Origin of the sequence: Lactococcus formosensis (genome assembly GCF_018403745.1) — a bacterium.
GTDB lineage: Bacteria > Bacillota > Bacilli > Lactobacillales > Streptococcaceae > Lactococcus > Lactococcus formosensis.
Genome location: NZ_BOVP01000003.1, coordinates 230,687 through 288,357 on the forward strand (window position 1 = coordinate 230,687; position 57,671 = coordinate 288,357).

Below are 57,671 nucleotides of genomic sequence, written 5' to 3' on the forward strand. Positions count from 1 at the left end.
ATTATTTTAAGAAAAAACACAGAATTTTTCTGTGTGTAGGTTAAAATATTTGAAAAGCATTTAGTGACGACGATAGTCGACAATCTCAATATGTGGGGCAATCTTTTCACCATCGCCCATAATCTCAATCAAGTGATTAGCTGTAACACGGACACGCATATTTTCATCAAAATACATCATACCCCAAGCTTTACAGTAGAAATCACCTAAGGGTGAGCTGATTTTACCATCAAAAACTTTAGGGACTGCTCCTTTATTAACCGCAACAATACGGTAACGTGTAATGCCACAACAGCTACTTAGGAGTGTCTCACTACTTAAAGTATGATCAAAGTCTAAGACAAAGTCAGCAGGTTCATCTTCAATAAGCGCTAATAGACGCTGTGTAATAGTATCGTCAAATGTAATATTCATAAAATTATTGTACTACATAGTTATGAGGACATGCCTTAATTCAGCTTGAAAAAGAGGATATATATAGCGCCCAAATAATCAAACCATGACTAAAAAACACAAAAGACCATGAAGAAATTCGTCAACAGGCTTTTGTTTGTCCGCTTACTTACTCAGAACTACATTTTCAGGCTTTACAAAGCAGCATGAAAGCGATATAATGTTAGATGGAAATTTTTTTCATTATTATATTACTAGTAGGAGACCGATTTTAAATGACTAAGAAAAAAATCGTAGTCATCGGTGGTGGTGTTGCTGGGGTTCATGCAACACGTGAGCTTTCGAAAAAGCTTAAAGCGAATGCTGACATCACTTTGATTGACAAACACAGTTATCATACATCTATGACGCAACTTCATGAAGTTGCAGCAGGACGTGTGCCATTCACAACAGTTCAATATGACTTCCAAAAACTTTTGGGAAAACGTAAAAATGTGAGCCTTGTAACTGATGCTGTTGTCAGTCTTGATAAAGATAACAAGAAGGTTATCACTGAACAAGGAAGCTACGACTATGACTATGTTGTAGTTGCTCTTGGTGGTGAACCTAATGACTTTGGAGTACCTGGTGTTAAAGAACATGGTTTCACTCTTTGGTCACTCGAAGATGCTATGCGTATCAAACGTCAACTTGAAACTGTTGTTCAATATGGTTCAACAGAAGTTGATGATGAAAAACGCCGTGCACTTTTGACTATTTCTGTTGCAGGTTCAGGATTCACAGGTATTGAAATGGCTGGTGAATTGATTGACTGGCGTAAGAAAGTTTCAACAGATTGGAAAATTCCTGAGGAAGAAATCACAATCAACGTTGTTGAAATGATGCCAACAATCTTGAATACGTTAGATCGCAAACAAGCAGACCGTGCACATGCATATCTTGAAAAGAAAAATGTTAATGTGTTGACAAACCACGGTATCGTTGAAGTTGCAGAAGATCACATCAAAGTAAATGTTGGTGGACGAGACGAAGAAAAAGTTTCAAAAGAAATACCAACACACACATTGATTTGGACTACAGGTGTTCAAGGTAACACAGCAGCACAAACTAATCTTAACGAAACAGAACGTGGACACCGCCTCCAAGCTAACGAGTTTATGGAAGCTGTTGGCTTTGAAGATAAAGGTATTTATGTAGCTGGGGATGTATCCGGCTATATCGAACCAGATACAGGCCGTCCAACACCACAAATCGTTGAAGCAGCAGAGCAAACAGCTCACACAGCAGCTTCAAATATCATCGCTGATATTAACGGTGGCAGCAAACATAAACATGAAAGCAAATACCAAGGAACAATGGTTTCTATCGGATCAACTTGGGGTGTTGCTAAGGTCGGAAGCATGCGTTTGACAGGCTTCTGGGCAATGTTGATGAAAAACATCGTTTACTTTATCTACACATTGCAAATTCGTTCAGCACATTATTTCTGGCGTTATGCTTTGGATGAAGTATTCCGTACAAAAGATGACCGTAACTTTATGCGTGGTCACACTTCACGTTTAGGTAACGTACTCTGGGCTGTGCCACTTCGTATCTTCTATGGTCTCGTTTGGTTGACAGAAGCAATGAAGAAAATTGTTGGTGAAGGTCAACTCTTTAACCCTACAACTTGGTTTGGTAAAGGTTCTTGGTTTACAGATGATCTTAAATTCCCATTTGCTTGGTTGCAAGAAGTACCTAAACATGCAGATGCTGCTGCTGGCGCAACAGGTGAAGCTGCAACAAAAGCAGCAGATGCTGCTGCTGGTGCAACAGGCGCTGCTGCCAATGGTGGTGCAGAAGCTGCTCACAAAGCTACAGAATGGGGCCTCTCATACGCTTATGGTACAGATCCAATGCCAGTACTTGAAAAAGTACCACACTGGATGGAACCTATCTTTAAGTTCATGATTCCAAATCGTGATGTTGCATTGTTCATGCAAAAATTCATGTCTATCGTTGAAGTTTTACTTGCTCTTGCTATTATCTTTGGTCTCTTTACATGGATTGCATCAGCTGTAACTGCTGCATTGACAGTAATGTTCGCTCTTTCCGGTATGTTCTTCTGGGTAAACATTTGGTTTATTCCAGTAGCAATTGCCTTAATGAACGGTTCAGGACGTGCATTTGGATTAGATAAATGGGTTCAACCTTGGATTCAAAAAATACTTACTCAAGTATGGTATGGTAAATCTCGTTCAATTTATAAAGGACGTTAATTTTAAAAATAGCTCGTTAGAGCTATTTTTTATTCCTGAAATTGATTCTTGAGCACTTATCCGCTATAATATAGATTGTTCATGCTGTCTGAAAAGATAGACAGCTTATGGAGGATTAAACGTCAAGCAAGTTTAATTACTCTAAAATCAAAGAAACACTAGTGAAGGATATACCAACTACTTTATGACATTAAAAATTTTTTTAGAACTTGTTGAAATTAAAACCAAAATTGCCAGTATATTTCCTTATATTATTGGCTTACTTTTCAGTCTGAGTTATTTTAAAACATTTAACGCTGGCCTATCGTTTCTTTTTTTACTGGCTATGCTTATCTTCGATATGACAGTAACAGCGATTAACAATTACCAAGATTTTCAGAAAGCTAAAGATGAAATTTATCAAAAACAAGAAAATATTATCGGGAAAGCCAATCTACAGCCCCAGTTTGTCAGAAATTTGATAGTTTTCATGGTTGTTGTCAGCCTGGTTTTGGGTTTCCTTTTGGCTTATTTTACGGGCTGGCTCTTTTTGGTGTTGGGAGGCATCGTCTTCTTTATCGGCATTTTTTATACTTATGGTCCGATTCCTCTGTCTCGTATGCCATTGGGTGAAATCTTTTCCGGTGGAACGATGGGCTTTGGGATTTTTGCAATGGTGATTCTCATCAATAGTCCAGAAAATCCTATTTTTAAACTTGATCTCAACTTTGCGGCAAATTCTTTTACACTTTCGGGAGATATAATGGGAGCGGTAGCAATGGTTGTTGCAAGTTTACCGTTAGTCTTTACGATTGCAAATATTATGCTGGCTAACAACTTGCGTGATTTGGATACAGATATTAAAAACCATCGTTATACTTTAGTTTACTATATTGGACGTAAACAAGGTATTCAGCTTTTTCAACTGCTTATGTACAGTGCATATTTCTTCATTATTTTAGGTTTTTTTATTGGAATTTTTGAATGGCCAACATTATTGACTTTTCTTTCTTTTCCAATAATTCAGAAAAACTTAAAACAACATGCAGCAGAAGTTCCTGCGCCTCATAGCTTTGTTTATTCTCTAAAAAATATGGTTTTATTTAATAGCTCTTATGCTTTTTCTCTCCTTTTATCGCTTCTGTGGCAAGCAGTGGCAAAATAATTTAAAAAAGGTAGTTTCCTCTTGGGAACTACCTTTTAAACTGAATGCGAAAGGATATCTTTATTTAATCAACAACGTTATAATCGTATTTGTCTTCCTTAATTTCTTGCACTATACCTAGACCAGAAACCCAAACCAAGTGAACACCGATGAAAACGATGGCGAGTCCGACAGCAAAGTTCAAAAGCCAAGGCTGAATTATCCTCAGTGAGGTCAGTTTCATCCCAGCATAAGCAATGATATTGCCGAGCAAAAGAAACAAATTATATTTATTTTTAAACCAATTACATTTATTTTTCATATATTCCTCCTTCAGACCGTTTATATCCATAAAAAAGTATATCAAGAAAGAGTCCCCAAGCAAGAGCAATTAGATTTTTGTGGATAATATTTTTTGCTTCTTTGTTTATTTTTGTTATCTTTTTTTCACCTTGACTCATGATATACTTTCCTCATAAAAGAAAATGAATATACTTGAAATTCTTAAGTTAAAGCATCATATTCATCTCTTTTCTTTACTTTTGCCCTTCTCCTTCATTACCTTCCAAAGCCTATCTGTGATTACTTTGGCAGAAATAAAACTGCCAATACCACAAAAAGATACCCCTATGGCAATATTTAAAAATAAGCTTTCAAACATAAAAATGCACATTATCATTATGCCTAGAGAAGTAATGATGCTACCAATATAAAATAATATTTTTTGTTTTATCTCGTTATTCATCAGGCTAAAATATATCCATCCAATCGTCCATCGGCACGGTCAAGCCCCCAAGCGATGGCACCACCAATTGACGTTCCTGCAAGTGTAGCAGCAAATCTGATGCTAGCCATAAGTATACCTGTAACTCCTATGCCAACTCTTTTTAAAATTTGACCATTAACGACACGAGTAATTAAAGTACGGTGATTTCGGAGAATAGAATCTAAGGCAGCACGACTTCGAGCAGCAGCACCAATTCCAACAGCAATGAGCCCTACATCGATAACAGTAGCGATAAATCGACGCGAGTTCCACCAATTTCTTCCAAATCTCCGAAGAAGAGGATTATACCCTGTCATACTCAAATACTCATCCACGGCATTTGAAATTCTTTCTTCAGCCTCAGAAGTGAGTGTAGATGGTACATTTTCATCAACTTTCATATCATTAGCCTGTACGACTCCAACAACAGGCGGGCCAATAGCTGCAAAAAAAACTAAGCTTGCTACAAATACCATGATAAATTTTTTCCTTTCAATTCTATACTAGAGTTTTTCTAGCAGATTTTAGTTGTAACTGTCTTTAAAAAATTAAACTTATTTACCTCCATAAAAAAGGTATAGCAAGAAACAGCTCCCATAAAAAATCAATTAGATTTTTACGTATAATTGTTTTTCTCTCTTCTTTACTTAATTTTTTCTCTTTTTTCATATTCATTCTTTCTCATCAATAGAACAAACGGAAATTTCCCATTGTATAAATGGCTACTCCTGCTGTAACTCCAATTACTGCACCAAGCCAAAGGTTCCAAGTAGCAACTGTCGCAATTTTAGCTCCTAGAACAGAGTATGAATACACCCAGCTTCCTCGGGCTAAGGCTGCAATTTGTGCTGGTCCAAGTCCTACTTTTCTAAGAGCATCAGACATTCCTCTAGAACGAATTGCAAGACCTTGTAAATTACGAGCGAGTGTTCGTATATTGAACGCTCGAGGTTCTAGAAGAGGATTTTTTTCAACTTGTGCTAACATTTCTTTTTCCATACTTGATAAAAATTGTATGTCTTCTTTGCTTAATTCCGTTGGAATTTCTGATAAATTATTCAAATTTTTTTGAATGTTCTTTGTGTCATTAGCCTGCACCACCCCAACGACAGGTGACCCAACAGCTGTAAACAAAAGCAAACTTGCAATAAATGCCATGATAATTTTTTTCACTTTTTTGTTCATAAAGTTTTCCTTTCAATTCGATTCTAGAATTTTTCTAGTGGCTTATAGTTGCAACTGCCCTTAAAAACTTACTCTCCTTTCTAGAAAAGGCTTTCATATGTTTATAAAAAAGGGTATCAGTAAAAACTTAAATGAAACTTGTGGAGTTGCAATATTCGGTCTATTTAATGTGCCGAATTTGGCACACTTGACTAGAAAAACAAAAATTGCTTTGAAATCTTTTTGTGAAGATACTAAATCAGTAAAAAAACCAAAAGTCATCCTAACTTTCGGTTATACTAGGTCTTTGAATTAAGACAATGCGAATTTATTTTTTAGCTGCTGCAAGTTCACGCTCAAGAGCTAATCTTTGAACTTTCATTGTGGCTGTACGAGGTATCGCATCATAGTCCATAAGGAGCGGTTCATTTAGGAAAGGCATATCAATGATGGAAGACCACCAAGCTGTCCAGTCCATCTCCTTACCTTCAGCAAGCGCCAAAATAGGTTGGGGATGACCAGCAGCATCACGGATAATAATTACTTCGTCAAGGAAGTCATGTTGGTCGAGGAGGAGATCCTCAATGGCTAAGTTTGACTCCACCTTATCGATGAGGTCAACTTGACGATCATAGAGGAAGAGTATACCGTCTTCATCCATAATTCCCCAGTCACCTGTATCCCACCAGTCGCCATAAACTTCTTCAGCAAAACGATCGTCTTCTTTATAATAAGTGAGTGCACGTCCTTTAGAGAGAAAATGAATATGACCAGGTGTACCTGCAGGGACAACATTTCCGTCAGCATCAGTTACACGCGCTTGGGAGAGACCGGGCATACCGATTCCCATTTCGCGTGCATTTGTAGCAGGTAAAGTGCTCAGACGATGTTTTTTCCAGATCATTGGTCCACATTCGGACTGACCGTAGATTTGTAAGAAAACAGGGTTTTCCTCTTTAGAAGCAGCAAGGAAAGTATGCATCGTATCTTTGTTAATCGCATCAAAAGTTGAGTGGAGATAACGAATAGAAGCAAAGGCAGCGGGTGTTTCTTTCACGACATTTGCCAAACGGACAAAATGGTTTGGATGTGTTTCAAAAGCTGTAGGACGGTATTTCTCAAACATGCTGAGAACTGTATCTTTTTCTAAATTGGAAAGTGGCATAAGGTTGAAACCAAAAGTCATGGCTGATGATATACCAATGTTAAAGCGGGAATGAACAGGTGAAATATGGAAGGCTAGCAGAGAAGATTTGTCTGGCATCCAATCCATAACGGTACGTTGTAAGACCCAACGCCATCCCATAGAATTAGCAGAGTGCGCAATCAGTTTCGGAACCCCAGTAGTACCTGATGTATGTGTGAGATAAGCAATCTCATCAGTATCTAATTGTTGATTGATAACCTCAGGACTATTGCTAATTAAAGCAAAGTCAGAAACGAAAAGTTTACGGTCTTCTTTAACGTTTGTCAACTCATGAACGACAGGAGCTGTGTCTTCATCAAAAATTAGCCAAGGATTTTCAAGACGTGCGGCTAAGGTATCGATTACCGGTGTAGAAAAGTGATGGGAAATCATTGCAGGCACAGCACCCAGATAGGACACAGCAACGGCAAGAAGATAAGTGTCAAAAGCACTTGATTTAAAAATAATGACCTTGTCTTCTTTTTTTATTCCCAAGGCTGACAAATTATAAGCTTTTTGCAAGACTGCTTCGTGAACGCTTTGATAATTTGTTTCAAGCTCTAATTCCGGGAAAGCGTTTAACTTTTTATCGAAAATAAAACGACTTTTGGGGAACTTTTCAGCAGATTCTTTGAAATTTACATAAAGATTCAGAGGTTTGTGATTGAATTTCATTGAAATCTCTCTTTCTATTTTTCTAAAGTTTATTATATCACAAACTATCGGCGAGAATTGAGAAAAAAATGTCCTTTTTGCATTTTTAATCATTAAAGAATAGTCTGAAAAGTCCACGTAAAATGGGAAAATTAGCAAACTTATCTTTTTGCTACAGCCCCAGTTTTATATAGATATGAAAGCGTATTAGTGTTATAATGATTTTAAGAATAAATTGTTTCGTTGGAATATAAAAAATTCGAACGAAAAGCTTTGCTGAGCAAAGTTGCGGAGGAAATATGGAAAATTTACGTTACAAAAGTGTATTTGACATTATTGGTCCTGTAATGGTTGGTCCCAGTAGTTCTCACACTGCCGGTGCTGCCCGTATAGGTAAGATTATTCGTTCAATTTTTGGAGAATTACCCGAGAAGGTGGAGATTCATTTGTACGAAAGCTTTGCTAAAACTTACCGTGGACATGGAACAGATGTCGCTTTGGTTGCTGGTGTTTTAGGAATGGATCCAGATGATCCTCGCTTACGTGATGCACCACGTATTGCTCACGAAGAAGGTATGGAAGTGACCTATGTTCCACATCCAGAAGATAAGGCAGATCACCCTAATACAGCACGTTTGATTTTGAAAAAGGGCGACCGTGACATGAGCGTCACAGGGATTTCTATTGGCGGCGGATTGATTCAAGTGACCGAACTCAATGGTTTCGACATTTCTATCTCAGCAGGGATGCCAACCTTTGTAATTGTCCATCAAGATGCACCAGGTATCTTGGCGCGTCTTGGAGCTATTTTTGAAAAGCATGATATTAACGTGGCACAAATGAATTTGACGCGTGAAGCTAAAGGTGAAAAAGCAATCATGATTATGGAAGTAGACAGTTTCGATGTCGAAGAAGCTTTTGAGGAAATGAAACACATTCCGAAACTTTCTGCTGTAAATTTCTTTAAATAAGGGGTAATTATGTTTTCAAATGTACAAGAACTGCTTGAAGATGCAAAAGCATATCCATCAATTGCTGAATTGATGATTGCAGAAGAAATAGAACAAACAGGAGCAAGTCGTGAACAAATCATTGAGATGATGGAGCACAACTTAGCAACGATGATGTCATCGATTGAGGAAGGACTACTTGGCAATAAGTCAACAACAGGTCTTACAGGTGGTGATGCCAAGAAAATGGATGAATACATTAAATCAGGAAAAGCGATATCAGGTGATGTTATTTTAGGTGCAGCGCGTGATGGCGTAGCTGTAAACGAAGTGAATGCTCAGATGGGACTCATCTGTGCGACACCGACAGCTGGGTCAGCTGGATGTCTACCTGGTGTGCTCTCTGCAGCAACGAAAAAGCTAGGTCTTACGCACGAGCAACAAGTAGAATTTATCTTTACAGCTGGTGCTTTTGGTTTAGCAATTGCTAACAATGCAACAATTGCTGGTGCCGAAGGAGGATGTCAAGCAGAGGTGGGTTCGGCATCGGCCATGTCCGCAGCAGCTTTGGTCATCATGGCCGGAGGTACAGGAGAGCAAGCTGGAATGGCTTTAGCCTTGACGCTCCAAAATATGTTGGGCTTGATTTGCGATCCAGTTGCAGGATTAGTAGAAATCCCTTGTGTTCACCGTAACGCTATGGGGGCTTCTCAAGCGATGATTTCTGCCGATATGGCTTTAGCTGGTGTAAAAACAGTTATACCAGTAGATGAAGTTATTACATGTATGTACAATGTAGGGCGCTCCTTACCTTCTGCTCATCGTGAAACTGGCGAAGGTGGACTTGCTGCTACACCAACAGGACGTGAAATTATGGAACGTATCTTTGGTGATGAAAAATAATAATATTGAAAATAAAAGACCCTTTTTGAAAGTCTATACTTGCCTTAAAGGGTTTTTTTATTTATAATACAGAGTTGTGACTTGACATTTATAGTTTACAGTTGTAAACTATAGTTGTAGTAAAAATAAAGTAAGGAGCGCCAATGAACGAAACAGAATTTAATATATCAAATGCAGAATTGATTGTTATGCGTGTTATATGGTCGCTCGGCGAAGCACGAGTTGATGAGATTTCTTGTCAAATTTCGCCCGATTTGGATTGGTCTCTAGCAACAGTTAAAACTTTGCTGGGGCGCCTCGTGAAAAAGGGAATGCTAAGTACTGAAAAAGAAGGTCGTAAGTTTGTTTATCGCCCTTTAATGGCAGAATGTACAGCTATTCAAATGATGGGACAGTCTTTACTTGAAAAAGTTTGTGAAACAAAACAAGTGAAGCTCTTAGCCGATATGATCGCCTTGTCAAACTTGACTTCAGAAGATGTAGCAAGTTTGCAAGAAGCGTTAAAAAATAAAGAAACAATTCAAGAAACAACTTGTACTTGTTTAGAAAATTTTAATTCTTGCAGCTGCCAACACGTCAGCTAATAGGGAGGAGAAAGAATGGAAAAAGAAAAATTCGTAATCAAAGGTATGACTTGTGATCACTGTGCAATGCATGTGACTTCAGCTCTTGAAGGTCTTGCTGGAGTAAAATCAGCAAAAGTCTCTTTAAAAAAGAATGAAGCACTTGTGAAATTCGATGCAGAGACAACGGCAGTAGAAGATTTAGCAATGGCTGTTAAAGAAGCCGGCTACGAATTAGTAAAATAAGTATGCTGTCCTTAGGGGCAGTTTTCTATGGGATGTATTGTTTACATTTGTAAATTTAATGAAGGAGTAGAAAATGAGAAGTCAAAACTTTGTCATCACGGGTATGACCTGTGCAAACTGTGTGAATACCGTATCCAAAGCATTGAATAACTCGAATAAAATCCAAGAAGCAACAGTCAACTTGGCAACCGAAAAAGCAAAAGTCATTTTTGATGATAACATTAGTGATCAAGACGTGATCAATATAGTAGAAAAGGCAGGCTATGGTGCTATTGTAAATGATAAAGCACATCAAGAAAAAATTGCAGCCCAAGCACAAAGAAGGAACCGTAATTTACGTTTGTCATTGATCGTGTCAGTAATTTTGACACTACCTTTAGTGCTTGCCATGTTTGAGAGTTTGTTGGGTACACATTATTTGATGTTTCTACACAATCCTGTTTTACAACTTATTCTCGCAACGCCTGTTCAGTTTATTATCGGTTGGCGCTTTTATGTTGGCGCTTATCATGCATTGAAAAATGGAAATGCAAATATGGATGTTCTAGTAGCACTGGGAACTAGCGTTGCTTATTTTTCAAGTTTAATTTTAGCGGTATTTTTAGGTCAAGTGAATGCTTTGAATTTTGAATCAGCTATGGTAATTATTACCTTGGTTGTTTTAGGAAAAGTACTAGAGCACAATGCCAAGGAAAAAACAACTCAAGCAATCACAAGTTTGATGAGCAGCAGAGTTAAAGTGGTGCATACAGAAAAAGGTGATCGCCCGCTTGAAGAAGTCCAAATCGGAGATGTTATTCAAATATACCCTGGCGAGAAAGTACCTTTGGATGCGATGATTCTTAAGGGCAAAGCCTCTTTTGACGAAAGTCATTTGACTGGCGAATCTCTACCTGTAGTTAAGGGGGATGATGATACGCTATTTGAAGGGGCTGTAAATTTAGACGGATCGATTAGAGCTGTTGTTGTTCGAGATGTTAATGATTCAACCATATCTAGGATGGTTGAAATGATGGAAGAAGCGCAAGCTTCAAAACCTGATATTCAAAAATTCGCGGATAAAATATCAAATGTCTTTGTTCCGATTGTTTTGATCATTTCACTTGTAACTTTTGTTGCAACGTGGGTCTTTACAGGGACATTATTGACTGCCATTATGCATGCTGTGGCAACATTAGTTATTGCTTGCCCATGTGCGCTTGGTTTAGCGACACCAACCGCAATTATTTCAGGAACAGGGCTTGCTGCTAAGAATGGCTTGCTGTTGAAAAATGCCAATGCTTTAGAGTTGACGAATAGCGTAAAAACTGTGTTCTTTGATAAGACTGGTACGATTACGACAGGAGAATTTGAGTTGTCTCAGTTTGATGGGAGTGATGAAGCATTTAAAATTTTGGCAAGTTTAGAAAGTCACTCGCACCATCCGTTAGCTCAAGCTGTAAAAACTGAGGGAATCTACAGCGTAGAAAATCTTAAAGAAATTGCTGGTCGTGGACTTGCGGGAGAAATAAATGGCCGTCAGTATTATGCAGGAAATGCAAAACTTATGGAAGAGCACGGGTACAGTGTCACATCAAGCACAGATACTGTTATTTATCTTGCAGATGATGTAAGCCATATAGCTACAGCAACTTTTAAATCTTCTATTAAGCAAGAAAGTGTGGAGACCGTAGCTGAATTGAAAAAAGCTGGCATTAAAACCGTTATGTTAACAGGAGACAATGAAGACTCTGCTAAAAAAATCCAAGAAATTGTCAATTTGGATGAAGTTAAGAGTAATCTTTCGCCAGAAGATAAGGCTAACATCGTTCAAGAAACACCCTATTCCATTATGGTAGGCGATGGAATCAACGATGCTATTGCATTAGCAAGTAGTACTGTTGGTGTTGCCATGGCTACAGGATCAGATATTGCGATGGAAGCAGGTGATGTGACGATTATGGGTGGAAAAATCCATAAATTACTCGACTTGTTTAAAATCTCACAGAAAACCTTAAGAAAAATCAAGCAAAATTATTTTTGGGCTTTCATCTACAACATTATTGGTATTCCATTGGCTGCATTTGGTTTCTTGAATCCGATGATTGCCGCTGCCGCAATGAGTTTGTCTAGTGTTTCTGTAATTTTGAATTCCTTACTTTTGACGAAGACAAAAATTTGAAGTAGACTAAAAATAAAAGAAAAAAATTCACTTTTATTCGTGAATTTTTTTAGTATTAAACGTATAATAGGAAAAGATGAATTTAGAAGCAAAACTCAAGGAAATATTTGGCTATGAAAGTTTCCGTCAAGGTCAAAAACAAATCATAGAGCAAGTTCTACAGGGAAAAGATACTCTGGGGATATTGCCGACTGGTGCAGGAAAATCCATTTGCTATCAATTACCTGCCCTTTTACAAGAAGGGGTCACTCTTGTGGTCTCACCTTTAATTTCCCTGATGAAGGATCAGGTGGATCAGCTAAATATTGCAAATATACCAGCTACTTTTATTAATTCGACAGTAGATGAGCAAGAAGCTTATTTCCGAATGCAACAGATCGAAAATGGCGAGGTGAAAATCTTATTTGTCGCACCTGAGCGTTTTGAACTAGAATTTTTTAACTATTTTTTGCAACACCTTCCTATTGATTTAGTTGCAATTGATGAAGCACACTGTATCTCCCAATGGGGACATGATTTTAGACCTTCCTATGTTACTTTTGCCAAGCGTTTGGCTGATTTGCCTACTACGCCAACGCTCTTAGCACTAACAGCTACAGCTACACCCCGAGTATCTGCAGATATTCAAGATTTATTGCACATAGCTACAGATAATACTGTTAAAACAGGTTTTTTACGCGAAAACTTAAGGTTTGAAGTAGTTAAAGGAAAAGATAAACGTGACTTTTTAAAGTCCTACTTAAAAGAACATACTGACGAATCAGGCATTATCTATGCTAACACACGTAAAGAAGTAGAAGAAGTTACGGAATGGTTAAACCGAAATAATTTTCCTGCTAAACGTTATCATGCCGGTTTATCTGAGGGAGAGCGCCAAAAAAACCAAGAAGATTTTCTTTATGATGAAGTTCCTATTATGGTGGCAACCAATGCTTTTGGAATGGGAATAAATAAGAGCAATGTTCGCTTTGTGATTCATTATGGGATGCCCGCCACTATTGAAGCCTACTATCAAGAAGCAGGTCGTGCAGGACGAGATGGACTTGATTCGGATGCTATCTTATTATTTTCGCCCAATGATGTTCGTCTCAGAAACTTCTTGATCGAGCAAGGCGAAGGGAGTGAGCAACATAAGGAGCAAGAATACGAAAAACTAAGGCAGATGCAAGCTTATACAAGCTCCGAAACTTGTCTGCAAGGCTATATTTTGCAGTACTTTGGAGATGCTGGGGAAGACTGCCGTAAATGCTCGAACTGTTTAGATGACCGGGAACGTACAGATGTTACGCTTGATGCTCAAAAAGTTATGTCCTGTGTTATTCGGATGGAACAACGTTTCGGGAAAACAGCAGTCGCACAAGTTTTAGTAGGCTCTAAAAATAAAAATTTAGCACGTTGGAATTTTGAAAAACTCTCAACTTTTGGCATAATGAAGGGATATTCGCAAAAAGCAGTTGGAGAACTGATTGACTTTTTAGCGGGTGAAGGTTATCTAACTGTTTCTGCGGGTAAGTTTCCCTTGCTTGGAGTTTCTGAGCGTGGGATAGCTGTTCTACAAGGAAGAGAAAAGGTTTGGCGACGTGCACCTTTAAGTGCTGATAAACAAAACATTTCACATAGTGTGGCGTTTAATTTGGAGTTATTTGAAGAATTACGGACATTACGACTTGATATTGCCAAGTCAGAAGGTGTTCCTCCTTTCATGATATTTTCCGATGCTTCATTGAAAGATATGACAAGAGTTATGCCTTTAGACGAAGAGAGATTTTTAGAAGTTTCTGGTGTAGGTCAAGTCAAGTTGAAAAAGTATGGACAGGTGTTCCTAAAGGCTCTCAATGCCTATAATAAAGAATGAAATAAAAGTAGAGAAGCATTGGATATTCTCTATTTTTATTTATGCCTTGACAAATGTAAGCGTTTAATTTAAAATATAAACAACTAGTATATACTAGATTGTATATAAAATAAAAAGGAGTATTTATGTGGGGAATCATTGCAACGTGGCGAATGGCTCATGATGGAGTCTGCAAAGCTGAAGAGCTTTTGAAAAAAGGAGGGGACGCCGGAGAAGCATTAGAACAAGCGATAAAAGCGGTTGAAGATTATCCTTATTATAAATCCGTCGGGTATGGGGGACTACCAAATGAAGCAGGAATTTTAGAGATGGACGCTGCTTATATGGATGGAGACAGCTTTAAAATTGGTGCAGTCGCAGGCATAACTGATATTGCTAATCCCATAGCAGTAGCAAAAGCCTTATCTGAGGAAAAATTCAATAGTATGCGCGTTGGTCCAGGCGCAAGACAATATGCTATTGAAGCAGGCTTTGAGGAGAAAAAAATGTTAACAGAACGCGCCAAAAAAATATGGGAGAGACGTTTAGAAGATATGAAACGGACAGGTCTTTCGGCTTATGATGGACATGATACGGTGGGAATGGTTGCGTTAGACAGTAGTAGGAAAATGGTTGCAGGAACTTCAAGTTCTGGTCTCTTCATGAAAAAATCTGGCAGGGTTGGTGATTCTCCACTCTCAGGTTCCGGCTTTTATGTGGATAGTCAGGTTGGAGGAGCCACAGCAACAGGACTTGGTGAAGATTTGATGAAAGGAATTTTATCCTATGAAATCGTTCGGCTCATGTCTGAGGGCTATACACCACAAGAAGCTTGTGATCAGGCGGTATATTCTTTTGAAGATAAATTGAAAGAAAGATACGGTAAAGCAGGAGCTTTTTCACTTGTTGCACTGGATAAAGAAGGCAACTGGGGCGTTGCGACTAATGTAGAATTTACTTTTAGCGTAGCTACTCACAAACAGGATCCAAAAATCTTTATCGCATATCCAGAAGTAAATCATAAAACAAAAATCGAACCCATTAGCCAAGAATGGTTAGATGCTTATGAAGCAAGAATTAAAGCACCTATTGAATAGATAGAAGGAGAAATTGATGTTTTCAAAGCTTGAAAAAATTATGTTGCCCCTGGCTGAAAAAATAGGACGTAACAAGTATCTTATTGCAATAAGAAATGGTTTTCTCGTTTCAACACCACTATTGATTGCGGGATCTTTCTTTTTACTTTTAGCAAATTTCCCTATTCCTCAATGGATTAATTTTTTGGAAACGACGGTCATTAACAGTAAAACAGGGACGACCTTAGCTGAAATGATTACCAAACCTGCTGATGCGACCTTTACGATTATGGCTGTATTTGCAGTTGTGGGGATAGGATATTCTTTTGCAAAAGAAATTAAGGCCAATCCTATTTTTGGAGCGGCAGTTACCTTAATGTCGTGGTTTCTTTTGATGCCATACTCTGTCACCGGAGAAGTGACAGTTGAGGGAATGGCAAATCCTGTATCAGCTACCTTAACAGCTCTCCCGCTTTCTTGGGTTGGTGCAAAAGGGATTTTTATCGGGATTATCTGCGCATTTGTTTCTGTCAATCTTTATCAATTTGCTGTCAACAAAAAATGGGTAATCAAAATGCCAGAAGGTGTACCACCAATGGTTGAAGATTCCTTCGCTGCTTTGATTCCAGGTGCTTTTGTCATGCTAATATTTTTTGCACTGAACTTGGTATTGAATGTTTTTGGTACAAATGCTTTTGACCTAGTCTTTAACTTTTTACAAATCCCACTGCTTCATCTCGGAGATACAGTATGGGCAATGATTATTGCTTATATCTTTCTTCATGTTTTCTGGTTTTTCGGCGTCAACGGAAGTTCAGTCGTGGGTGCGGTATTTAATCCAATCCTTTTGACCCTCTCTCTCGAAAATGTAGAGTACTTTAAAAATGGTACCGGAGCACCTCATATTGTAAATGCTCAATTTCAAGACTTATTTGCAACCTTTGGAGGTGCTGGATCAACACTTTCTTTATTAATTGCAATGTTAATTGTTTGCCGTTCAAAACGAATTAAGGAGTTAGGTAAGCTTGCTTTGGTTCCAGGCATATTTGGGATAAATGAGCCGATTATTTTTGGTCTTCCTATTGTACTTAATCCTCTCATTTTTATTCCTTTTGTCTTAGTACCAACCTTTAATATTATTGTTTCTTATATTATGATGAACCTTCATCTTGTGCCTATCACCAACGGTGTTTTGATTCCGTGGACTACGCCCATTATTATTTCAGGTTTCTTAGCAACAAACTGGGCCGGTGCGCTTTTACAGCTCGTTTTGCTTATTATAGGTGTATTCATCTACATTCCGTTTATCAAAATTATGGATGTACAATACATGAATGAAGAGCGCCAAGCTGCTGACGCAGAATTAGAAGCTATTACAGAAGAAATGTTGAGTTTTGATAACCTATAGGAGGAAAAAATGAGACTTGTAATGATTTTGAATCAAATTCAAGCAGGAATGGGAACAAAGGATGATGTACACGTTCCGCTAACTGCTACAAAAGAAGTGATTGGACCAGGAGTGACTTTGAAGCCATTGCTTGCTGAGCATGAACAAAATTTGTTAGTTACGATTTACATGGGAGAACAAACCTACAGAGAAGCACCAGATGTTGTTCAAAGAAAGATAAAAGGAATGTTACAACGGCTTAATATTGAGGGGGTGGTTTGTGGCCCTTCCTTTAATTACCCTGAGTTTTCTAAAATGTCATTGGAGCTTGCACAAGATATACAAGAAAATACATCTCTCAAAGTAGTCTGTGCCATGTCAGAAGAGAATGGGGCTTTAATTTCGGATTACAAAGAAGCGATTGATATTGTAAAAATGCCTAAAAAGGGTGGCGTCGGGCTTAATGAATCTTATAAGGCAATTTGTAAAGTGCTACAGGCAAAAGAAAACAATAAGTCACGTGAAGCATATAAACAGTTCGTTTTTTAAACAGGAAAGCATCCTAGAGAGGTAAAAAATGTATAGGACAGAAATTGAACAAAATTGGGGGAAGTATGTTGCTCTTTTAAAAGAAGCAATCGCAATTCCCAGTGTCAAAGGGAAAGCGGAAACTGGAGCTCCGTTTGGAGTTGAAGCACGTCAAGTTTTAGATTATGTAACGGGAAGAGCCAAAGACTATGGTTTAAAAACTCGAATTATTAATGATGCAATGGGCTATGCTCAATTAGGGGAAGGTGAGGATTATATTGGAATAGTTGGACATCTTGATGTGGTCGCTGCGGATGGCCCAGGCTGGTTATCGTCTCCCTTTAAGCTAGATAAGCGTGAAGGCTATTTCTATGGGCGGGGTGTTTTAGACAATAAGGGACCAATTCTGTCCTGTCTATTTGCTTTGAAGTTATTAAAGGAAAGAAATTTTAATCCTCGTATCCCGGTTCGCATTATTTTTGGGACTGATGAAGAAAGCGGATCAGCGGATGTGCCTCTTTATTTGTCAGAAGAAAAGGCACCAATTTTTGGTTTTACACCGGATTGCAAATTTCCGGTAGTTTATGGGGAGCGAGGTGTTGTTGTCCTTGAGTTGACGACAAGATTTGCTCACGGTGTTTTGGATTCATTGGGGGATTTTCATGGTGCAATGGCTAAAGACTTTGTTCCTGATGATATCCAGCTTTCTGGTGGAAATCAAAACTACAGTGCTAAGGGATTGCGGACACCAAGCAACGCGCCAGAATTAGGGAAAAATGCAATTACAGCATTGGCAGGCTTACTTCAAAATAATTTAGAAAATAAGGAGCTGAGGCAATATTTCTCATGGCTCACTCATAGTTTTCACGAAAAACATTTTGGTCAAGGAGTAGGTATTGACTTTTCAGATCAAGAGAGTGGCCGTTTAATACTTACGCCATACAAAATCAAAAGAGAAAACAATCTTATTCATCTGTCACTTAGCATTCGTTATCCGGTAACTGTGACAGAGGAGCAGGTTATGAATGGCCTAAGCGAGAATCTTTACGAAGGTACAAGCATTAAAATTACTCGCAGTCTGCCAGGAACCTATGTTGATAAGACGAAGCAAGAAATACAAGATTTATCGAGTATTTATGAAGAAGTGACAGGATTAAACGGTCAACCTGTCACAACTACAGGAGCAACTTATGCGCGGTCAATGCCTAATATTGTAGCTTTTGGCCCGTCTTTTCCGGGGGAAAAAGGCATTGCCCATAAGGAAAATGAATATATAAAGATTGAACATTTAAAACAAATGATAGAAATTTACATGAAAAGTATTGAAAGGCTCTGCCAATAAGAAACTTTTAAAAAGAAGATAAGCGTGATAAAATAAAGGTAATGAATACTGAACGAAAAGAAAGCAAAGCAAAGTTTTTAGTTGTTTCTCAAGAAATAGAAAAAAGAATTGAGCAGGGCACTTATGTGTCTGCTCAAAAACTTCCTTCTGAATATGATTTGGCGTTGGAATTTGGCGTGAGTCGCTTAACCGTACGTAAAGCCATGGAAGATTTGATGACTAAGCAAATTGTAATTAAGAAAAAAGGAAAAGGCGCCTATGTGATTGAGCAACCCAAGATCCAAAGTGGAGGCATGGGTTTAAAGTCCTTTACCGAAGCAGCAGAAGCTATGGGTAAAGTTGGGCAAACACGTTTACTAAATTTTAAAAAATTAAAGGAAGTGCCAGAAGAAGTTGTAAAAGCACTGAATAACACAGCAGATCTGGTGGAATTACAACGACTGCGTTTACTTGATAATGAGCCCATGACTTTAGAAAAACTCTATTTTGCAGAACAATTAATCACAGGAGCAACGGAGAAAGAATTGACTGGATCCTTGTTTTCCATGATTGAGGAAAGAATAGAAATTGGCTATTCACACCAAGAAATTGAAGCGATTCTGGCTACAGAGGAACTTGCTCAGTTACTGGAAGTGAAAGTGAACAGTCCAGTTTTCCGCGTACACTCCACGGCTTTTGCTTTAGACGCTCGACCTATCTTATACGATATTTCTTATTATCGTGCGGATAAATATTCTTTCAAGAATACTTTGATTCGCCAGCATTAAAGTTAAATAGAAAAAAACAGCATTTAAAGCTGTTTTTTTCTATTTAAGAAATCATAGAGAGCAAAGAGAGCGATTCCACCTATAAAACATGCTATCCCTGCTTTTAAGCCTTGAGGGAAGAAAGTAAGTTCGATAACATGTTCACCTTTAGGGGCAGTAACTTTCATGAAACCTTCTTGTGCTTTGTCTAAGGTTACGGAATGTCCATCCAATTTGGCTGACCAACCTTTATCATAAGGTAATGTGAGGAAAAGATCACCAGAGGTATTGGTATTATAAGTCAAACGAAGTCCGTTTTTTACTTGTTCGGTTTTCACCTGTGTTTGCTTTAGGGTATCCATAGCCGCTTGGTATTTGGTGTTGTCCAAAGCCCAAAATCTTGTTATGCCAAAGGAAACTTGTGAGTTTTCTGGGAAGGAAACACTCACTGTTAGTTTTGTTTCCTTTTCAGAAGTTCCCAAATTATAAAAATTACCAACATCTTTACTATTGACATTATAAGAATGAAGAACTTTTTTTCCTGAATGAATCGTAATCGTAGTCATTTTTGAATTATCATTAATGTAGCTTACATTAGGTAGCTCAAGATAGGCTTGACTATGTGCGGGTATGGTAAGCTCATAGGTTACTGAAACACCGCCGTCTTCTTCGGCTTTACGTATCAGTGTAACTTGTTCTTTCCCACCGGTTATTGTGCTGTTACTGTTTTCTGAGTTTGGGTAAATCTGTGTGAAATATTTTTCTTTACTGTGCGTCAATTGACGGAGAAAGGCTTCTTGATTACTGATTGTTGCTCTTTCTGAACTGCTCAGAGCTGCATCTTGGAATCGATCTTTTACAAATATTCCAACCGCTTGTGCATTTTGATTCTCAAATAAAGAAGGTTTTATTTGCTTAAAGCCATATTTTTCAGGTTGAAATTGATTAATATTATAATTTATGGAAAGAAGTGAATCCATGAGTAATGTGTTTTCAGGGTAGCGGAGATTAAGGAAGGTGCTGTCTGTATGAAAGCCTAAAAGTCCCAAGACCCGGCTTGAATTACTATTACGGACAGAGGAAAACTGCGCTATGGCATTATAATTGTATTTCATACCATCATTTGCCGTATCAGGCATCGTGTTTTCTGTACGCACAAAAGTATCTCCAGAACGCTCGACTACATTTTGGACGAGAGGTTGAATGAATTTTGTTTGGGTATTGTAGTAAGTTCGGCTTGCAAAATTCCATTCTTTCTTAACTCCTGCAAGCTGGTAGTATCCATTTAAACCTGCTTCAGCACACATGAACAAAGCAAGGATGGCAACTAAACCTTTCCAAGGAAGCCATTTTTTAAAGAAGGTAAGAAGAACCAAGAAATAAGCCAAAGCAAAGAGTAGAGTCAGAGCAAACTGTAGCGTATCGAGATAAGGATAATCTCCGAGTAAAGCAGCAGCAATAAAACCAAGGGAAAGCAGCACAAAGGGTACTATAGCCATCCAGAGTTTTAAAGACTTGAAGCGCGTGAGAACTTCACAGGCCATAAGTAAAATGAGAAGAGAGAAAAGGAAAGCGTAACGATGTAAAAACATGTTTGGAGAATGCATCCCTTGCCACGCCAAATCTAAAACTTGCAGATAAAAAGAGGCAGTCAAGAATGCAAGCAGGACACTGAAAGCTATTTTGGTCCGCCATTTCACTTGAGGAAGGAAGAAGAAAGTAAGAGCAAGAAGGAAGGGAATGAGGCCTAAATAAATCATTGGGACAGCATTATACTGTGTTGTATCATAGGCCCCCACAAAGTTTTTAGAAAAAAGATCAAAAACGGCAGAATTTTGTGTCCAAAAATCATTGATCTGGGAAACAGCTTGAGTATTATTTGCTTTCAAATCAAGATACATCGGAAGAAGCATAACTAAACTTGTCACAGCAGACAATATAGAAGTAATCGAAAAATCAAAAAACTTTTTCCAAGACCACTTGGTAAATGTTGAACGTGCTAAAAAATACAACACTAAGAAAATTGCAACCATAAAGCCGAAATAGTAATTTTGGATGAATAGAATGCTTAAGCTGCTGAAATACAGTTTACGCTTGCCGAAATCTTGAAGTCCGTGCAAGCCCCACATGATGAGAGGAAGCCAGATGAAAACATCGAGCCACATTATAATTTCAACTTGACTCGTTAAGAAGCTCATCAGGGTGAAAGATGTGGATAATGCCAGCGTGATAAGAGAGGGGATAGTTTTATACATGTTTTTCAATGCCACAAAACTTGAGAGACCTATCGTTCCAAACTTTAAAAGTGTAATCAGATAAAGTGCATCTGGCATAGTATGAACATCGAAAAAATAAGTAAGGGGCATGAAGAAACTTCCCATATAGTAAGCAGAAAAAGCATAAAGGTTTAGCCCCAAACCATTTGTGAAAGTATAGAGAAAGCCTAAGTTACTATTATGAAGAATATCCCGATAAAGCGTGTGAATAGCAACATATTGATGATATGCATCGCCAGCGAGGATAGAAGTGTCACTCCCCCAATAAATACCGAGGAAGGCGAAAGCTACCGTAAGTAGTCCAGCAGGGAGGATAAAACTTCCGAGCATTAGCCAAATATTTTTCTTGATAAAATCAAACATACATTTATTATAACCTAATTTCTTATTTATAAAAGAAAAACTGGACTAGTCCAGTTTTGTTTTTAACTCTTTTGCGATTTCTTCTAAGCGATTATCTTTGTTGACCTGAGGTATTTTATAGCCGATGTAGTAAGGAGAAGTGATAAATCTCGGTACAATCTTACAAATATAACGCTGGCTGTCCGGCATTTTGTAGAAAAAAAGATTGTAAGAATCACAGCGTCCGCTCATATAGTCATTCAGTAAATACTGTGTAATGAGCTGAACCTTATCAGCCAAATGATCGATATATTCAAGTTGGGAAATGATAACATTAAATTCCACAAATCCCATAATCGGACGAGTGGAGATTGTAATATCGACACTATTTTCCTTAAGTGTTACACCTTCAAAATTTTCAGGAGAGATATGTTCATAACCATCTGCTTCTTCCAAGCCAACAATCTGCATGTGTGGATGGCGTAATGTTCCGCCAGAATGGGGGCCAAAGTTTTTAAACATAAGTACTGATTTATATTGGGGATTTTCCAATAGCTTCTGCCAACATTCAAAAGCAAACCGAAAGACTTCTCTATTTTCTTGAACAGAGTAGGTAGAGACATCTCCGAGGTGTTTATCTGACTCGATAATCACAGTCATTAAAGAATTTTCGACAGTAGGAAATTTGTTTTTAAGCCAAATTTTGTGCCCTTGTCGGTCCAAAATATCTTTGAGATTGGGTGTATCGCAAAAAGGACAGACTCGCTTTGTTTCGGCAAGATTTGCGTATTTATTTTTATTGATTTCCATGTTAAAAATCAAAGGATTATCTGTGTGTTCAATCATATTTCTATTATAGCATTTCGCAGTCTATTTATTTCTGGAAAAAACTGGTATAATAAATCGTTACCTATTATTTACTTCAGCCTTCAACTGAATGTAAGCTTTTTTGTTTTTCTAAAGAAAAATAGGAAATCTAATAAAAATAGAAAGAGATGGTGAACAAATAATGGATAATTCAAAAACAAGAGTTGTTGTCGGTATGTCTGGTGGCGTCGATAGTTCAGTTACAGCTTTAATGCTGAAAGAACAAGGGTACGATGTCGTTGGTGTTTTCATGAAAAACTGGGACGATACTGACGAAAATGGTGTATGTACAGCTACAGAAGACTACAAAGATGTAGCAGCAGTAGCTGACCAAATCGGTATTCCTTATTATTCTGTCAACTTTGAAAAAGAATATTGGGACCGTGTGTTTGAATATTTCTTGGCCGAATACCGTGCAGGTCGGACACCTAACCCCGATGTTATGTGTAATAAAGAAATTAAGTTTAAGGCTTTTCTTGATTACGCAATGGAACTCGGGGCTGATTACGTAGCCACAGGCCACTATGCGCGTGTAACGACAGACGAAGATGGCACAGTTCATATGCTTCGTGGCGTGGATAATAATAAAGACCAAACTTATTTCCTAAGCCAATTGTCACAAGACCAATTGAAGAAAACAATGTTTCCACTTGGTCATTTGGAAAAACCGGAAGTACGCGCCATTGCCGAACGTGCTGGACTTGCAACAGCGAAGAAAAAAGACTCAACAGGAATCTGTTTCATCGGCGAAAAGAATTTTAAAGAATTTTTAACAAACTATCTTCCAGCAACTTCAGGTAAAATGATGACACTAGATGGTGTAGAAATGGGAACGCATGCCGGTCTCATGTATTATACCATTGGTCAACGTGGTGGTTTGGGAATTGGTGGACAACATGGTCAAACTACAAGTGATCCGTGGTTTGTAGTAGGGAAAGATCTTAGTACAAATACGCTCTATGTTGGACAAGGCTTCCATCATGAGCATTTATACTCTGATAATTTAACTGCCAGTGAATTGAGTTTCACTCGTCCAATGCCTGAAGAATTTGAAATGCATTGCACAGCGAAATTCCGTTACCGTCAAGAAGACACAGGTGTAACTATCTCTGTTAAGGGAGATAAAGTTGCTGTCAAATTTGATGAACCTGTACGTGCTATCACTCCAGGACAAGCTGTTGTTTTTTATGACGGTGAAGAGTGTCTCGGCGGTGCGCTGATCGACTTCGCTTATAAAAATGGTCAAATTATGCAATACCAATAAAATAAGAGAAACGTGGGGTAAAACCCGCGTTTTATTTTTAATTTAATTATAATTAAAAACTTATTTATGGGTGCGAATATGAAAAAAATTGGAAAAGGGAACCTCCTTTTACTTGCTTTGACGCTGGTAATAAGCCTTGTATTTATTTGGAGTACGAATTATAAAGAAAAAAGTAAACTTTTTGCTGATAATATCACCCTTCCACGTTTGATGATGGGTTTTGAACAAGAAGAAGCGACAGAGCAGCTTGTTACAGAAATTGCTCAAGGAGATTACTCAAATATCCAAGGAAAATGGTCGACTGAGAAGGGGGTAAATTACGAAATTGATGGCACACAATTTCGGTGTGGGAAGCGGGAGTATTATATGATTAAAGGTGGATATGATGAATACGGGACGCCATATATCATGACAGATGACAGGGACTCAGCAAAACTTTATTTTTATCCAGCAGGAAAGCCGATTCCTATGCTTCAAGAAGATGGTACTGTTGTCGTATCAGATATGGCGGATCCAAGTGATACAAATAGAAATCGGCTCTTATTTGCACAAACCATACTCACTGCAAATCAAATAAAAGAAAACGTTTCCTATCAAAAAAATTGAGTCATTTAGACTCATTTTTTTTAGTACCAAATACTGTAAAGACAAGACCAAATATACTTTTTCACTATTTATATAAAAAAGAAGAAAAAAAGTATTAAAAAGCTTTCATTTCTCTCATAGTTGTGATATACTAAGTCATAAGACTGTAGACAGTCAAATTGTTGGAGGAATTTTTTTACAAATGAATGAATTTGAAACATTGTTAAACAGCGTTGAGGACGTTAAAGTACGTGACGTCGTAAAGGGTGAAATCCTTACTATCGAAAACGGGCAAGCAACAGTTGCTATCGTTGGTACAGGTGTTGAAGGTGTCCTTACACTTCGCGAAATCACAAACGACCGTGATGCTGATATCAATACATTCGTAAAACCTGGTGATATTCTCGATTTGCTTGTTATCAAACAAATCGTTGGTAAAGATGCTGAAGGTGCAAATGTATACCTTCTTTCATTGAAACGTCTTGAAGCTCGTAAAGCTTGGACTGAACTTGAAGGTAAAGAAGGCGAAATCCTTACAGTTAAAGTTACTAAAGACGTTAAAGGCGGACTTTCAGTAGACTATAACGGTGTTCGTGGATTTATCCCAGCGTCTATGATTGATACATACTTCGTTAAAGATACTAAGAAATTTGTTGGTCAAGAAATTGAAGCTAAAATTATCGAAATCAACGCTTCTGAAAACCGCTTCATCCTTAGCCGTCGTGCTGTAGTTGAAGCTGAAACTATCGAAATGCGTAAAGAAGCTTTTGCTCAATTGAACGAAGGCGATATCGTTGAAGGTACTGTTTCACGCGTTACTAACTTCGGTGCATTTGTTGACCTTGGTGGTATTGACGGACTTGTTCACGTTTCAGAACTTAGCCACAACCGTGTTAAACGTCCATCAGACGTTGTAAAACCTGGTGATAAAGTTGAAGTTAAAATCTTGAAACTTGATGAAGAAGCTGGTCGTCTTTCACTTTCTCTTAAAGCTACACAAGCTGGCCCATGGGAACAAGTTGAAGAAAAAGCACCAGTTGGTTCAACTGTTGAAGGAACTGTTAAACGTCTCACTGACTTTGGTGCATTCGTTGAACTCTTCCCAGGCGTTGAAGGACTTGTTCACGTTTCACAAATCTCTTGGGAACGTGTTGAAAATCCAAAAGACGTACTTAAAGTTGGTCAAGTTGTGAACGTAAAAGTTCTCGATGTGAAACCTGAAGAAGAACGTATCTCACTTTCAATCAAAGCATTGGAAGAAGCTCCAGCTCGTCCAGCTCGTAACAACGAAGATGGCGAAAAACGTGACCGTAAACCACGCGCTCCACGTAAAGCAGCTAAACCAAGCTACGATCTTCCAGAAACTCAAGAAGGTTTCTCACTCGCAGACTTCCTTGGCGAAGACTTCGACATCAACGATTTGTAAGAAAATCTCCAGAAAAGTCGCTTAAGCGACTTTTTTTGATCTTTGATAAAAATTTCTTTTGGCAATTTGAAATTGACTTCTGAACTTAATAGTTCAGGAGTTTTTCTATTTTATTGAGGTTTCTTTGTGTTGATTGCGAAAGCTTAAAGCATTTCGAGAGCTTTCTATTTATTTCTTTGATTTAATTTTTCTTTATAAAACAGAAAGATTATAGATGTTGAATCTATGTTAAGATGAAAGAAAAAATTATTGGAAAAGAGGAAATTTATGATGAAAAATAAAAAACAAGTATCAGTCGGACTGATGAGCATTATTTTATTAACCTTAGGGGGAGTGGGCCAAGTCCAAGGCGAATCCTTGGAAGACTTGAAAGCAAGGATGGCAGAACATGTCAAAAAATTAGAAAGGAGTAGCCGCTCATCAGATTCCGAAGAAACAAGAAAAATGGAAAAAGAACTGGAAGAGATGTATCTCAAGATGGTTGATCAAGAAATGAAGGAAAATAAGATCATGGAAAAAATCGATAACTTACCAGTGGTTCCTGACAAAACAGACCGGACACGTGCACGATATGGCAACTGGACCTGGCGTGATGGTGTGATTGCCATTACAAATAGAGGTATTTCTGGAAGTTGGCATGCGGGAATAGTAGCACCACAAAGATTGAGGGTTACAGCGGAATCTTCACCAAATACAAATGGGGTTAGATTTCAATCTAACTTTGAAGGGCGTGGAAAAGTAGGCAACCATAATGTCTGGCAAACAGGAGTAAAGTCAACAAGCATCTCACAAGATTGGTGGGCAGGTCATTGGGCGGGAAGACAGGTAGGCAAGCCCTATAACTATAACTTCTACCGCACCAATAACAGAAACAGCTTTTACTGCTCGCAGCTGGTTTGGGCAGCCTATATGGATGTTGCTAAAGTTAATCTTAATACATCAGCTTACGATATCCCAGGGGCGCGAGCTATTCATCCGTCGGAGTTGCTGTATAACAATAAAGTCCAGTTGATTTATCGTGCCAAATAAGGATGTCTATCGCACAATGAAAAAAATAATATTACTCGTTATAGCAGCTGTTTTCTTCTCACTTGGTGCCGTTTTTTTAGTCTATAGAGATACCCCTAAAGGTAATCAGACCTTTAAAACAAGTAAAAAAATTGACTTTTATATCATGTCGTCCAAAAAGATTGTGGGTTTTGAGAAGACTGATGAGGGGGCAAAGAAACGTTCAGAAGACAAAGTAAAGCTAGGAGAGGATACTGCAACCCATAGTCTCCAACCCGCTTCTAAAAATAATCATTTCTTTGTTTTTGAAGATTTCACACCAGGCCCTTTGCCCAGAGGACCACAAACAGTCGTTAGCTTAGATATTGAAAAAGGCAGCTTATCGAAAGCAGAATATCCCGAAGGGCCTATCACAGGTGCAGGATTTGATGGCAAGTTTTACTATCCCATGACCAGTCAACCTGATGGAGGCTCGGTTCACAAATATGATAAGTCCAAAACACTAAAAAAGCAATTTAAATTCCCAGATACAGCTGGTAATGTGATGCATGCTGCAGCAACGGATGAGAAATATCTTTATGTTTTGAATAATGTGATGAATGAAGGAGATAAATACACACACAATAATCTTGTGACTTTTGATAAAAATAATTTAAAGAAGGTAGATGAAAGATTAATCGCCAATGCAAGTGCTGCTGTAGCAAACTCAGAAGGTTTTCTGGATATGAAATTAATAGGGAATAAATTTTACCTGACAAATACAGGGAACCGCTTGAAAAGCAACCCCTATGAACCCACTTCACAAGATAAATTAGTCATTCTTGATAAAGATAGCTTGGCACGTAAGGAAGTTAGCTTGGGGCAAGCTGAACCTCATAAAATAGCAGTCTCCAATGATGAAAAAACTTTAGCTATAAGTCATACGAATGACAGTTTTGATACATCAATGATAATAAGCTTCTACGACATAGACACCCAAAAAATCAGTCGCTTAGCACTTAATGAATCACTCATAGAGAACTATTCTACAGATGACATGCTTATCAATGTCGATTTTGATAAAGACGGCAAAGTTTGGATATTGACTTGGAAAAATCTTCTTGTCTATGATTTAGAAAAGCAAGAGAAAGTTTTTGGGATTGACTTAGCAAAATATGATTTGGAGTATTCGCACTTACTGGCTTTGAAGGAGAAGTGAGCAATTTTTAAGAAAAATCAACCCTTTCTTTTGTTGCTCATTTTACTTAAAAATGATATTATATTTTTAAGCAACCGTTTGCGTAAAAAGAGAGGTGAATTATGAATAAACAAAATTGGTGGCAAGAAGCAGTAATGTATCAAATCTATCCCCGTAGTTTTCAAGACAGTAATGGTGATGGCATTGGGGACATTAAAGGGATTATATCCCGCTTAGATTATTTGGAAAAATTAGGGATTACTGGCATTTGGCTTAGCCCAGTATATAAGTCTCCCAATGATGATAATGGTTATGATATTTCGGATTATGAAGCAATCATGGCAGAGTTTGGGACGATGTCAGATATGGAAACATTGATTTTGGAAGCAGAGAAGCGTGGGATTAAGATTATTATGGATTTGGTGGTCAACCATACCAGTGATGAGCACCCGTGGTTTATTGAAGCAAGTAAATCAGAAGAAAATAAATATCGTGACTACTATATTTGGCGTGATGCTCCTGCTGATGGTGGTCTTCCTAATGATTTAAAATCAATATTTGGTGGACCAGCATGGCAGTGGGATGAAACAGCAGGTCAATATTACTTGCATCTTTTCAGTAAAAAGCAACCTGACTTGAACTGGGAGAATGAGGCACTACGTCAGGCTGTTTATGAGATGATGAATTTCTGGATAGACAAAGGCATTGGTGGTTTCCGTATGGATGTTATCGATCTTATAGGAAAACAGCCAGATGAGGGTATAACAGGCAATGGACCAAAGTTGCATGATTACTTAAAAGAAATGCACCAGGCAACGTTTGGCGGGAAAAATCTCTTAACAGTAGGAGAAACTTGGGGGGCAACACCTGAAATTGCAAAACAATATTCTAACCCAGCCAATAAAGAGCTTTCGATGGTTTTTCAATTTGAACATATCGGCTTAGATGAAGCTGAAGGACAAACTAAGTGGGATTTGATACCGCTAGAGATTCCAAAATTAAAGGAGGTTTTTAGTAAATGGCAAACAGAACTTGGAGATGAGGGATGGAATTCACTCTTTTGGAATAACCATGATTTACCACGGATTGTTTCACGTTGGGGTAATGATAAAGAATACCGTGTAGAATCGGCTAAAATGTTGGCTATTCTCCTACATATGATGAAAGGGACTCCGTACATTTATCAAGGAGAAGAAATTGGCATGACCAATAATCCTGTAACTGATATTGAACAAATTGATGATATTGAAAGTCGAAATATGTATTTTGAGAGATTGGAGGAAGGTTACAGTAAAGAGGCTATTCTTCATTCAATTAATGCAAAGGGACGTGACAATGCGCGTACACCGATGCAATGGAGTAATGCAAAAACAGCTGGATTTAGTACAGGCCACCCGTGGTTAGCCATTAATCCTAACTATGAAAAAATTAATGTAGAGGCAGCTTTAGAGGACGAAAATTCGATTTTTTACACTTATCAAAAGTTGATTGCTTTACGTAAAGAAAATCCTATCATCGTCTGGGGCGAGTTTGAACTACTTAAAGATACAGCAGAAGAAGTTTTTGCTTATATTCGCTCTTACAAAGGTGAAAACTGGTTAATTGTGGCTAATTTCACCGCTAACGAAAATCAATTTTCTTCCTCATATGAAGTAAAAGAGGAGGTGATTCATAACTATCCTGACGCTATCGATAATGTGAAAGAAATTGTACTTAAACCTTATGAAGCATTTGTTGCCAAGTTTAAATAATTTACAAAAACCTTACTTCAATCAGAGTAAGGTTTTTTTGTGCATCTTTTAACAGAAAAACATTTACATTTAAATTGTTGACAAATGAAAAAGAATTACTTATAATAAAAGAAAGCGTTATCAAAATATTGACAGATAATTTAAGGAGAATAGATATAATGAAATTTGGAATGATTGGTCTTGGAAAAATGGGCTACAACTTAGTACAAAATGCTGTGGATCATGGGATTGAAGTGGTGGCTTTTGATCAAAATGAAGCAGTTGTATTTGAAGCAGAAAAATATTCTGAAAAAGTTACCGCAGCTCAAAACTTGGGAGAGCTTTTGAGTAAACTTCCAAGTCCTAGAATAGTGTGGGTAATGTTACCAGCAGGAGAAGCGACAAATTCAACTATTGAACAGCTTTCTGAACAACTGTCGGAGGGTGACATTCTTATTGATGGTGGTAATTCTAACTATAAAGATAATTTGCAGCAAAATGAAAAACTTAAAAAGAATGGTATTCGCTTTTTCGATGTTGGAACTTCCGGAGGAATGGCTGGTGCACGCTCTGGCGGTAACTTTATGATTGGTGGCGACGATGAAGTAGCCTGGAAAGTGCTTGAACCACTATTCAATGCATTGGCACAAGAAGATGGCTATCTCTATACTGGAAAATTGGGGAGCGGGCATTATCTTAAAATGATTCACAATGGGATTGAGTATGGCATGATGCAGGCTATTGCTGAAGGTTTTGAGATTTTGGAAGCCTCACCTTATGATTATGATTACGAGGCGGTAGCAAAGCTTTGGAATCATGGTTCGGTTATTCGTAGCTGGTTGATGGAGTTGGCTGAAGCACAGTTTGCTCAAGATCCAAAATTAGAAGATATTGCAGGAAAAGTTGCTGCATCGGGTGAAGGGAAATGGACGGTGGAAGAAAGTCTAGATTTAGAAGTACCTGCCCCAATCATTGCTCTCTCGCTTATGATGCGAAATCGCAGTTTACAAGAAGATACAATGACAGGAAAAGTCGTTGCTGCCTTGCGTAATGGCTTTGGTGGACATGCAGTTGTAGAAAAGTAAGGAGAAAAAATGGAATATTTGATTGGTCTTGACTTAGGGACGACTGCAACCAAGGCAGTACTCTTTAAGAAAGATGGAGAAATCGTGGCAAGCAGCAGTCATGGCTACAAACTTCATCGCGATTCGACAGGAATGGCAGAAGAATCCCTAGAAGACATTTTCGAAGCTGTTTTGATTACTATTCGTGAGGTTTCAATTCATCTAGAAGAGGAAGATGAGCTCTTAGCTGTATCTTTCAGTACACAATTGCATTCTCTCATTGCTTTTGACCAAGAGTGGCAACCTTTGACAAGGGTAATTACTTGGGCAGATACACGAGCAGTTGCTTTTACAGATGAACTAAAGTCTTCAGGACAGGGTTTCGAAATTTATCAACGAACAGGAACACCGATTCATCCGATGGCCCCACTTTCAAAACTCTTGTGGCTGGCAAGTGAACGTCCAGAAATTTTTGAAAATGCAGCGCACTATCTCGACTTGAAGGGTTATATTTTCTATCGTCTCTTCAAAACGAACAAGATGGACTTGTCGGTCGCAACTGGAACAGGCATTTTTAATATTCATGAGTTGAACTGGGACAAGGAAGTTCTAGAACTTGTGAAAGTATCTCAACAGCAACTTCCGCAAGTCGTTGAACCTTATGAGATTGAGGAGGGAATGCCTTCAGAGTTCGCCAAGAAGATGGGCATTCCTGAAACAACTAAGTTTGTCTGGGGCGCAGGAGATGGTCCACTTTCTAATCTTGGTGTTAACGCCATTAAACCAGGAGTAGCTGCAATTACTATTGGGACTTCAGGCGCGATTCGTGTGGTAACAGATAAGCCACGTGTCGATGCTAAAGCACGGACTTTTACCTATGCTTTGGATAAGGAACATTGGGTAGTTGGAGGTCCAGTTAACTCTGGTGGCGATGTTTTCCGTTGGGTGAGGGATCAAATTTTCGATGAGGAATTAAACTTTGACGAAATTACTGAGATTGCCGCGCAGATAGAGGCGGGAGCAGAAGGTCTGCTTTTCCATCCTTATTTGGGCGGGGAACGTGCTCCTCTTTGGGATGCTAATGCCAGAGGCTCCTTCTTTGGCTTAAACCATGGACATAATCGGGATCATATGGCCCGCGCCGTTTTAGAGGGTGTAATGTTCAATCTTTACATGGTGGCTCTAAGTTTGATTGAAGTGACAGGAGATTTAAAGCAAATCCAAGCAACAGGCGGATTTGTCAGTTCAGAGTTATGGACACAAATTTTAGCTGATATTTTTGAACAACCAATTAATGTGCCAGAAAGCAAGGAAGCAGGCTGTTTAGCAGCTGTGGTAATGGCAGAAAAAGCCTTAGGATTGATTGATGATTTGGGTGTTGTTGAGCAAATGATCGGATCTAATGCAACCTACAAGCCTAACAGTAAGAATTTTAAAGCTTATAGAGAATTATCAATCATTTTTGTACAATTGGCCCGTAGTTTTGAAGAAAGCTATAAGGCTATTGCTGACTATCAGCGCAAATAAAAGTTAGGAGATTTTTATGGATTTACTTATCGTTTTGGTCGGAGTATTGATCTTGCTTTTCTTGATTGGGAAAGCCAAGTTGAATACTTTTGTCTCCCTAGTTATTGTTTCCTTTATTGTTGCGATGCTTCTTGGGATTGATTTAGCAAAGATTCCAGCTTCTATTGAAACAGGTATTGGTGGGCAGCTCGGACACTTAGGAATTATCTTTGGGTTTGGAGCCATGCTTGGTCGCTTGGTTTCAGATGCCGGTGGTGCTTATCGAATTGCGCACACCTTGATTGACAAATTTGGGAATAAGAGGATTCAGCTTGCTGTTGTTTTAGCTTCCTTTATCATTGGGATCGCGCTTTTCTTTGAAGTCGGTATGGTTCTTTTGATTCCGATTATCTTTGCTATTGCTGCAGAACTCGCTATTCCGATCCTCTATTTGGGTATTCCAATGGTTGCAGCCCTATCTGTGGCTCATGGATTCCTCCCACCTCACCCTGGCCCTACAGCCATTGCAGGTGTTTACGGGGCAAATATGGGATTAGTTCTTCTTTATGGTTTTATTATTGCAGTGCCTACAGTTCTCATCGCGGGTCCTCTCTTTACAAAATTTGCGAAAAAGATGGTCCCAGATGCCTTCTCAAGAAAAGGCAATTTGTCAACAGTTGGAGAATATAAAGAGTTCAGACTTGAAGAAACGCCCTCTTTCTTGTCAGCAACGCTTACCTCACTTATGCCTGTACTTCTGATGGCCATTTCTACTTTATATGTGATGATTGCACATGGAGGCAAAACACCAAAAAATCCAAGTGCTCTAGATAATATAGTTGCTTTTATTGGTAGCCCGGATGTAGCAATGCTACTTTCACTACTTATTGCTATCTTTACAATGGGAATTTTCCGGAAGATTCCAATGAAGCGTTTAATGTCATCAGCTGAAGCTTCTATTAAACAAATTGCTATGATGCTCTTGATTATTGGTGGTGGTGGAGCCTTTAAACAAGTCCTTATTGATGGTGGAGTGGGTGACTCAGTTGCTCAAATCTTCCAAGGCAGCAGTCTGTCACCATTGATTTTAGCTTGGCTAATCGCTGTTGTTTTACGTTTGGCTTTAGGTTCTGCTACAGTGGCCGCTTTAACTGCAGCTGGACTCGTTTTACCGCTAATGGCAGCCACAGGTACAAATCCAGCTTTGTTAGTTATTGCTACAGGTGCAGGATCACTTTTCTTCAGTCATGTCAATGATGCAGGATTCTGGATGTTTAAAGAATATTTTAATCTCACAGTGAAAGAAACCTTACTGACCTGGTCGCTTTTAGAAACATTAATTGCCATTGTTGGGCTCGTTGGAGCACTTATATTAAATGTGTTTGTATAAGAAAAAAGCCATTAGAGAACTTCTAATGGCTTTTTTCTTACAAACTTTGTGTTTTAGAAACGACATCTTTATTTTTGATACTGGAAATCTTTTTAACCCCAAGTCCAGTAAAAGCGCTGATAAGAGAAAAGACAGGGGAGAACAAACTAAAGAAGACAAAAGGTAAGTAAGTCAGAGTTGGTACGCCGAAAGTACTGGCAACGAAACTCCCTGCAATTCCCCAAGGAATAAGGTAGTTGATGACTGTTCCGCCATCCTCAAGCGTACGTCCCAAGACAACGGGGTCAAGATTGGCTTTTTTGTAGACTTCTTTAAAGGCATTACCAGGAAGAATTACGGAAAGGAATTGCTCACCAATAAAGATATTGACCCCAATACTGGTAAATAAGGTCGTTGTGATTAAGCTCTTTGGTGAGGCAAGTTTATGTGCGACACGGTCCATGACTGTTGAAACAAGCCCCGTTTTCATGAGGAGCCCGCCAAGAGATAAGGTAAGAATGATGAGTGATACTGTTGGCATCATGCTTTCGATTCCGCCACGTGAAAGTAGGAGGTCAATTTCTTGATTTCCTGTTGCTGATTTAAAACCAGAATCAATCAATAAACCGAGGTCAGTAATTTTTGTATGTGGATTCTGAATAAATATCATCACTAAAGCAATACCAATATTCAAAAGAATAGTGAGGATAGCAGGGATTTTTTTCCACGCACAGACAAACATGAGGAGGATAGGAATGAAGGCCCAGCCAGAAATCGAAAAGTGAGCATGTAGAACTTTTGTGACTTCAGCAATCTTATCTAAGCTAGTCGCTTGATTGCTGACACCTAAAATGGCAAATAAGACTAAGGAAACCACAAATGCTGGAAGTGTTGACCACATGAGATTTTTGATGTGCTTAAATAAATCCGCATCAACAACGGCAGCAGTAAGGTTTGTTGATTCTGAAAGTGGAGACATTTTATCTCCAAAAACAGCACCAGAGACAATCGCCCCTACGATGAGCGCTGGATTGAGTCCGAGCGTTGCGCCGATACCAAAGAAAGCAATACCGATAGTTGACATCACAGTAAAGGCACTTCCTACGGCACTCCCTACAATCGCACAGACAATGAAGACTGAAGGTACAAACCATTTGACACTGATAATATTAAAGCCAAGAACCATCAGAGTAGGTATGATTCCAGCTTGAATCCATACAGCGATTAAAGAGCCCACTAAAATAAAGATAAATATTGGGATGATGCCGGGTTTTATTCCGGAGATAATGCCATCATGAATCGCATCAAAGGGCATACGTTTCACAGACATGTAAATCATGACAATACCGATAGCAAATAAAATAGCAATGTTTGGTGCAATCTTAAAGCCAATTACGGAAATGGCAATTGTTGCGATGACTAAAGTAAGCATGAGACAGGCTTCTATCATGCTGGGTTGTTTTATTTTTTTCATAGATTTTTCCTTGTAGATTAACTTGTGTTTTGTAATTGTTTATGAACCTTTGTTAAACAATATCGGATAATTCCTCCACAGGATAAATAACTTATGTTCTGTGAGCTCATATCTTTCCTCCTTTTGAAATAAAAAAATCACCCTCAGCTTAAGAAGCTAAGGGTGAATTTCTCCACGGTACCACCTTATTTTTAAAACAGCGAGTGTTTTTCTTTATAATTTCAATTATTATTTTTTCTCAGCTCATTTCAGTGTAATTCAACAAATAGTTCTGATCGGTTCGCAGCAACCACCGACTTTCTGAACAAGAAAACTATTTCCTACTGGGTTAAAATGTTTTTTAGCTTATGTACAAGAATATATTAATGTTTTTAATTTGTCAAAAATATTTACTCGAAGAATGGAAATATTCTGTATATTGATAATTATTTTATTTTTGAAACGGGAATCTGTTGTAAATTCTTGCAAAAAAATCAAGGATTTGCTATAATCACTATAACCTTTAAGTGTGTCCAGAGAGGCAGGCAAGGTCAGAATCTTGAATGAACTTAATTAAAGTATATTATAGAGTATTTTCTGATACCTTCCCTAGCCCTTGGACTAGGGAATTTTTCTATATTGGAGAGTTTTATGGCAAAAAAAGAAATCATTGATGAAATCACAATGAAACGTGCAATTACACGTATTACTTATGAAATTATTGAACGAAACAAAGAATTGGATAAACTTGTTCTTATCGGAATTAAAACACGTGGTGTATATTTGGCACAACGAATCCAAGAACGCTTGGCCCAATTGGAAAATATCGATATGCCTTTAGGTGAACTTGATACACGTCCATTCCGTGATGATAAGAAAGCGACAGAAGATACAACAGAAATTAACGTTGACATTACCGGTAAAGATATTGTCTTAGTAGACGATGTACTTTACACCGGTCGTACGATTCGTGCAGCAATTGATGGATTGGTTGATCGTGGGCGCCCTGCGCGTGTTCAGCTAGCAGTCTTAGTGGATCGTGGCCATCGTGAATTGCCAATTCGTGCGGACTACGTTGGAAAAAATATCCCCACATCCCAAGGTGAAGAAATTATCGTTAACATGTCAGAAGTTGATGGTGAAGATAGCATCTTAATCAAGAAAGAAGAGGCTTAATCGTGTCCAGCAATACAGATATTCTTTTAAAAGTTGACGAGAAACCGAAAGGTGGTCAATGGTTTGGCCTTTCTTTCCAGCATCTTTTTGCCATGTTTGGATCAACAGTTTTAGTGCCAATCCTTGTGGGTATAGATCCTGCGATTGCCCTGCTTAGTTCTGGTTTAGGAACTTTAGCACACATGTCGGTCACACGTTTTAAGGTCCCAGCCTATATGGGTTCGAGTTTTGCCTACATTGGAGCAATGCAGCTTCTGATGAAGCAAGGTGGGATGCCAGCAATTGCTCAAGGAGCTTTGACAGGTGGTTTAGTTTACCTGTTGGTAGCCATTATCGTTCGCTTTGCTGGGCAAGGCTGGATTGACCGAGTTTTACCGCCTATCGTCGTGGGTCCAATCGTTATGGTCATCGGTCTTTCCCTAGCGCCTGTAGCCATCAATGACTCCATGTATACTAATCCAGGAGCAATGACAGGATATAGTTTGCCTTTCTTAGCTATTTCTATGATTACTGTCATGGCAATCGTTATTTTCAGTATATATGGTAAAGGCTTCCTATCTGTGGTCCCTATCTTGCTCGGAATTGTTACCGGATATATCGCAGCTATCATCATCGGTAAAGTAACTGGTCAAAGCATTGTTGACTTTTCAAATGTTTCTCAAGCAAGTTGGCTCTCGCTTCCTACAATGGAAATACCATTCCTAAGTTATAAATGGGCCTTTTATCCGTCTGCAATCTTGACAATGGCACCTATCGCCTTTGTCACAATGACAGAGCACTTTGGACATATTATGGTTTTGAATTCCTTGACAGGCAAGGATTATTTTAAAGAACCAGGACTTGACCGTACTTTAGCAGGTGATGGGGTAGCACAAGTTATTGCTTCATTTATTGGTGCGCCACCAGTAACTTCATATGGTGAAAACATCGGTGTTATGGCTATTACGAAGATACATTCGATTTATGTTATCGCCGGTGCCGCTGTTCTTGCGGTAGTAGTCAGCTTCATTGGGAAATTGACAGCTTTGCTGACTTCCATCCCAAGTCCAGTTATCGGTGGAGCTTCCATCGCCCTCTTCGGGGTTATCGCTGCAAGTGGTTTGAAAATTATTGTTGAAAATAAAATCAACTTTGACATCAAACGTAACTTGTTAATTTCAAGTGTCGTACTGGTTATTGGTATCGGAGGTATGGTTCTTGATATCACGCAAAATCTACAAATTTCATCTGTAGCTATTGCAACAATTATTGGTATTGTGCTTAATCTGGTTTTACCGGAGGAAGCTTAATATAAGGGTTTGTTCTTAATAGACAAATCACAGTCGTTCATCAACATTTAAAAAAATCATGCTACAGAGAGAGCATGATTAGGGTAAAGGAGACCTATAATGTCAGTAACAAATGGTTTAGTTAGCTTGCCACATTTAACAAGCATGGAAGTTTTGTCAACAGAAGAAGTTATGGCTTTGATCAAACGTGCTTCAGAGTTTAAAAAGGGAACAGCAAAATTTGAAAATGATCGTCAAATTTTTACTTCTAATCTCTTCTTTGAAAACAGCACACGGACACATAACTCTTTCCATATCGCTGAACGTAAACTGGGCTTAGATGTGCTTGAGTTTGATGTTGGAACAAGTGCGTTGAGCAAAGGTGAGACACTGTATGATACAATTTTAACTTTAGACGCACTTGGCGTTGAAGTTTGTGTGATTCGCTCTTCTGAGGAGCATTACTACGATCAGTTGATTAATTCAGATAATATCCATTGTGCCATTGTAAATGGTGGTGATGGCAGTGGACAACATCCAAGCCAATGTCTGCTGGATTTGATGACGATTTACGAAGAGTTTGGAAAATTTGAAGGTTTAAAAATTGCCATCTCAGGCGATCTGACACACTCTCGTGTAGCTAAGTCTAATATGATGATGCTTCATAAATTAGGTGCTCAAATCTACTTCACGGGACCTGAAAAATGGTACAAGGAAGAAGAATTCGGAGCTTATGGTAGTTATGCGAATCTGGACGATATCTTGCCAGAACTTGATGTTCATATGTTACTACGTGTTCAGTATGAGCGCCATACAGCAGGAGATATTATTTCTAAAGAAGATTACCATGAACGCTATGGTTTAACCATAGATCGTGCAGAAAAACTGCGTGATACAGCTATTATTATGCACCCTGCGCCAGTAAACCGTGATGTTGAAATTGCGGATAGCTTAGTAGAATGTGCGAAAAGTCGTATCGTTCAACAAATGACCAACGGTGTTTATACCCGTATGGCTATTTTAGAAGCAGTATTACGCGACTAAGCGAAGAATTATTGGAGGAATCTATGAAGCGACTTTTAATATTAGAAGATGGAACCATTTTTGAAGGGCAAGCAATTGGTGCCAATACAGATATCACGGGAGAGCTTGTTTTTAGTACCGGAATGACGGGCTATCAAGAATCTATCACCGACCAATCTTATAATGGACAAATCTTGACCTTTACTTATCCATTGGTTGGAAACTACGGAGTTAACCGAGACGACTACGAATCGATTCACCCAAGCTGCAAGGCAGTTGTCGTGAGTGAAGCAGCACGCCGCCCATCAAACTGGCGTATGCAAATGTCACTGGATGAATTCTTGGAGGCTAAAAATATTCCTGGGATTTCAGGCATTGACACTCGTGCTCTTACAAAAATTATTCGTCAACATGGCACGATGAAGGCAGCTTTGGTTAATGCTAAAGATGAAATAGAGCACCAAATGAGTCAACTTAAAGCGACTGTTTTACCTAATAATCAAGTGGAAAAAAGCAGCACTTTAACAGCATACTCTTCCCCAAATACGGGAAGAAAAGTAGTTGTCGTTGACTTTGGACTCAAGCATTCAATTCTACGTGAATTATCAAAGAGACATTGTGATATTACAGTTGTACCCCACAATACGACTGCGGAAGAAATTTTAGAAATGAACCCAGATGGCGTCATGCTCACTAATGGACCTGGGGACCCGACAGATGTACCACAAGCTGTAACAATGATTCAACAGATTCAAGGTAAAGTTCCGATTTTTGGAATTTGCTTAGGACACCAACTCTTTAGTCTAGCAAATGGTGCAACAACCTATAAAATGAAGTTCGGCCATCGCGGCTTTAACCACGCTGTCAGAGAAATTGCAACAGGTCGAATTGATTTTACTAGCCAAAACCATGGTTATGCTGTATCCGCAGATGATCTACCAGAAGACCTTTTGGTTACGCATGTAGAAATAAATGATGCGTCCATTGAAGGAGTACGTCATAAGCGTTACCCAGCCTTTTCGGTTCAATTTCACCCAGATGCAGCACCTGGTCCACATGATGCAAGTTATTTATTTGATGATTTTATGGACATGATGGATGAATATTAAATTAAAAAACAGCTGAAAAGGCTGTTTTTTTAATAAGACATAAAGTTTAAGATTGTATTCTTTTATAAAAGTTGATATAATTTTATCTATAAAACAAAAAGGACATTTTTATGAAAATTTCTAAAACATATTCTATTACTCTGATCGCTTTAGGGGCCGCGATTATTGCAGTACTTTCTCCTTTGGCTATACCTGTGGGGATTGTACCCATAACACTTCAAACTTTAGCTATCGGGCTTATTGCAACGCTATTGCAGCCTCGTGAGAGCTTTTTTGCATTACTGATTTACCTCGTTTTAGGAGCAGTTGGTTTGCCCGTTTATGCAGGAGGAGCATCAGGGATTGGCGCTTTATTTGGTCCAACAGGCGGATTTTTATTCTCCTTTGTACTCGTAGCACCTCTCCTTTCGTACTTTTTACAGAAGACTGAACGTAAATTTTTCTCTATTTTATTGACAAATCTTCTAGCTCAGTTTTTAATCCTTGTATTAGGTACAGTGTGGTTGAAATTCTTTATCGCCGTTCCTTGGGGGACAGCTTTTGGTATTGGCTTTGCACCATTTATTTTGGGAGCAATTATCAAGGCGGTGATTGTTGCGGCAGTTGGAGTTGCGCTCCTTGATATTCTTTTCAAAACGAATCCTTACTTTTCCAAATAAAAATTTATAAAAACCTTCCAAAAATTTGGATGGTTTTTTAGGTAAAGAAGAGGGCTTTGTATTCACCCAGCTTTGTCTTATTTTCTAGTAGAATTAATATATAATTTTTATTATGGGAAATAAAATAATTCAATATTATCGGAAAAGTCTCATTGTACAGAAGAATAGGTCGCTTCCTATTTTCTTATTAAAGAACACAGGAGGAAAGTATGATCAAGTTTTACTATAGGCAAGGATGTGGCTCTAGCCAAAAAGCAATGTCATGGTTTGAAAAGTATAAAATAAATGTAGACTCGAAAAGAATTGGTGAAATTTCTAAGCAGGACTTGCAGAAAATATTGTCCTATATGGATGGAGGTCTCGAAACAATTACCAAACGGTCGAGCATGAGTAATCCACAGACACAAAACAGTTTAGAAATGCTTTTAGAAATGAATCTAGATGAAGGTTTAGAATACTTATCTCGAAATGCATATCTTCTTCGATCACCGATAGTTCTAGATGATAATAAAGTTCAAGTGGGTTATAACATGGATGACTTACGTCAATTTTTCCCAAGAGAATATCGCCGGTTAGAATTGTCTACAGATCAGGGATTTATCTAAACTCAAACGAATGTTTAGGGACAAATAGAAAATGAAAAAACTATGGAAAAAAGTAGAAGAAGGTATGGAATATTTTGTCTATGTCTTATTTATTATCATGTTTTCAATATTGTTAGGCTTTATTTGGCATATTATACCTTGGATATGGGTAAAATAAAAAAGAGACTCAACTGGAAGTCTCTTTTTTTATTACTTCTTGGAAGACTGTTTTATTAACGGTCTTTGAGTTTTCCGCAATCCGGTAAAGGACATTACGCTGTAGTAACTGTATCGTAGGGAGCAGTGATTGCCCATTTTTCAGATGCTTGCTGATCAGTTTATTAGGGTCAAAGTCAATATCATCAGGAGGAAAGGAAATTAAACTGGAGCCAGTATAGTCCTTTGTTGAGAGCATTCCGTCTTCTATGTGATAGGTTCTCGCTTGAGGTTGGCCATTGTCAAAAAAGGCAATCACAGCATTGTAAGCTACTTTTTTAGTTAGGGTGGAGCGTTTGTCTTTATAGCGAAGCAAAGCACTGAGAAGAAATCCCTGAGCTTCTAAGGGTGTGAGGTGCGGTTGGTAATGGAATTGTACCAGAATTTCTTCAGTTATTTTATGAAAACCTGTAACTCCGACTAAAAAGCCATTAGGGCTCACATAAAATTTTTTAAAATATGTACGAATGGCTTGTTCATTTTCGGTGATTTGCCCATCTGAAAGGACAGAAATAAAATCCTTAGTGAGTGCTAAATTAAGGAAGCTCATTTATTTTACAAACATCGCGTCGCCAAAGCTAAAGAAGCGATAGTGCTCGTCGATTGCATGTTGGTAAGCTTCGAGGATAAACTCTTGACCCGCAAAAGCAGCGACCAACATCACGAGAGTAGATTTTGGTAAATGGAAGTTAGTATTGAAAGCATCTACTACTTTCCATTGATAGCCAGGTTTAATAAAGATATCTGTCCAGCCAGAATCAGCTTGAATATCTCCATCAAATTTTGTTCCAATCGTCTCCAAGGTGCGGATAGAAGTTGTACCACAAGCAACCACACGATGTCCTGAAGCTTTAACAGCGCGAAGAGTTGCAGCAGCTTCTTCAGACAGTTGATAGAATTCGCTATGCATATGATGTTCTTCGATGTTATCAACGCTTACTGGTCGGAAAGTACCTAGCCCTACATGTAAGGTAAGTTCTACAACATGAACACCTTTAGCACGAATCTTGTCTAATAGCTCAGGTGTGTAGTGTAAGCCGGCCGTTGGGGCAGCTGCAGAACCGTTTTCTTTTGCAAAGACAGTTTGATAACGTTCTTGATCTTCAAGTTTTTCGTGGATATAAGGGGGAAGTGGCATTTCGCCTAAGCTTTCTAAAACTTCCAGGAAGATGCCATCATAACTAAACTCAACAATACGACCGCCATGTTCCAATTCTTCAACAACGGTTGCTTTTAAACGTCCATCACCAAAAGAAAGTTCTTGACCAATACGCATTCGTTTTGCAGGTTTAGCTAAAGTTTCCCACTGATCACCTTCAGTATTCTTAAGAAGGAGGAGCTCGACATGTCCTTGGGTTTCTGGCTTAACACCATAGAGACGTGCAGGAAGGACACGCGTATTATTGAGGACAAGTGCATCACCTGGGTTAAGCTCATCCACAATATCATAGAAGTGTTTATCTTCCATAGAATGGCTCTCTTTATCCAAGACTAAAAGGCGTGACTCAGAACGCTTTTCAAGAGGAGTTTGGGCGATAAGTTCTTCTGGCAAGTTAAAATCAAAATCATTAATATTCAAAATATATTTTCTACTACTTTCTAAAATTTGTAATTTATCTATATTTGGTCACTATCCCTGACAAGAGCATTTCAAAAGAGGAAAATGTCCTCTTTCATTAATGGCCGTTAATACAAAAATTTATAATAAAGATTTCTATTCTTATTTTGTAAATAGAGAATAGATAACAACAATATTATATCACAAAAGAAAAGCTTAGATTAATCCTGATTCCTTTAAAAATGTTCTTTGTTATTGTAGAAATTGCTCTCTTGAGTTAATAAATTAGATTATGTCATCACAATTTGAAAAAAATTTGATAAAATGTAGATTAGAAATTTCAGAGGTAGTTTAAGCACATATAAAATAATAAAACTACCAAAGTAGAGAGTTAAAGTATAAGTATCTCAGATGAATGTATTGGCTAAAATTGATACCACTAGAAAAAGTCCATTACGGAAAGTATATGGTGTTTTGCTTGTTATATCGACCTGTATTGTTTTAGTTTTGATAGGGACGGCGCTTTTAGGGTTTATTGATATTAATAGAGAACCTTTTGATTGGGTTCTGAATACCATTATTACTTTATATACAGTGGATTATTTGTGGCGTTTAAAACGCGTAAAGAATAAATGGCGTTTCTTTAAAATGAATATCTATGATTTGATTGCGATTTTACCCTTTACTTTTCTGTTTTCAATCTTAGGCTTAACTTCGTTTATTGGAATTGCTCAACTCTCGAAATTTGCTCTTGTCGGCCGCTTGATTGGGATGTTTGGCAAGTTTAATCGTTCTTCCAACCGTTTTCTAAATACGAATAGTTTTTATCAAGTATCTAACATTGCACTCGCCATTATTATGACGGATAGTTTTATCTTTTCACTTTCAGAAAAAATATCTTTTGGTGATGCAATTTGGTGGGCAATTGTTACGACAACAACCGTGGGGTACGGAGATTTTTATCCTAAAACATTCTTAGGAAAAGTCTCCGCAGCTATTTTAATGTTTTTAGGGATTGGTTTAATTGGTTACCTCACATCAACTATTACAAGTTATTTCACGAAAAAAATTGATCTTGAAGAAAAAAATCATGAATTACTTCAACTGGAAAAGATAGAGGCTTTGGAAAAAAAGATTGATCTACTCGTAAATAAAATAGAGAATATGGAAAAAACTAAGAAGCCGTGAAAATTTAATCCAAAGGAAAAATAAAAAGCTATCAGATTAAGATAGCTTTTTATTTTTATAGTTTAATCTTTGTTTTTGCAGTGAAAATAAGCGTCAAGTGTTCTTTTTAAAAATTCACGATCTTTCTCTTCAAGGATTTCCTTTTTATAGAAAAGGGCTTCATCGATCAGTCGATCAAGATTAAGAGAGAGCTTGTTTTTATAAGTGGTATCAATATCAGATTTTTCAACTCCCAAAATATCTGCCATTTTCTGAATTACACCTTGTGAAGGTGTGCTTCGCATATTAAGGTAATCTGATAAAGTAGAAGGAACAATCCCGATTTTAGAAGCAAAATCTTTCTGCTTTATACCGCTCATCTGAAGATACTTTTTTATATTAGCTGCGATAATAGCGCGATGTTCTTGAGTATCCATGCCTTTATTATAGCGTTAAATACAAACTCAATCAAGAAAAAAAGTTCAGGTCTGCCTTGATTATTCATTCACAACGTACTATAATTAAAATAATGTGTTAATTTATGTTCAAATTAAGAAATGAGGTCTTTATGCAACATAATTCTTTAAAAGGTTGGAGAGAAAAAGAAGGATTATCAAAGGAATTACTAGCAGATAAATTGGGTTTGACTATTGATGAACTCGAAGGTTTAGAAAAAGATTCTTCTCGAATTTCTAAAGAAACATTGGAAAGAATTCTTGCTTTATTTAATATTACTTATGATGAAATTATTCTAGGTAAGATAGAAAACCAATAAAAGTTATACGAATAAAATACGTTTTTAACGTATTTTACTGTTGATTAAATAAATGTTTTTAAAATTAGAAGATAGAAGTGCTAAAGGAGAATAAATTACAGGTGAAGGTGAGCAAAATAAAAGCCGAGTATTTGTCGAAGAAATTTGAGATGCTGCCGGTGAAAGATACACGGAACAAGGCAAAATCTTTAATAGGGGCAAATGAAAAAAGTCAGAAAGACTTTTGGGCTTTACGCAATGTAAGCTTTGAAATACATGAAGGAGAGTGCGTCGGAGTCATTGGTCTGAATGGTGCAGGAAAATCAACTCTCTCCAATATTATTAGTGGTCAAATTGCGCAAACTACAGGGCAAGTTGAAATAAATGGAGATGTTTCAATTATTGCGGCTAATGCAGGAATGCAGAACAATCTTTCTGGACGTGAAAATATCCGTCTGAAGGGCTTGATGGTCGGCATGAAAAATAAAGAAATAAAAGCCAAGATGCAGGATATTATTGATTTTTCTGAACTTGGCCCTTTTATTGACCAACCAGTTAAAACATACTCCTCTGGTATGAAGGCAAAACTAGGTTTCTCTATCATGGTTCATCAAGATCCAGACATTATGATTATTGATGAAGGACTTTCTGTTGGGGATAAAACCTTTGTTGACAAATCGAAAAAGAAAATGTTTGAATTCCGTGACCAAGGGAAAACAATCTTGATGGTTTCACACGATATGCGCACAGTTAAAGAATGGAGCGATCGTGTTATTTGGCTAAATTACGGTGAAGTCAAGGCATATGGAACACCAGAGGAAGTTATTCCTGAGTATGAAAAATTTGTCCACTGGTTTAAATCCCTATCGAAAAAAGAACAAGAAGCCTATAAACAAGAACAACGTCAAGCCCAATTTGACTACTCTGTTGAGGAGTTAAAAAAAGAAATTATTAGTCAAAGTTCTTCGAAAAGCCGACGCGTTAGCCGTGAAGTGACACAAAGATTAAAAAAGAAGAAAGACAATCACAAACTATCTTTTCTCTCAAAAATAGTGGTGGCACTTTGTATACTTGTTTTTCTTTGGATTACTCTTGTGTCTTTGAGCAACACGACTTTGAAAAAATCAGTCCAACATCCCGTAAAATTTTTCTCGCAAAACCTTTTTAAACCCAAGGATTTGTCTAGGAAAAATAAACAAAGTAATGAAACACCAGAGAGCTCTACAAGTACATCTTCAAGCTCAAGAAATGAAGATGTTGCTTCTCAATCTACTCCAGAACCAAGCACGAGTGAAAGTGTTGAAAGTACAGGCGAGGCTGACACAGCACCAAGTTCTTCAGAGGAAGCAACATATGTGATTCAAGCGGGGGAATCACTAGGAAGTATCGCTGAAAGTAAGGGAGTGACTGTGGATGCTATTCAGGCAGTTAATCCAGGGATAGATTTTGACGTCATCCGACCAGGTCAAACTATAAATTTACCAACAACAGCAGCAGATGCAACAACAGAGCAACCAGATGAAGGGGTAATTCAATAATGAAAGATGCTATTCTTTATCTTAAAGAACAGATTAAATATTTACCAATAGCTATTAATTTATCAAAATACAGTACCAAGAGCACCTCGATGCAAAATAAGTTTGGACGTGTATGGGAAATCTTGGATCCTTTAGTACAACTTGCTATCAACTATATTATATTTGGGGTACTGATGCAACGGTCCGCTCCAGATGGGCTTCCTCCACTTTCTTGGATGTTTATTGGTATGGGCGTGTATTCTTTCATGCAGCACGTTATTGTAACTGGAGCAAAAAGTGTTTCTACACAATTTAAAACAACAGCTAAAATGAAATTCCCTGTAAGTATTATGCCCACAGCATCAATGTTTGGCTTTTTAACAGAACTGTACATCATGGTGGGAATGGGCTTAATTATTGCAATGTTCTCAGGTTACTATCCATCAATGTATTGGTTGCAATTATTATACTACTTCCCTATGTTAATTATTTTTTCCTTAGCAATGTCGCTCTTATGTTCTTCAATCGAAGTAGTATTTCCTGATTTCAAATTCTTTTTGAATTATATCTTTAGATTTTTAATGTATGGATCAGGCGTAATTTTTTCATTGGATCATTTTAAAGTTATTCCCCAATTTTTACTTCAATCGCAATTGATTAATCCTTTCTATTATCTTATTGAAGGGTTCAGAGACGTGGCATTTGGAAGAACATGGTTTTGGGAAAAAGGAATGTATAACGTGAGTTTTATACTTCTCATGATTGTAATTTTAATCATTGGTTCAAACATGCACATGAAGATTAGAGATAGAATTTCAGATTATTTATAAGAGACTAAAAGGAAAAAGAAATGAACAGTAACACAAAGAAGTTTTCAATAATAATACCAATATATAATACAGGAAAATACTTACAATCAGCTATAAATAGTTTGGTTAATCAAACGTTAGACTTTAATAATAATGTCGAAATTATTCTCGTAAATGATGGAAGTACAGATAGAAGCGAGCAAATTTGTAGAAAAATTATCCAAACCTATCCTGATAATATTAAATATATATATAAAGAAAATGGAGGAGTTGCCTCAGCAAGAAATGTAGGAATACAAGCAGCAAAAGGAGAATGGATAGGTTTTTTGGACCCAGATGATACTTATAGTTTAAATACTTTGTCGGAATTGCAAAATAGAATCCTAAAATGGCCTAATATTAAGCTATTTAGTATACCTATGTTCACATTTGAAAGAGAAAAAAAATCTCATAGGTTAAACTACAAATTTGGGGAAGATAAAATTGTTGATATAGGTGTAGAGCCAGAAGCGATTCAACTTTCATCAGCATCTACTTTTGTTAATAAGTCTATTTTTAGAGACTTCCTGTTCCCAGAACAAATACCAGTTGGTGAAGATATGATTTTCAATAATAGAATTTTCTCCACATATCATCAGTATGGTTTATTAGCAAAACCAAGATACCATTATCGCAAACGATATGATAAAAGTTCAATAATGGATAATATTGAGGAATCAAAAGAGAGATATATCCCTTATATAAAAAATGCGATATTAAAAGAAATTCCTAGTTTACTTAATAATAATACATTATCGAATTATCATCAAAATGTATTTTTATATGAAATTTCTGGAAAAATTAAGCAAAAAGAAAGACCAAAACCTTTACTAAAAGATGGAGATTTTGAAAAGTATTTAAAATCTATATGGGAGGTTTTACAATATATTGATGGAGATACAATAATCTCTAGTAGATTTTTAGATACTCAGAGAAAATATGTTTTATTAGATTTTAAAAAAACAGGAAGACTTACTAAATTAAGTAATATTTTTAATCCAACTATTAATGAAACTCGTACGAATGTTCTGATAAAAAATGAACAAGGTAAAATATTAAAAAGTTTATCTAATGTCATGCTCAATGTTACTAACTTCAAGCCGTATAAAGGCAATTTACAAGTAATGGGATATTTTGAAACATTATTTGACTTCGAACAATTTGATGTTTATTTCGAAAATAATAAAAAAGAAAAAATAATGATCAATCTTTCAACTGATACGAAGGACAATTGTTATTTCATTGGTGAAGTTGTAAAGGAAATATTTAAATTCAAAGTTAACTTACCCTTGAATTTTCTCCATAAAAAAGTTTATTTGATAGTTAAAGATAGAAAATCGAATATTGCCAAAAAAATTCATTTAAACTTTATAGGTAGAAAATGTCGTATATTACGTGGAGTTCCTGGTAGTTATGTGACTCTGGAACAAAATATTGTTTACTATGAGAAAAATGAAAAAAGTTTAAAAATCACCAAAGACGAAGGAAAAAAAGAATACTTAGATTTGCTTTCAAACATATTTTTGGAAAAGTATAAATCTAATCGACGTCCTTGGAGTATAAGAGATATTAGAAATTTAGTACCTTATGTGAGGAAGGAATACGAAGGTAAAACTATAAATATTTTTATGGATCGAGTTCTGAAAGCTGATGATAATGCAGAAGCTCTTATCAAATATTTTGATTCTAAGAAGAATAAACAAGTATTAAATTATTTTATTTTAAGTCAGAATTCTCCAGATTTTGAAAGATTAACTAAAGAAGGAATCAATGTGATACCATATGGTAGTTTTGATCATTTAAAATTATTATTAGCTGCGGATAATTTAATTGTATCGCAAATGGCATGGGCTGTTGTTGAGCCTTTTCATGATCAGTACGGTGGGAATATAAAGGATTTATTCAAATATAATTTGATATTTTTACAGCATGGCGTCATTATGTGTGATGTATCACAAGTGCTTAAAAAAAGTAAAGTAGATGCAGATTTATTTGTTGCTACTGCGTACCCTGAAAAGAAAGAAATATCAAGAGAAGAATATGAATATTCTCAGGAAGAAATTATCTTAACAGGATTACCTCGTCATGATAATCTAACTAAAGAAAAAGGAAATTATATTGCTGTGATGCCTACATGGAGTAGGGATGTTGTATCTCAAAATAGAAAAAATGATTTACGCGAAGCAATTCCTAACTTTACTAAGACTGAGTATTATAAAAAATGGAATAATATTCTCAATGATAAACGATTACTATCAGCCGCAAAAGCAAAAGGATACGAAATAATTTTTATTCCGCATCCTGAAATCAGAGGAAGTGTTGAAATGTTTAATCTTGATAATGTACTATTAGCTGAATTTGATGCAAGATATGTAGATATTATTAATAATAGTAGCTGTGTAATTACTGATAGAAGTTCAGTGTTCATGGATTTTGGTTACGCAGGGAAAGAAGTATTTTATTATGGACCACATGATAATAATAATTATGACGATGGTTATTTTAATTTTGAAGAAGATGGATTTGGACCAGTATCTTATGATTTAAAAACTTTAGTGTCTCAGATTATACAGTCCATGGATAATGATTTTGAACTTAGTCATGAATATGTAGAAAGAAGAAATCGATTTTTTGCTTTTGACGATTCTAGAAATTCAGAGAGGGTTTATAACGAAATACAGGCGTTAGCATCATACAATAGAGAACCTCAAAAAGTAAAACAACATTCGTTGGCTAAGTTTTTTAAAAAGGTGATTAATAAATGAATAAGGTAACAAATATATCGGAGTTTGGAATAAGTATAGATGTAAAGGATACAACGGGGATATCATTTACTGCACGAAATAGAGAAAACGGAAAAGATATTGAAATTCCATTCAGAAAATTCGAGGATTCATACTATATTAGTTTTGCTGATTTAGAAGAGTGCTTAAATAGTAATCACAGAAAGGTGTTCTATGACTTTTTGTTGTGGGAAAATGGTGTATATGTTGAACGCATAGTAAATTCAAGGAAGGATGCAAGAGAAGTATCAAAAGTTATTGAAACAGTCGATAAAGTAACACAAATCAATAAAAAAGTAATAATTACACCCTTTAAGACTTCAAGGGATACGTTGGGTTGTGAAGTAATAACTGAGACAATCGATGAAAAAAGTTTTCAATCTGAGAACGGCATAGAAATTAATTATGTCGAAAAAATAATGAAAAATGGCTTAAAAAACAAACTAATTGTTACTTTTCCTTACAATTCCCCTGTTAATCCTAAAATAAAAAAAAGTGCTGCTTTTTATCAATATCAAAAGACGCTAAGTAATATTGGGGCTAGTAAGATATTTTTAAAAGACGGTGGAGGGAAAGTTGGTAATTGGTTTCTAGGATTTGGTAATTTTGATTATAGAGATGCGACTGTTGAATTTCTTGAAGCAAAGATTAAAGAACTTGAAATCAATAAAGAAGATGTTATTTTCTTTGGTGTAAGTAAGGGTGGTTATAATGCGATATTATTTGGTCTAATGCTAGGTATATCAAATGTAGTTGTATCTTCAGCAATTGGCAAGATATACTCATTTCTGGGGAATTGTAGCCAAAATTCTTACATTTTCCCCCAAGATATGAGTGGAAGCCAGAAAGAAATGTATGATAATTTAATTAGACAAGCAGCTATAAATACAACTAATAAGCCCAATATATATATTATAACGAATAAAAATGATGAATATTATACCCCACATATACCATATCTGAAGGAAGTTTTTGAGGAAAATAATATACCGCATCAAATTTATCATAATCCTAATCCAGAAATAACTCGGCATGGTTTAATATATAAAAAATCACGCAATGAGATTTATAATTTACTTTTTAGTTTAATTTGTGATGAAAATTCAATAAAGAAGATTGAGTAGTCTTTCTGTACTTTGATAATTAAAATCACTAACTAGAGATCAAAAAGTTGTTATTGATATTGAATGGTTTTGATATATATTTTTCTTTAAGAATATTATTTTTAACTCAATAACTAGATATAAAACGTGAATGGAATAAAGGTGAAGATAACAGTTAAGACTCTCAAAATGTCGAAATCAGACATCAAAATTAAGATTATTGCGCCCAAAAATATTTTAAAACCGACTTTATATATCAAATCTCGGAAAAACAAAGAGTTTTCTTTTACTGTACCTCCTTCTGATTCAAATAATTGTGAGTTAGTTTTCATTCTTCCATTAAGTAATATTTCTCCTTTCAATTTATATTATGATTTTTATTTGAAATATCAGAATGAATATGGTGACTATCAGTTTCAGAGAATTCGTAATAATTCAAAGCGACAACGCCAAGCGATAAATTTGTTACATTTGAAATATAAAACAGTAATAAATAATAGAAAAAAATATTTAATAACAGCATATTTTGCAGTTGGAGGATACTTATCTTTACAGATGCGAGAAACTGATGAGTATGATGCAATTAAGTACAAATTAAAAGAAATGGCTGCTTTGTTTTTAGTTCCCTTTGTTTACTGGTATTATAGGGATTCAAAAATTATATACGAAAAATTCTCTAATTATGCACGTGATAATTCCTTCTATTATTTTACGTATGTACAAAATAAAGGGAAAAACAAACTATTCTATATTATAAAAAAAGACTCACCAGATATACCAAACTTGTCTCAATTCAGAAAAAATATAGTTTATTTTATGAGTGTTAAACACATTCTTTTGATTATTGTTTCAAAATATTTTATTGCTTCAGAGTCTAAAGGGCATGCTTATGCATGGAGACACAATCAAAGTATTTCACGTTTTTTCTTGAATAAAAAGCCCTTTGTTTTTTTACAACATGGCGTTTTAGGATTAAAGAAAGTGGATAGAACTTTCTTCGCTAATAATAAACTAAACCATGCTGATTTATTTATTACCAGTTCAAATATTGAAAAAAAAATAGTTTTAGAATATTTAGGGTATGAAAAAAAACAGATTGCAATCACAGGATTAGCACGTTGGGATAATACGAATACTTTAATAAAGACAAAAAAAATATTTCTTATGCCAACGTGGCGTACACACTTGGAGCTTTTATCTCATGATGAATTTTTAAAAAGTGATTTCTATAAAGAGTATTATAATTTAATTCACTCTAAATTTTTAGAAAGTATCTTACATAAATATGACTATTCTTTACATTTTATGATGCATCCAAAGTTCATTCAATTTGAAAAGTACTTTACATCAAATAGTAGTCATATAAAAGTGTTATATCAAAATGAACATCCACTTGATAAAGAGTTACGGACTAGTGAATTAGTTATTACAGATTATAGTAGTATTATTTGGGATGCACTTTACTATGATATCCCTACGTTTTTATTCCAATTTGATCAAGAAGAGTATTTGAAGCTACAAGGGAGTTATTTAAATATGGAAGATGATTTATCAAAAATAGTGGTGCATAATGTAGAAGGGTTATTACAAAAAATAGAGTCATTCATTGTTGAAAAAAAAGCACCAGATATATTGAATTATCAAAAGAAATATTTTGCTTTTCAAGACTTTGAAAATTCTAAAAGAATTGATAAAGCAGTTAGACTTTGGGAAGATGAATTTCAATTTACACCTCTTTTAAAAATTTTATTGAAAGGGACTTTTAAATGATGGATAGGTTAAATAAATGAACAAAGAAAAAAGAATCCTTGTCGCAGGCACCTTTGACATTCTCCACGAAAGCCATATCGATATGTTACGTAATGCCAAGAATCTTGGTGATAAGCTGATCGTTATGCTTTCGACAGATGAATTCAATGCCCAAAAAGGAAAAAAAGCTTATCAGGAATATGCAACTCGTAAGTATATTTTGGAGTCCATCCGCTATGTGGACCTTGTGGTACCTGAGCAGTCTTGGGAGGACAAAGCACTTTATATCGATATGTTTGAGGTGGATATTTTTGCCATGGGCGATGATTGGAAAGGGAAATTTGACTTCTTGAAAGAACAGTTTCCTGATCTGAAAATCATGTATTTCCCACGTGGTAAAACTTCATCTTCAAGTATCAAACAAGATTTAGGGAAGATGTATATTTCTAATATTAAAGAATAAATGAACGATATAAAAAAGATTCTCTCAAAGTTAGGATTGGTCATTAATCCGCTCAAATTAATAAAACTATTGAAACAAGTTGATTATTTATTTAAGCATCGCCAAAATAATTACCCCAATGATCGAAAGTCAACCGACTTATATTTGAAAATTGATAGTAGTGTGTATATTTTTCAAGGTAAAAAATTTTCTAAAGTAGAAAATTTACCTGAGGTATGCAGTTTAATAACTTTAAGTGAAGAGTCTGTGACTAAAAGCTTAGCACTTTTAGGAAAAACTGAACAAACAGATATCAATTCTTTATTAAAAGCTTTAAGTAACGTAAAAAATGAAGATACTTTTCACAAAGTAATTGGTGAAATTTCAGAAGATTTTTCTACAAACTTATCAATGAGTCAGTTAGTTAAAACAGTAAGTAAAAAATTAATTTAGAATGTAAGGAAAGGGACAATATTGATTTTATTAGCGAGACTAAGACTATTTTTTATAAGAACAATAATGTACCCCTTTCTGTTTATCTTAGGTGTAGTTTTTAAGACAAATTCAAAGATTGTTTTGTTTACTTCTTTTAATGGTAAATCCTACTCGGATAATCCACGTTATTTGTTTGAATACATGAGAGATTCGGAAGAGTTTTCTGATTATCAATTCATCTGGGCTTTCAAAAAGAAGCAAGCAATAGCAGGAGCAAAAACGGTTAACTTTAACTCACTCCAATATTATTACTATCTTTCTAAAGCAAAATATTGGGTCTTTAATGCTAAAATGGCTCCTTATTATTATAAGAAGTCAGACCAAATCTACTTACAAACTTGGCATGGTGTCCCCCTGAAGCGGTTAGGTCACGATATTATTGATAATGGTTCAACTTACTATAGAAGTAAACAGAGTTACAAACAGATGGTGAGATCCTATGATAAGGACAGTAGACATTGGGATTACCTTGTTGCTTCTAGTCCTTTTTCCGCTCATGTATTTGAAACAGCATTTGCTTTTCCGCAGCAAAAAATGCTCAAGGTCGGCTATCCACGGGTTGATTGTTTGATACATCCAAATCCTGCTAGGGTTGAGGAATTAAAGAAGAAGTATCATTTGCCACTAAATAAAAAAATAATTCTTTATGCTCCAACATGGCGAGATAATTCTTATAGTAATACGGGCTATACTTTTGAATTAAAGGTCGATTTTTACAAGTGGAAAAGGGAACTTGGAGAAGACTATGTCGTTTTGTTCAAACCACACTACTTGATTTGTAGCACTTACCATATACCTCAGGATTTAAACAATTTTATCTTTTTCATGGATCCAAATCAGGATATTAATGATGCTTACTTAGTGAGCGATGCTCTGATTACTGACTATTCAAGTGTATTCTTTGATTATGCTCAACTGGGAAGACCTATTTATTTTTATATGTATGACCTTGCACATTATGCTGAAGAATTACGAGGTTTTTATCTCAAAGTGCCCGACGATTTACCTAATGATCCCGTAAAAACAGAAGAAGAACTCCTAAAAATGATTAAAGATGATTGTTTTGACTACCAAAGGCTGTATGCGTTTAACAAGAAGTTTAATCCGTGGAATGATGGCAGTGCTTTTGAAAAAATTATAAGCGAGGTTTGTAATGAAAATTAAATCCATTGTGTTAACCTTTATTTTAGCGCTTTTCTACCCGTTCACTTTTCTCTGTCGTGTGCATCAGAACCGGATTACTTTCATTTCGCTTGAGCATGAAAATCTGTCCAAGGATTTCAAAATTTTGCATGATGAATTGGTCGCAAATCAAGAGTACGAGATAAAAACCTTGCTCTTTAAATTTCAACCAACTTTCTGGGGCCAACTCCAATACGGATTAGCTTGCATTCAGCAACTTTTTGTCCTTCAAAGTTCTAAACTGGTGATTATTGATTATAACAACTTCGTCATTTCTAAATTTCCCCATCGTAAAGAGGTCAAAGTTCTTGAGATTTGGCACGCCACAGCAGCTCTAAAAAACTTTGGTAACTGTGTCCAACGAGATTACGAAATTAAAAACTATGATTATGCTATTGCTAACTCAGATTTTTATAAAAGAGTGTATGCACAAGCTTTTCAACTCCCAGAGTCTCACGTCATGGTTACAGGCATTCCTAATAATGATAAAATTTTCGATGAACATTTTGTCAAGGCAACTAAAGAGCAACTTCTTAGAAAGTACCCTGCTTTAGTAGGGAAAAAAGTCATCACTTATGCGCCAACATTTCGGGGACGGATTAGTACTTACTTTAAAGAGGTAAAACTTGATTTGGCACGTGTACATCAAGATTTAGGTGAAGATTACATTATCATCTACAAAGCACACCCGCTGATTTCGGGTTCTGCTTATGAGAGCAATCCTCATGTGCTCTTTATTGAAGAAGAGCACATCTCCTTAATCTTCTGTGTTACGGATGTACTGGTGACCGATTATTCGGCAATTGCGGTGGATTGGATGGTCTTTGACAAACCTATCGTTGCTTATGTTCCCGACTTTAAAAGTTATTCTAAAAAACCAGGCTTAACAATAGATTACCTACAAGAATTTCCTGGAGACGTTACTTTTAATGAAAATGAGCTCATTCAAGCACTCCAGACAACAGATAGAGCTTCCTACAAAAAAGAAAGAGCCACCTTTTTCCAGAAAACCTACAACTATCGAGATGGGAAAGCAACAGAACGTGTGCTTAGGTTGATTGAAGATCTTATGGCTGAAAAGGCAGTAGAGGAGAATATGGAGAGAGTTGAAATATGAAAATTAAGAAAAAACGAAATAAGTTAGGCTGGCTTATTACCTTCGTCCTTTTATTGATTGTAGGATGGGTTTCATTTATGTTTATTGGTCCTAAAAAGCAAGAAAATTCACATGATCAAGCTCAAAGTGTACAACGTACAGATCAAGAAGAAGGATACATTACATCTAATAGTTCGAAAGAAGCAGTTACGTCTTCTGAAAATATTGTCAAAGATACAGGGGAAGCTAGCACGATAAAACTAAACTCGAAAGAGGGAGGCGACAAGTTTACTGACCTTTCATCTGGTAGCTTTAAAATTTACAAAGCCAACAATGTTGAAGTATTAAAAACGGCAACTTCAATTGATGCTCCAGCTTTTACTTTGCAAGAAGTGATGCAAAAATATCCTGAGGCTTTAATCATGAATGCTTCTGGCTTTAATATGAGCACTATGCACATCACAGGGTTTCAGATGAACAATGGGAAACTTTTTAAGGATTGGGGTTCAGATAAGAGAGCTAACAATGCCTTTGTTATCAATAACGACGGCAGCAGTCAAATCTATGACTCTTCTGTCCCTGCCTCAACAATCATTGAAAATGGTGGGAAAATGAGTTTCAGTTTTGGCTCTGTATTAATTCGTGATGGTCAAATACAGAAAAATGATGGTTCAGTGAATTGGATGATTCACTCTTTCATAGCCAATGATGCACAAAATAATCTTTATCTTATTATCTCGGATACAAGTACAGGATACGATCAAATTATGGATAAGTTTAAAGAATTAGATTTAAAAAATGCAGTTGTTATGGATGGCGGCGGATCAAGTCAAATGGCCTTTAAAGGTGAAGTAGTATACCCGAGTCAGGATCAACGCTCAGTTAATGATTTTATCATTCTTAAATAAGGAGAGAGTTATGGAAAAAGAAACTTATAGACGGTCAGGTGGAAAGAAAGCTACTAAAAAAAAGAGTAAGTTTCCTAAAGTTATCGGCATTACTTTACTTGTCTTGATACTTGTTTTTACTGGCTTAGGAGTATTCTTCTATCAAAGTTCAAAAACAGCTATCAATAAGGCTAATACCTTGCATCTTGCAGAAGCTCGTCCGGTAAACTTAAAGAAAGGAGAAACATTTACGACTTTAATTCTTGGAACAGCTCGTGTAGATAATGAAAAAGTGCTTATGACTTCCAGTCTTACTTCTACAAATGCGAAGCTCAAAAAGACAAGTCTTATCAATGTTCAACCTCTTTTAGTTTTTCCAGATCAAACAACGCTCTATCAAAGTTATACTCAGGGTGGAGCAGAAGCAGTAAGCAAGAAGTTTAATGAAACCTTTGATACAGAAACTAATAAAGTAGTGGAAATCAACTTTGATAACATGGGGAAACTGGTCGAGGCTAGCGGGGGAATCGTTGTGCAAAATACAAAAGCTTTTGTATCCAAAGGCTTCAAATTTGAGCAAGGGTCTGTAGAGTTAAAAAAAGCAGATGAAGTTTCAGCTTATCTCAGCTTGCTTAACTCTAATGATCAGAAAGGCTATACAGATAGACTACAAGATGTGGCCATTGCTACATTTGAGAATTTGAAAAA

The 57,671-nt window shown here is 36.8% G+C and carries 54 protein-coding genes (1 of these 54 cut by a window edge); 41 read left to right on the forward strand and 13 right to left on the reverse strand.

The genetic code is table 11. The features are described 5' to 3' along the window. Positions 1 to 60 precede the first annotated feature (60 nt). Positions 61 to 414: an iron-sulfur cluster biosynthesis family protein gene (locus KJS37_RS04540; protein ID WP_213496065.1), complete on the reverse strand. Its 354-nt coding sequence runs from the start codon at positions 412 to 414 to the stop codon at positions 61 to 63. Between the two features lie 254 nt (positions 415 to 668). On the opposite strand from KJS37_RS04540, the gene KJS37_RS04545 reads away from it, so the two are divergent. Together KJS37_RS04545 and menA are read left to right on the forward strand one after the other, a co-directional pair. Next, a complete protein-coding gene (locus KJS37_RS04545) occupies positions 669 to 2,651 on the forward strand; it encodes an FAD-dependent oxidoreductase (protein ID WP_165711524.1) in 1,983 nt (660 codons plus the stop codon). Between the two features lie 184 nt (positions 2,652 to 2,835). Continuing rightward, the gene (gene menA, locus KJS37_RS04550) at positions 2,836 to 3,795 is read left to right on the forward strand and encodes a 1,4-dihydroxy-2-naphthoate polyprenyltransferase (RefSeq protein WP_213496067.1); all 960 of its coding nucleotides are present in this window, start codon (positions 2,836 to 2,838) and stop codon (positions 3,793 to 3,795) included. Between the two features lie 64 nt (positions 3,796 to 3,859). Here the strand turns inward: menA and KJS37_RS04555 are convergent, their stop codons facing one another. The 6 genes from KJS37_RS04555 to KJS37_RS04580 all read right to left on the reverse strand — a co-directional run bounded on the left by KJS37_RS04555 (position 3,860) and on the right by KJS37_RS04580 (position 7,565). After that, positions 3,860 to 4,096: a hypothetical protein gene (locus tag KJS37_RS04555; protein ID WP_096369322.1), complete on the reverse strand. Its 237-nt coding sequence runs from the start codon at positions 4,094 to 4,096 to the stop codon at positions 3,860 to 3,862. Further along, entirely contained in the window at positions 4,086 to 4,235 is a 150-nt protein-coding gene (locus KJS37_RS04560) for a hypothetical protein (RefSeq protein WP_213496069.1), read from the reverse strand. The genes KJS37_RS04555 and KJS37_RS04560 overlap by 11 nt, the downstream gene beginning before the upstream one ends. Before the next feature lie 62 nt (positions 4,236 to 4,297). Then, the gene (locus KJS37_RS04565; protein ID WP_213496072.1) at positions 4,298 to 4,519 is read right to left on the reverse strand and encodes a hypothetical protein; all 222 of its coding nucleotides are present in this window, start codon (positions 4,517 to 4,519) and stop codon (positions 4,298 to 4,300) included. Continuing rightward, entirely contained in the window at positions 4,519 to 5,016 is a 498-nt protein-coding gene (locus tag KJS37_RS04570) for a hypothetical protein (RefSeq protein ID WP_244851343.1), read from the reverse strand. Before KJS37_RS04570 ends, KJS37_RS04565 begins: the two co-directional genes overlap by 1 nt. A 208-nt stretch (positions 5,017 to 5,224) precedes the next feature. Next, entirely contained in the window at positions 5,225 to 5,725 is a 501-nt protein-coding gene (locus tag KJS37_RS04575) for a hypothetical protein (RefSeq protein WP_213496074.1), read from the reverse strand. A gap of 307 nt (positions 5,726 to 6,032) precedes the next feature. Beyond that, the gene (locus KJS37_RS04580; protein ID WP_213496076.1) at positions 6,033 to 7,565 is read right to left on the reverse strand and encodes a class I adenylate-forming enzyme family protein; all 1,533 of its coding nucleotides are present in this window, start codon (positions 7,563 to 7,565) and stop codon (positions 6,033 to 6,035) included. A gap of 278 nt (positions 7,566 to 7,843) precedes the next feature. Between KJS37_RS04580 and sdaAB the strand changes: the two genes are divergently transcribed. The 11 genes from sdaAB to KJS37_RS04635 all read left to right on the forward strand — a co-directional run bounded on the left by sdaAB (position 7,844) and on the right by KJS37_RS04635 (position 19,301). Next, complete coding sequence (gene sdaAB, locus KJS37_RS04585; protein ID WP_004256246.1) at positions 7,844 to 8,515, forward strand: L-serine ammonia-lyase, iron-sulfur-dependent subunit beta; 672 nt, start codon at positions 7,844 to 7,846, stop codon at positions 8,513 to 8,515. A 9-nt stretch (positions 8,516 to 8,524) separates the two neighbouring features. Then, on the forward strand, positions 8,525 to 9,397 hold the full coding sequence (gene sdaAA, locus KJS37_RS04590; RefSeq protein WP_165711521.1) for an L-serine ammonia-lyase, iron-sulfur-dependent, subunit alpha: 873 nt from the start codon (positions 8,525 to 8,527) through the stop codon (positions 9,395 to 9,397). Positions 9,398 to 9,540: 143 nt separating this feature from the next. Continuing rightward, positions 9,541 to 9,981, forward strand: coding sequence for a CopY/TcrY family copper transport repressor (locus tag KJS37_RS04595; RefSeq protein ID WP_017369199.1), 441 nt, complete (start codon positions 9,541 to 9,543; stop codon positions 9,979 to 9,981). 15 nt (positions 9,982 to 9,996) lie between these two features. Next, positions 9,997 to 10,206, forward strand: coding sequence for a heavy-metal-associated domain-containing protein (locus tag KJS37_RS04600; RefSeq protein WP_017369198.1), 210 nt, complete (start codon positions 9,997 to 9,999; stop codon positions 10,204 to 10,206). A 73-nt stretch (positions 10,207 to 10,279) separates the two neighbouring features. After that, positions 10,280 to 12,367: a heavy metal translocating P-type ATPase gene (locus tag KJS37_RS04605; protein WP_213496078.1), complete on the forward strand. Its 2,088-nt coding sequence runs from the start codon at positions 10,280 to 10,282 to the stop codon at positions 12,365 to 12,367. A 76-nt stretch (positions 12,368 to 12,443) separates the two neighbouring features. After that, positions 12,444 to 14,222, forward strand: a complete 1,779-nt coding sequence (recQ, locus tag KJS37_RS04610; protein WP_213496080.1) for a DNA helicase RecQ — start codon at positions 12,444 to 12,446, stop codon at positions 14,220 to 14,222. Between the two features lie 125 nt (positions 14,223 to 14,347). After that, on the forward strand, positions 14,348 to 15,298 hold the full coding sequence (locus tag KJS37_RS04615) for a glycosylasparaginase (RefSeq protein ID WP_213496082.1): 951 nt from the start codon (positions 14,348 to 14,350) through the stop codon (positions 15,296 to 15,298). A 16-nt stretch (positions 15,299 to 15,314) separates the two neighbouring features. Beyond that, positions 15,315 to 16,685, forward strand: coding sequence for a PTS sugar transporter subunit IIC (locus tag KJS37_RS04620; protein WP_035001163.1), 1,371 nt, complete (start codon positions 15,315 to 15,317; stop codon positions 16,683 to 16,685). 9 nt (positions 16,686 to 16,694) lie between these two features. Next, entirely contained in the window at positions 16,695 to 17,213 is a 519-nt protein-coding gene (locus KJS37_RS04625; protein ID WP_046400981.1) for a GrdB-related putative oxidoreductase, read from the forward strand. A gap of 28 nt (positions 17,214 to 17,241) precedes the next feature. Continuing rightward, on the forward strand, positions 17,242 to 18,534 hold the full coding sequence (locus KJS37_RS04630; RefSeq protein WP_213496084.1) for a Sapep family Mn(2+)-dependent dipeptidase: 1,293 nt from the start codon (positions 17,242 to 17,244) through the stop codon (positions 18,532 to 18,534). A 41-nt stretch (positions 18,535 to 18,575) separates the two neighbouring features. Further along, a complete protein-coding gene (locus KJS37_RS04635; RefSeq protein WP_017369191.1) occupies positions 18,576 to 19,301 on the forward strand; it encodes a GntR family transcriptional regulator, LSA1692 subfamily in 726 nt (241 codons plus the stop codon). A gap of 23 nt (positions 19,302 to 19,324) precedes the next feature. On the opposite strand, the gene KJS37_RS04640 is transcribed toward KJS37_RS04635, so the two are convergent. Both KJS37_RS04640 and KJS37_RS04645 read right to left on the reverse strand, forming a co-directional pair. Further along, the gene (locus KJS37_RS04640; RefSeq protein WP_213496086.1) at positions 19,325 to 21,919 is read right to left on the reverse strand and encodes a YfhO family protein; all 2,595 of its coding nucleotides are present in this window, start codon (positions 21,917 to 21,919) and stop codon (positions 19,325 to 19,327) included. A 45-nt stretch (positions 21,920 to 21,964) separates the two neighbouring features. After that, positions 21,965 to 22,744 (reverse strand): DUF4931 domain-containing protein, encoded by a 780-nt coding sequence (locus KJS37_RS04645; RefSeq protein WP_213496088.1) that lies wholly within the window; start codon positions 22,742 to 22,744, stop codon positions 21,965 to 21,967. A gap of 160 nt (positions 22,745 to 22,904) precedes the next feature. Between KJS37_RS04645 and mnmA the strand changes: the two genes are divergently transcribed. From mnmA to KJS37_RS04690, 9 genes are all read left to right on the forward strand, one after another. Continuing rightward, positions 22,905 to 24,029 carry a tRNA 2-thiouridine(34) synthase MnmA gene (gene mnmA, locus KJS37_RS04650; RefSeq protein WP_029345661.1) on the forward strand — a complete coding sequence of 375 codons (1,125 nt, stop codon included), beginning with the start codon at positions 22,905 to 22,907 and terminating at the stop codon, positions 24,027 to 24,029. Between the two features lie 78 nt (positions 24,030 to 24,107). Next, positions 24,108 to 24,635, forward strand: a complete 528-nt coding sequence (locus tag KJS37_RS04655) for a hypothetical protein (protein ID WP_165711513.1) — start codon at positions 24,108 to 24,110, stop codon at positions 24,633 to 24,635. 181 nt (positions 24,636 to 24,816) lie between these two features. Continuing rightward, on the forward strand, positions 24,817 to 26,040 hold the full coding sequence (gene rpsA, locus KJS37_RS04660; protein ID WP_004256275.1) for a 30S ribosomal protein S1: 1,224 nt from the start codon (positions 24,817 to 24,819) through the stop codon (positions 26,038 to 26,040). A gap of 249 nt (positions 26,041 to 26,289) precedes the next feature. Beyond that, complete coding sequence (locus tag KJS37_RS04665) at positions 26,290 to 27,069, forward strand: YiiX/YebB-like N1pC/P60 family cysteine hydrolase (RefSeq protein WP_213496090.1); 780 nt, start codon at positions 26,290 to 26,292, stop codon at positions 27,067 to 27,069. A gap of 16 nt (positions 27,070 to 27,085) precedes the next feature. Then, a complete protein-coding gene (locus KJS37_RS04670; protein WP_213496092.1) occupies positions 27,086 to 28,246 on the forward strand; it encodes a hypothetical protein in 1,161 nt (386 codons plus the stop codon). A 101-nt stretch (positions 28,247 to 28,347) separates the two neighbouring features. After that, positions 28,348 to 29,976, forward strand: a complete 1,629-nt coding sequence (locus tag KJS37_RS04675) for a glycoside hydrolase family 13 protein (protein WP_213496094.1) — start codon at positions 28,348 to 28,350, stop codon at positions 29,974 to 29,976. A 158-nt stretch (positions 29,977 to 30,134) separates the two neighbouring features. Beyond that, entirely contained in the window at positions 30,135 to 31,040 is a 906-nt protein-coding gene (gene gnd / locus KJS37_RS04680) for a phosphogluconate dehydrogenase (NAD(+)-dependent, decarboxylating) (protein ID WP_165714767.1), read from the forward strand. 9 nt (positions 31,041 to 31,049) lie between these two features. Then, a complete protein-coding gene (gene gntK, locus KJS37_RS04685) occupies positions 31,050 to 32,546 on the forward strand; it encodes a gluconokinase (RefSeq protein WP_213496096.1) in 1,497 nt (498 codons plus the stop codon). 16 nt (positions 32,547 to 32,562) lie between these two features. After that, on the forward strand, positions 32,563 to 33,915 hold the full coding sequence (locus tag KJS37_RS04690) for a gluconate:H+ symporter (RefSeq protein WP_213496099.1): 1,353 nt from the start codon (positions 32,563 to 32,565) through the stop codon (positions 33,913 to 33,915). A gap of 37 nt (positions 33,916 to 33,952) precedes the next feature. Here the strand turns inward: KJS37_RS04690 and nhaC are convergent, their stop codons facing one another. Then, positions 33,953 to 35,368, reverse strand: a complete 1,416-nt coding sequence (gene nhaC, locus KJS37_RS04695) for a Na+/H+ antiporter NhaC (protein WP_096369342.1) — start codon at positions 35,366 to 35,368, stop codon at positions 33,953 to 33,955. Between the two features lie 630 nt (positions 35,369 to 35,998). On the opposite strand from nhaC, the gene pyrR reads away from it, so the two are divergent. From pyrR to KJS37_RS04725, 6 genes are all read left to right on the forward strand, one after another. Then, the gene (gene pyrR / locus KJS37_RS04700) at positions 35,999 to 36,523 is read left to right on the forward strand and encodes a bifunctional pyr operon transcriptional regulator/uracil phosphoribosyltransferase PyrR (protein ID WP_004256286.1); all 525 of its coding nucleotides are present in this window, start codon (positions 35,999 to 36,001) and stop codon (positions 36,521 to 36,523) included. A gap of 2 nt (positions 36,524 to 36,525) precedes the next feature. Further along, the gene (locus KJS37_RS04705) at positions 36,526 to 37,812 is read left to right on the forward strand and encodes a uracil-xanthine permease family protein (RefSeq protein WP_017369180.1); all 1,287 of its coding nucleotides are present in this window, start codon (positions 36,526 to 36,528) and stop codon (positions 37,810 to 37,812) included. Between the two features lie 99 nt (positions 37,813 to 37,911). Further along, positions 37,912 to 38,835: an aspartate carbamoyltransferase catalytic subunit gene (locus KJS37_RS04710; protein ID WP_165711509.1), complete on the forward strand. Its 924-nt coding sequence runs from the start codon at positions 37,912 to 37,914 to the stop codon at positions 38,833 to 38,835. A 23-nt stretch (positions 38,836 to 38,858) separates the two neighbouring features. Beyond that, on the forward strand, positions 38,859 to 39,923 hold the full coding sequence (locus KJS37_RS04715; protein WP_046400990.1) for a carbamoyl phosphate synthase small subunit: 1,065 nt from the start codon (positions 38,859 to 38,861) through the stop codon (positions 39,921 to 39,923). A gap of 110 nt (positions 39,924 to 40,033) precedes the next feature. Then, the gene (locus KJS37_RS04720; protein ID WP_165711508.1) at positions 40,034 to 40,582 is read left to right on the forward strand and encodes a biotin transporter BioY; all 549 of its coding nucleotides are present in this window, start codon (positions 40,034 to 40,036) and stop codon (positions 40,580 to 40,582) included. A 209-nt stretch (positions 40,583 to 40,791) separates the two neighbouring features. Further along, positions 40,792 to 41,187: an ArsC/Spx/MgsR family protein gene (locus KJS37_RS04725; protein ID WP_017369176.1), complete on the forward strand. Its 396-nt coding sequence runs from the start codon at positions 40,792 to 40,794 to the stop codon at positions 41,185 to 41,187. Positions 41,188 to 41,353: 166 nt separating this feature from the next. On the opposite strand, the gene KJS37_RS04730 is transcribed toward KJS37_RS04725, so the two are convergent. Both KJS37_RS04730 and queA read right to left on the reverse strand, forming a co-directional pair. Then, positions 41,354 to 41,932, reverse strand: coding sequence for a hypothetical protein (locus tag KJS37_RS04730; protein WP_165711507.1), 579 nt, complete (start codon positions 41,930 to 41,932; stop codon positions 41,354 to 41,356). Next, the gene (gene queA, locus KJS37_RS04735) at positions 41,933 to 42,961 is read right to left on the reverse strand and encodes a tRNA preQ1(34) S-adenosylmethionine ribosyltransferase-isomerase QueA (RefSeq protein ID WP_213481756.1); all 1,029 of its coding nucleotides are present in this window, start codon (positions 42,959 to 42,961) and stop codon (positions 41,933 to 41,935) included. 390 nt (positions 42,962 to 43,351) lie between these two features. Here queA and KJS37_RS04740 point away from each other — a divergent pair, with 390 nt between their 5' ends. Next, positions 43,352 to 44,128 carry a potassium channel family protein gene (locus tag KJS37_RS04740; protein ID WP_017369173.1) on the forward strand — a complete coding sequence of 259 codons (777 nt, stop codon included), beginning with the start codon at positions 43,352 to 43,354 and terminating at the stop codon, positions 44,126 to 44,128. Between the two features lie 62 nt (positions 44,129 to 44,190). Here KJS37_RS04740 and KJS37_RS04745 read toward each other — a convergent pair whose 3' ends face one another. Next, positions 44,191 to 44,544 carry a helix-turn-helix domain-containing protein gene (locus KJS37_RS04745; RefSeq protein WP_213496101.1) on the reverse strand — a complete coding sequence of 118 codons (354 nt, stop codon included), beginning with the start codon at positions 44,542 to 44,544 and terminating at the stop codon, positions 44,191 to 44,193. Positions 44,545 to 44,675: 131 nt separating this feature from the next. Between KJS37_RS04745 and KJS37_RS04750 the strand changes: the two genes are divergently transcribed. The 12 genes from KJS37_RS04750 to KJS37_RS04805 all read left to right on the forward strand — a co-directional run. Beyond that, positions 44,676 to 44,882 carry a helix-turn-helix domain-containing protein gene (locus KJS37_RS04750; RefSeq protein WP_017369171.1) on the forward strand — a complete coding sequence of 69 codons (207 nt, stop codon included), beginning with the start codon at positions 44,676 to 44,678 and terminating at the stop codon, positions 44,880 to 44,882. Between the two features lie 101 nt (positions 44,883 to 44,983). Further along, positions 44,984 to 46,399, forward strand: coding sequence for an ATP-binding cassette domain-containing protein (locus KJS37_RS04755; protein WP_213496103.1), 1,416 nt, complete (start codon positions 44,984 to 44,986; stop codon positions 46,397 to 46,399). Beyond that, a complete protein-coding gene (locus KJS37_RS04760) occupies positions 46,399 to 47,208 on the forward strand; it encodes an ABC transporter permease (protein ID WP_213496105.1) in 810 nt (269 codons plus the stop codon). Before KJS37_RS04755 ends, KJS37_RS04760 begins: the two co-directional genes overlap by 1 nt. 20 nt (positions 47,209 to 47,228) lie before the next feature. Then, positions 47,229 to 49,991 (forward strand): bifunctional glycosyltransferase/CDP-glycerol:glycerophosphate glycerophosphotransferase, encoded by a 2,763-nt coding sequence (locus tag KJS37_RS04765; protein ID WP_213496107.1) that lies wholly within the window; start codon positions 47,229 to 47,231, stop codon positions 49,989 to 49,991. Beyond that, on the forward strand, positions 49,988 to 51,133 hold the full coding sequence (locus tag KJS37_RS04770; protein WP_213496109.1) for a hypothetical protein: 1,146 nt from the start codon (positions 49,988 to 49,990) through the stop codon (positions 51,131 to 51,133). The genes KJS37_RS04765 and KJS37_RS04770 overlap by 4 nt, the downstream gene beginning before the upstream one ends. Before the next feature lie 168 nt (positions 51,134 to 51,301). Continuing rightward, a complete protein-coding gene (locus tag KJS37_RS04775) occupies positions 51,302 to 52,882 on the forward strand; it encodes a CDP-glycerol glycerophosphotransferase family protein (protein WP_213496111.1) in 1,581 nt (526 codons plus the stop codon). Between the two features lie 16 nt (positions 52,883 to 52,898). Then, positions 52,899 to 53,324 (forward strand): glycerol-3-phosphate cytidylyltransferase, encoded by a 426-nt coding sequence (gene tagD / locus KJS37_RS04780; RefSeq protein ID WP_213496113.1) that lies wholly within the window; start codon positions 52,899 to 52,901, stop codon positions 53,322 to 53,324. Continuing rightward, positions 53,325 to 53,756, forward strand: a complete 432-nt coding sequence (locus KJS37_RS04785) for a hypothetical protein (RefSeq protein WP_213496114.1) — start codon at positions 53,325 to 53,327, stop codon at positions 53,754 to 53,756. A gap of 21 nt (positions 53,757 to 53,777) precedes the next feature. Continuing rightward, positions 53,778 to 54,962: a CDP-glycerol glycerophosphotransferase family protein gene (locus KJS37_RS04790; protein ID WP_213496115.1), complete on the forward strand. Its 1,185-nt coding sequence runs from the start codon at positions 53,778 to 53,780 to the stop codon at positions 54,960 to 54,962. Continuing rightward, a complete protein-coding gene (locus KJS37_RS04795; protein WP_213496116.1) occupies positions 54,952 to 56,097 on the forward strand; it encodes a CDP-glycerol glycerophosphotransferase family protein in 1,146 nt (381 codons plus the stop codon). The genes KJS37_RS04790 and KJS37_RS04795 overlap by 11 nt, the downstream gene beginning before the upstream one ends. Further along, on the forward strand, positions 56,094 to 56,984 hold the full coding sequence (locus KJS37_RS04800; protein WP_213496117.1) for a phosphodiester glycosidase family protein: 891 nt from the start codon (positions 56,094 to 56,096) through the stop codon (positions 56,982 to 56,984). Before KJS37_RS04795 ends, KJS37_RS04800 begins: the two co-directional genes overlap by 4 nt. A 10-nt stretch (positions 56,985 to 56,994) precedes the next feature. After that, positions 56,995 to 57,671, forward strand: the 5' portion of a protein-coding gene (locus KJS37_RS04805; RefSeq protein WP_017369160.1) for an LCP family glycopolymer transferase. The gene runs 232 nt beyond the window's last position; 677 of the gene's 909 nt are visible here — the first part of the coding sequence; its start codon is at positions 56,995 to 56,997; its stop codon lies beyond the right edge, outside the window.

Coding starts and splice junctions, on each gene's coding strand:
- KJS37_RS04540 (WP_213496065.1), bottom strand. CDS start 414: ATGAATATTACATTTGACGATACTATTACACAGCGTCTATTAGCGCTT.
- KJS37_RS04545 (WP_165711524.1), top strand. CDS start 669: ATGACTAAGAAAAAAATCGTAGTCATCGGTGGTGGTGTTGCTGGGGTT.
- menA (WP_213496067.1), top strand. CDS start 2,836: ATGACATTAAAAATTTTTTTAGAACTTGTTGAAATTAAAACCAAAATT.
- KJS37_RS04555 (WP_096369322.1), bottom strand. CDS start 4,096: ATGAAAAATAAATGTAATTGGTTTAAAAATAAATATAATTTGTTTCTT.
- KJS37_RS04560 (WP_213496069.1), bottom strand. CDS start 4,235: ATGAGTCAAGGTGAAAAAAAGATAACAAAAATAAACAAAGAAGCAAAA.
- KJS37_RS04565 (WP_213496072.1), bottom strand. CDS start 4,519: ATGAATAACGAGATAAAACAAAAAATATTATTTTATATTGGTAGCATC.
- KJS37_RS04570 (WP_244851343.1), bottom strand. CDS start 5,016: ATGGTATTTGTAGCAAGCTTAGTTTTTTTTGCAGCTATTGGCCCGCCT.
- KJS37_RS04575 (WP_213496074.1), bottom strand. CDS start 5,725: ATGAACAAAAAAGTGAAAAAAATTATCATGGCATTTATTGCAAGTTTG.
- KJS37_RS04580 (WP_213496076.1), bottom strand. CDS start 7,565: ATGAAATTCAATCACAAACCTCTGAATCTTTATGTAAATTTCAAAGAA.
- sdaAB (WP_004256246.1), top strand. CDS start 7,844: ATGGAAAATTTACGTTACAAAAGTGTATTTGACATTATTGGTCCTGTA.
- sdaAA (WP_165711521.1), top strand. CDS start 8,525: ATGTTTTCAAATGTACAAGAACTGCTTGAAGATGCAAAAGCATATCCA.
- KJS37_RS04595 (WP_017369199.1), top strand. CDS start 9,541: ATGAACGAAACAGAATTTAATATATCAAATGCAGAATTGATTGTTATG.
- KJS37_RS04600 (WP_017369198.1), top strand. CDS start 9,997: ATGGAAAAAGAAAAATTCGTAATCAAAGGTATGACTTGTGATCACTGT.
- KJS37_RS04605 (WP_213496078.1), top strand. CDS start 10,280: ATGAGAAGTCAAAACTTTGTCATCACGGGTATGACCTGTGCAAACTGT.
- recQ (WP_213496080.1), top strand. CDS start 12,444: ATGAATTTAGAAGCAAAACTCAAGGAAATATTTGGCTATGAAAGTTTC.
- KJS37_RS04615 (WP_213496082.1), top strand. CDS start 14,348: ATGTGGGGAATCATTGCAACGTGGCGAATGGCTCATGATGGAGTCTGC.
- KJS37_RS04620 (WP_035001163.1), top strand. CDS start 15,315: ATGTTTTCAAAGCTTGAAAAAATTATGTTGCCCCTGGCTGAAAAAATA.
- KJS37_RS04625 (WP_046400981.1), top strand. CDS start 16,695: ATGAGACTTGTAATGATTTTGAATCAAATTCAAGCAGGAATGGGAACA.
- KJS37_RS04630 (WP_213496084.1), top strand. CDS start 17,242: ATGTATAGGACAGAAATTGAACAAAATTGGGGGAAGTATGTTGCTCTT.
- KJS37_RS04635 (WP_017369191.1), top strand. CDS start 18,576: ATGAATACTGAACGAAAAGAAAGCAAAGCAAAGTTTTTAGTTGTTTCT.
- KJS37_RS04640 (WP_213496086.1), bottom strand. CDS start 21,919: ATGTTTGATTTTATCAAGAAAAATATTTGGCTAATGCTCGGAAGTTTT.
- KJS37_RS04645 (WP_213496088.1), bottom strand. CDS start 22,744: ATGATTGAACACACAGATAATCCTTTGATTTTTAACATGGAAATCAAT.
- KJS37_RS04655 (WP_165711513.1), top strand. CDS start 24,108: ATGAAAAAAATTGGAAAAGGGAACCTCCTTTTACTTGCTTTGACGCTG.
- rpsA (WP_004256275.1), top strand. CDS start 24,817: ATGAATGAATTTGAAACATTGTTAAACAGCGTTGAGGACGTTAAAGTA.
- KJS37_RS04670 (WP_213496092.1), top strand. CDS start 27,086: ATGAAAAAAATAATATTACTCGTTATAGCAGCTGTTTTCTTCTCACTT.
- KJS37_RS04675 (WP_213496094.1), top strand. CDS start 28,348: ATGAATAAACAAAATTGGTGGCAAGAAGCAGTAATGTATCAAATCTAT.
- gnd (WP_165714767.1), top strand. CDS start 30,135: ATGAAATTTGGAATGATTGGTCTTGGAAAAATGGGCTACAACTTAGTA.
- gntK (WP_213496096.1), top strand. CDS start 31,050: ATGGAATATTTGATTGGTCTTGACTTAGGGACGACTGCAACCAAGGCA.
- KJS37_RS04690 (WP_213496099.1), top strand. CDS start 32,563: ATGGATTTACTTATCGTTTTGGTCGGAGTATTGATCTTGCTTTTCTTG.
- nhaC (WP_096369342.1), bottom strand. CDS start 35,368: ATGAAAAAAATAAAACAACCCAGCATGATAGAAGCCTGTCTCATGCTT.
- pyrR (WP_004256286.1), top strand. CDS start 35,999: ATGGCAAAAAAAGAAATCATTGATGAAATCACAATGAAACGTGCAATT.
- KJS37_RS04710 (WP_165711509.1), top strand. CDS start 37,912: ATGTCAGTAACAAATGGTTTAGTTAGCTTGCCACATTTAACAAGCATG.
- KJS37_RS04715 (WP_046400990.1), top strand. CDS start 38,859: ATGAAGCGACTTTTAATATTAGAAGATGGAACCATTTTTGAAGGGCAA.
- KJS37_RS04720 (WP_165711508.1), top strand. CDS start 40,034: ATGAAAATTTCTAAAACATATTCTATTACTCTGATCGCTTTAGGGGCC.
- KJS37_RS04725 (WP_017369176.1), top strand. CDS start 40,792: ATGATCAAGTTTTACTATAGGCAAGGATGTGGCTCTAGCCAAAAAGCA.
- KJS37_RS04730 (WP_165711507.1), bottom strand. CDS start 41,932: ATGAGCTTCCTTAATTTAGCACTCACTAAGGATTTTATTTCTGTCCTT.
- KJS37_RS04740 (WP_017369173.1), top strand. CDS start 43,352: ATGAATGTATTGGCTAAAATTGATACCACTAGAAAAAGTCCATTACGG.
- KJS37_RS04745 (WP_213496101.1), bottom strand. CDS start 44,544: ATGGATACTCAAGAACATCGCGCTATTATCGCAGCTAATATAAAAAAG.
- KJS37_RS04750 (WP_017369171.1), top strand. CDS start 44,676: ATGCAACATAATTCTTTAAAAGGTTGGAGAGAAAAAGAAGGATTATCA.
- KJS37_RS04760 (WP_213496105.1), top strand. CDS start 46,399: ATGAAAGATGCTATTCTTTATCTTAAAGAACAGATTAAATATTTACCA.
- KJS37_RS04765 (WP_213496107.1), top strand. CDS start 47,229: ATGAACAGTAACACAAAGAAGTTTTCAATAATAATACCAATATATAAT.
- KJS37_RS04770 (WP_213496109.1), top strand. CDS start 49,988: ATGAATAAGGTAACAAATATATCGGAGTTTGGAATAAGTATAGATGTA.
- KJS37_RS04775 (WP_213496111.1), top strand. CDS start 51,302: ATGTCGAAATCAGACATCAAAATTAAGATTATTGCGCCCAAAAATATT.
- tagD (WP_213496113.1), top strand. CDS start 52,899: ATGAACAAAGAAAAAAGAATCCTTGTCGCAGGCACCTTTGACATTCTC.
- KJS37_RS04785 (WP_213496114.1), top strand. CDS start 53,325: ATGAACGATATAAAAAAGATTCTCTCAAAGTTAGGATTGGTCATTAAT.
- KJS37_RS04795 (WP_213496116.1), top strand. CDS start 54,952: ATGAAAATTAAATCCATTGTGTTAACCTTTATTTTAGCGCTTTTCTAC.
- KJS37_RS04800 (WP_213496117.1), top strand. CDS start 56,094: ATGAAAATTAAGAAAAAACGAAATAAGTTAGGCTGGCTTATTACCTTC.